The organism is Rhodococcus sp. ACPA4 (genome assembly GCF_002300185.1).
Lineage (GTDB): Bacteria > Actinomycetota > Actinomycetes > Mycobacteriales > Mycobacteriaceae > Rhodococcus_F > Rhodococcus_F globerula.
Map to the genome: position 1 here is coordinate 1329004 of NZ_NSDY01000002.1, position 57671 is coordinate 1386674.

Consider the following 57671-nt stretch of genomic DNA (forward strand, 5'->3'; position numbering starts at 1 on the left):
TGACCAGCGTCGATCCTTCGGCGAGGAAGTTGATCGTCTTGGTGAAATCGGAGTAGTGATCGGTTTTCGACTCGTCGGCCTCGGTAAACGGCTTGTATGGCGTTGCGGAGAGAAGCAGAACCCGTGTCCCGTGATGGCCGAACAGGTGGCGTGCCAGGTCGCCGGCGGCTGTTGTCTCGTCCATCAGTTCTGTGAACCGCTGGAACTCATCCATGATCACGAGATCCGGTGCGAGCGAATTCACGCTGGCATGAGCAAGTTCGTACCGCATATCTGCGATGAGATTCGTGACGGCTGGATCTCGATCGGGATCGTCGATCGGTCTTTTCATCAGGTCGAATAGTCTGTCGGCGATGGACGGTTCGCCAGCGTTGATCGTGGCAGCAAACGCCTCCAAGATCGACGCGTCAATTGAGTCGCCGAACTTCTTCTCGAAAACTGCGACGTCCCTTTCGAAGGTATCCAATGAGGCGACGGAACCCTGCAGAATCGTCAGCGCGGCCACGCGTTGAGTCGGGGAGAACTGGAACTCGCGATCGAGCAGCAAAAACAGCAGTTGCCGCTCATCGGAACGGCCGGTCCGTTGCCCGGTCTTGAACGATGTATCCGGTGTTAGTGAAACAAGATTGACAGGTACGCGCAGGTTGTCTCGCTCCGAGTCCAGTCTGCGGTTATGGGTAGCAAGTAGCGTCAACCGGCTGGTATGGGTGATGTCTTTGTTGCCGGTGACATTGAGACGTTCGAGATTCTGTCGTGCTAGGTCGATGTTGGAGCAGATGTAGACGATGTTGATCTCGGTGCCTGGTAGACCCTGTTGGAGGTGTTCGATTGTGCGGGCGATGATTCCGCGGGCCACCATCGATTTGCCGAGACCGGTTTCGTCTGCGACGAGGAAGTGGCGACTGGGATCAGGTTTGTAGAACTGCTCGAATACATGGTCAACGGTGTCTCGTTGAAAGTCGCGTAGTCCCGCAAGAACTGTCTCGGCACGAAATTCCTGGTTCATGAGTTTCTCCCGTTTAGAACGGTTGCGGCAGAGTGAATATCTGTCCAGAGTGCGGAGAATCCTGGAGGCAACAGGTCGCGACGTGCGTCGTCACGATGGAGGCGGCGAATGAAGCCGTCCATATCTATCAGGACAGCCGGGGCTGTAGCTAGTGCCAGTAATAGTGCTTCGAGAATCCCCGGGAGCGGTCCGGATTGGGATCCTTGGCCGCGGACTATCTGGTCGAAGGTTTCGCCTGCGCTGTCCCCGCCATTGGAGATGGTGAGCATCAGGGCAATGAAGCGCAGGACATCCTCGGGTTTCTTGAGCTGTGATGCGAGGATTTCGTCGAGGCGCTCGTCGGGTTCGTCGATCAGATTGGCAACAACTACTGTTGAGCCGGTCAATCCGCCAGGTTCTGTGACACGAACTGCAAGGAACGGCATGACGTCGACCAGCGTCAGCCCGGGGCTGACGAAGTCGACCGGTTGGTCGGCCGTCATGGCTACTGCAGACCCGGGGCGAGTAGTGAGTTCAATCGTGGCTGTGAAACCACCGGGAAGTGGCATGGGCAAGGCAGTTTCAATCAGTAAGTCGAAGTATTCTCCAGTGGGTTGGACGGTCGCAGCAAACGGAGTCGACGCAATAGCTTGCAAGACCTTGTCGAGTTCGCGGCGAACAGCGTCGGCTTCATCGGGTTCCGCGCCGCCTGAGGCTTCGTACGGGCTGATGATGGGTCCGAGCCCACTGCTCCCGAGCATGGCGTCGATTCCGAATTTCTTCTTAGCGCCGGTCATTTCAACCAGAATCTCGACATTCTTGTTGAACGCCGCAGCGGTGGCATTGGCTGAACCTATGAAAAGTCTTGCCCAGTGGTTGTATTCAACGATGTACGCCTTGGCGTGCAATCCGCCTAGTACATTCGCCGAGTCTGATTCAGGATCAGGAATTCCAGCATCAGAGTTGAGTACGTACGACGCGTTGAACCACTTCAGAGTTTGCGGGCGGAGCTGTTCGAGGGCTTCCGCGCGGCTAATGACATCTGCGATTACACGTTCGCCCGGAATCGCAGTGTCGAAGCCGTCGTCGCCCAGGAATGGTGAAATCGCGAGGTGCCGGGTGCCTTCGAAATTGGGCGATGGCTTGTGACCTGGTACACCGAACACATGAAATTCGATATCCGAGAGTCCCTCGGGTGCAGTCCATTCGGCATACCTGACGTCGTCGGCCAGCGTGTGCATGCGTCCGCGCCGAGTCGGCTCCAACGGCGAGACAGTGGCATCGTCGGCTAGGTATTGAAGCAATGCCCTCAGCGGCTTGTTGGTCTTATTTCGTGCGCTACCCATAGTGCCGTCGAGTGCAACAACCATGTCCCAGGAATTGTCCCGCGTCAGGTTTCGGCTCTGAACGAGGAGCCGGAAACTGACAACTTCCTCGTCGTCGACGTACTTTGCCAACCAAATTTTCGGGTGAAAGAGAGTGCCTGGGCGACTGCGGACGGCATGCACTGCGGGCTCGAGGAAGGCCATCAGTGCATTGGTTCGCTCAGGAACTCGGATGTGTCCGGCCTGATGAAATATGTCGATAGTGTTGGCGCAGATACGGATAGACGCAAGCATGGCAAGCGGATCGGTCGCATGGGACTGCGGAGCAAAAGCGAGTGCAGGTAACAGCGCGGACTGTAGATCAAGGGTGAACGTGGTTCCCACCAGATGGACGAGCTTTGAGCCGGCCGGTGGCCGAAGTTGATCCACCAGTGTGGCTCGTTCGTCAGGCGCCAGCATGGTTCAGTCCTTCGGAGATGTCGCTCAGTATTTGTGATGCTTGTGGCCAACGGAATTGGAGTCGACCGGCGCCGGACGCGCCTTGCCAGAGTCGTAGTTGCTTCTCGTTTGTCAGACGTGACTGTGCGCCCTTGTTCTGAAACTCACGATCGCCGATGAGTCTTCGCAGCTCGACGGAATCCGTCGGCGCTCCCGCCCCGAGGGCATTGACGCCGTCGATCCAGGTTTCGACGAACTGTTGGGTTCGCGATGGTATCGCCGGGAACCTGCGCCACAGGCGCGACCGATCCCAGGTTGGTGCGAGAGGATGATTCCAGTACCGCGCGCTCCACTGCTCGAGTTCGTCTCGGTAATGCTGGGCGGGCGCCTCTACACTCGTCAGCTCATGGCGCTCGTACGCTTCGCCAACCATAAAGTTGTAGAGCAGTGCCGCGCCGTGCAGCGCAAGGGAGAACAGCTCGGTGTCTTCGACCAGGTCACGAAGGTTCTGCGGTGCTGCATCCAGATCGAGATCCCAGAGGTTATGGACGTCGAGGTCGGCCATCGTCGGTTGGCTCAGCAGGTGCGCGAGCAATGAACCTTCGCAGGTCACGACCATCCGCTCGCGAAGCCAATTCGCCTCCGCCGCAGAGAGATCGAATCCTTGCTCTGTCACGTCCGTCGGGAACGATTCGGGTGGGGGGAGTGTCGACCACGGTAAGCCGTCGCGTATCTCGTCGTCGTTTGAGGCAGCCTTCCGTGTTTGCGGCAGGTGCTGTGGGCGGGTGTCTTGGCGCAGGATCTTGTAGGTCTGCAGTGCATTCCAGTAGATCGTGGAGGGGAGTACCCGCACAGCTGCGCCGGCGACGCGTCCAATCAGGCCTTGGGTGTGGCCAGCTTCTCGAAGGGCGAGCAGTATCTCTCGTTGTTCGCGGTCTGCAGCCTTCACCAGCGCTGCACCCGACTTGCCCAGCGCTGCTCGTTGGAACGTCCACGGAATGAGCACGAGGTAGCGTGCCCGTGTCTGGACCGTGGAGATCCCGGGGAACAAGAGGTCTGCGAGTCCGTCCCTGATCTGGCCGATTCCGAGATTGTCGAGAGTTCCAGGTTCGCTGAATAGCGCAACCAGCTCGCGCATTCGTCGTTCTTCTTCAGAGGACGTGTCAAGCCAGGCGATTAAGGACATGGGTAATGCACGGCTGCTTTCACTTCAGTGGCGACACGGGACGATTGCTGTCAGGTTACTGCAGATGTACCGCGTATGAAGCATCGTGCTTTCGGTTTAGGTTCTTCTACAAAGCATGAATGATTGACGATGCGTTCGACGGGCAGGACTAGTGCACGGTTCGCTAACGCGCATTTGATGAGGTGCACCTATTTCACGCTGGGCGGTGGGTGTCCTGGAAGATGATGTCGACATAGCTGTCTAGAGTTGGTTTCGATTTTGCTATCGAAGGGGACAAATATGGCGTACGAGTCAAATGATGAACAGTCTGACATCGACGGGAGCGAATTGCCCGCCGATGTGGCCGTTCGGCTCGATCGTCAGCTTGTGTCCTGGCGAGAGAAGCTTCTCGCACTTGATCGGCGTCAGCGATTGCTCTATTTCAAGCACACGAAGAGCGCATCTCTCGAGATTCTGCTGGGAGGGACCGAGGGACTTCTCGAGATGGTCACCGCCGGTGACGTGCCTGTCAGACCTCAGCCCGAAACTGGTGAGGCCGTACCAGCACGGTCGATCGTCGTGAGTAACAAAACGAGTGACACTCTGAAGACAGCGCTTAGTCGACTCGACCAGCAGTCTCAGCAGTCGTATGCCGACAGAGGCGTTTGGACCCTGCATTTGGGTCTCGGGATGCTTCGTTGGAAAGACGCAGGCGACGATGCTCTGGTCGAGAGTCCAATCCTCATGGTCCCGGTGCAGCTCAAGCGGACAGGTGCAGACTCACCGTATGTCCTCTTCCGCGCTGAGGACGATATTACGGTCAACCCGGCTCTCAAGCTGAAGATGGAGGAGTATGGGGTCACGTTGCCTGACGTGGATCCTGATTCGCCGGACGTTGGTGCTCTGACGTCGGAGATCGCCCGAGCGATCCAAGGGCGTGAGGGTTGGTCCACAGTTGATCGTGCGGTGTGCTCGAGTTTCACATTCCATAAGGAAGCCATTTATCGAGACCTTCTTGCGAATTCAGAAGCAGTTGCAGCGCATCCGATGGTGCAGCTCCTAGCAGTCGGCCCCGACGCACCGTCGGCGGGAGAATTTGCATTCGATCCGACTCCAATCGAACGCCTGGACCAAGTATTTCCGCCTGAACAAATGTTCAGCATTCTGGATGCAGATTCCAGTCAGCGTCGTTGCATCCTCGCTGCCACTGACGGGCAAAGTTTCGTCATGGATGGGCCTCCCGGTACGGGAAAGAGCCAAACTATTGCCAACATGATCGCCGAGTTGATCGCGCTAGGAAAGACGGTGCTTTTCGTCAGTGAAAAGGCCGCGGCTCTCGACGTAGTTCGGGATCGGTTGAAAGGCGCCGGCCTGCAGCAGTTCCTTCTCGAATTGCACAGCCATGCTGCCACCCGAAAGCAAGTGGTGCAGGAGCTCGCCACGACGCTGACAACTCGGGTATCTGCCCATCGAACATTTTCCGGAGGTGACGAGGGCCGCCTCGTCGGGATTCGCGAAGAACTGACCGGATATACCGAGGCTCTGAACGAAACGCGCTCGCCGCTCGGGTTATCTGTGTTTGAAGTGCTGGGGCGGCTCGAACAGCTTTCTGACCATGTCGATGCATCGGCAGATCGGGGTATTAGCTGGAGCAGCCTAGATGCACGTGCACTGTCCCAACTTGGTGAGGTTGCCACGAGACTTGGCAACCTATGGCATGTCTCCGAACGTGGCGATGATTTCCTGTGGCGAGGGTTGTCTCGGCGGGATCTCGGCGCCCCTGAGGCTCGCGAACTCAAACGGGTTGCTACGCGTGCAGCTGAGACGGCGAGTGCCCTAGCGGTAAGGCTTGACACCGTGGATACTGCCACCGGCCTGAGATTGACCCGGAACTTGGATGGAGTGAGGAAGCGGTCGGCTTTGTTGGCGTTGCTTGAGGACTCGTATGCGGTTCCAGCTGAGTGGTTTTCACGCCTTTCCTTGCAGCCGGTTCGCGTTCGGTTGTCTGAGGCAAAGGCAGCTGTCGAAAATATCGTTTCAAAGTCGAACGAACTCGATCGCGTGGTTGGACCGAGATGGAATGAGCTGGACGAGGCTCATTTGTTGGTTCTCGAGAACGGCCTCAAAGACTCACTTCTCGACGGTCGGATGGGTCCGACTGCGATTGAAGCTCTGGAGCGACAGCTAGCTGAGGTACCGGTACAACTTGCAGCAATACAGGACGACGCAATCCAGCTGGCTGCGCTCCTAGGCGTTCCATCTGCAGGACTTACCACTGCCCGCGCGGCTGAACTCGCAGAACTCGCCTCCTTGGGTGGCGTTGTAGAACGCCCAGAAGGGCATTGGCTTAATGCGGCGTTGCAGAGTCAAGTTGCAGAGTCGATCCTCGCCATGGACAAGATGGTGGATCACGCGAGGCGCCGCCAGGAGGCCATGCGCGAATACTTCACTCCCGCTGCGCTCGAACAGGATCTAGGTGCACTGGCAGTTCGATTCCGAGATGTGTACAAGGGGTTTGGAAAGTTCTCCAAGGCAGCTCGGGCCGACAAGAAATCCCTGAGAGACGTAACGGTGTCCGGCAAGTTGGACAAGGCTCTCATCGCGCGCTTGGAGGAGGCCGCGAGCTGGCAACAGGCTGTACAAGATCTTGGTGCTGGTGAGCAGTCTCACGCACCACGGTTGGGTAGTGCCTATCAAGGCTTGTCAACAGATTTCGACAGTCTGCGAGTTGCGCTGGGAAATGCGCGGCGTGCCGCGACTCTCGCCGGTATTGAGGTAGATCCGGATCGGCTGGCTAAGCAGCTGGCGAGTGGTGGCGAACCGGACCCCGCGTTGATTCTGATTGCCGACCGACTGAAGGCGGCGTTGATCCAGTGGGGCCGGACCGTTGCGGCATTGTCTGGTCACCTTGAGGATTCGGCCGCACACTCCAGACCAATGGAGAGCATTAGTCAGTGGGCAATCGCCGGTGTAGCTCGACTGACCCCGGTACGCAATGCCCTAGTGCACGTTTCCACAATTGCACAGCGGGAAGTTGGATTGCATGAAGGCGTCTCGCTGATCGCAGCCGCGCGGAGCGTGCGAATTAGCCTCGCGGACCTTGAATCGGACGCCGCAGCGGATCCTGCGCTTTTCGGAGACATAGACCTCGATCTCTCTACCGACTTCGAACTAGTTGAGCAGCAGCTAGATTGGGCAGAGGCTGTGCGTCGTTCCGTTGGGGTTCCGATTTCTGTTGGGGTTGCGAAGAGACTGGAGTACGTGACGGTTCCGGCCAGTGAACTAACTGGCGTTGCCACGAAGTGGGAACAGGTCAGCGCGGAGCTGGTTTCGCATTTCTCCACCGGACGTAGCGCCGAGTTGGAGGTCGATCTGCTCGAGGATGTCGACGGAGCTGCGGAGCTACTGGCAGATATGGAAAGCACCGCGATTCCCGATATCGAGAACTGGTGCAACTATTTGCGAGATCGCGAATGGATGCATGAGCATGAGAAGGGTTTCGGAAACGTTCTTGCCGAACTCGAGAAGAGTCCCAGATCACCCGAGATTGTCGCGCATTCGCTCGAGTACGCGGCGTTGGAAGTTTGGGTGGACGAGGTTGTCCGAAGTGACAGCCGATTGGCTGGCTATCAGGCCGAAAATCGAGATGCCTTGGTTGCAGGCTTCAAGAGCCTCGATCAAACCCAGGTGCACGATGCCCACGCGAGGGTTATTGAGATGTGCAACGCACGGGCGCCGCGTTCCATCATTGGTCGACCGGCGCAGGTAATTATTCGCGAGGCCCAGAAGAAGACTCGACACAAGCCGGTTCGACAGCTACTGGAGGAGTCAGGTTCCCTCGTACAGGAACTTAAGCCCTGCTTCATGATGAGTCCGCTGTCCGTCTCGCAGTACCTTCCGACGGGAATCAAGTTCGATGTGGTGATCTTTGACGAAGCGTCGCAGGTGCTCCCTTCGGACGCCGTCAACTGTGTATACCGCGGTAATCAATTGATCGTTGCAGGGGATCAGAAGCAGCTACCGCCCACGAGTTTCTTTTCGGTTAGTGATGACGCTGCGGGCGAAGACGAAGATGATGAGATTGATGTGTTCGAGTCGGTTCTTGATATCGCCAAGGGCGCCGGTGGGCTGACGTCCCTGCCGTTGAATTGGCACTATCGCAGCCGTCACGAAGATCTCATCACCTATTCGAATTATCGCTTCTACGGCGGAAGCCTGCACACATTTCCGGGCGCTGTGTTCGACGCCCCAAATCTGGGCGTTGAGCTGGTCCCTGTCAAAGGTACGTATCGCCGTGGAACAACGAGGGATAATCCCGTCGAGGCCGCCAAAGTTGTTGAGCGCGTGCTCTATTTCGCTCAGTCCTTTCCATCGGAGTCGATCGGCGTGGTGACGTTCTCGTCTGCGCAAGCTGATGCGGTAACAGCGGAGTTGGAACTACAGTCGGCGGCACATCCGGTCCTGGCAGGCCTGCTCAGTGACCACGATCGACTGGACGGATTCTTCGTCAAAAGCCTTGAGAATGTGCAGGGTGATGAACGCGACATCATCATCTTCTCCCTCGGATATGGGCCTGACGAGAACGGGAAGTTCACGATGAACTTCGGCCCACTCAACAGGGAGGGCGGCTGGCGCAGACTCAATGTCGCAATTACCCGCGCAAGAAAACGTGTGGAGGTCGTATCCTCGTTCCGTGCATCCGAGATGTCCGCGACGGTTAACGAGGGCCTACGCCACTTGAGGAACTACCTAGACTTCGCGGAACGTGGGCAAAAGGCGCTGGCACTTGATCTGGACGAGGGCGATGGTGATGTGGAAAGCGTTTTCGAAGAACAAGTTATCAATGTCATTCGAGGTTGGGGGTACGACGTAGTACCTCAGGTCGGTGTTGCGGGCTACCGGATCGACATGGCCGTGCGGCACCCCGACCGTCCTGGTCAGTATGTGATCGGTATCGAATGTGATGGTGCGGCTTATCATTCGGCAAAGACAGCCCGCGATCGAGATCGCCTTCGTGAATCGGTTCTCCGCAATCTCGGTTGGGAGCTGCACCGAATCTGGGGGCTGAGCTGGTGGCGTGATCGCGAGGTACAGGAGAAGCGACTGCGAGAGGCGATCGAGGTCGCGATAGCTGAGAGCGATCGTCCGATAGCCCCAACGGCAATTCCGGAGATGGTTGCCCCACCAATTGCGGTCGAGGAAGTGGATTTTGATATCCGGCCGGATTGGGCAACGGAATACACGATGGTAGGTACACCGAGGTGCCTCAGGCGCGATCCCAAAACTCTTGAGGGGCAGCAGGATCTACGAGCGTACTTCGTTCAAGTTGTCGAGGCCGAGGCGCCGGTTCACCGCGACGTACTCTATGAGCGCTTCAAGCAGGCGTGGGGAATTCAGCGGCTCGGCGCCGTCGCGAAGCGAAGTGCTGAGAACGCGCTCGCTGCAGCCAACATCAAGGGGCGTTCGGTTTCGCCGATGAGTGACGGCGTATGCCGATTGCCGGATCATGCATTGTCTGTAGTACGGATACCGGGTGCTGATCAACCGCCCCGTAAGTTGGTACACATCCCGGAGGAGGAACTCGACCTCGCTGTCACACGCTTGATCGAGGATGCGCGCCTGCTGGACGGAGACACTCTCGCGCAGCAGGTATCCAAGTTGTTCGGCTGGCAGCGTGCAACGGAAGAAAACCGTTCGGTGACAGAGCTTTCTGTTGACCGATTGATCGGACGTGGTGAAGTGGAGCGTGTTCGCGGAGGCGAACTGGCTTTGGTGACGGAATAAGGATTCCGCCCTGCTTGATAGTTCCGCTGGCAGCTTGTCGGTTGTCTATGCACTTCTGCTAGCTTTTGATTTCACAAGGTCGAAATTCTCATGAACGAGATTGGTGAAGTTAGTGATTGAGTTCAACTGGTCCGGTGGCAGGATGGCCGACGAGCCCGATGAAATTGCCGATGCGTTGAATTACCTCTTGTCGGTTGATGCGGAACACGAGGCCGACGCGGTCCGGGACCGAATGGAAAGAGCAGTGTGGGAGAAGAATCCGGGCTCCACGGTTCAAGCGGAAGTATCTCCAGTCAGTCATAACGTAGTAGCTGTGCCAAATGGTACTCAGGTCGGTTACCTTGTAACGCTTATCGCAAAGATCATGGTCGATATCGACTTCAATTTTGATTGACTAGATGACCCTCTTAGTGAGGTCAGAGGTAACCCGTTGCCTCGTATGGGCACTCGATCCGGTTGGCGCACTGTTGTTTTCACGGCGATCGCTGCGCGATCTACTGCAGGTACTTCGGTTGCGGAACATTCCGCTTGCGGTTCGGGTTCTTCCGTTTCTTGGCTTTTGGTTGGGTGCTTTGCTTCGCCGGTTTTTTCGCCGGAGACTTCTTGGCGGCATTGAGTTGACGTTGAGCGCTCAGCGCATTCCGGCGAACCTTGAGCTCTTCGTCGCTCTCCGACTCCTCTGACGCGTTGAGCGGTCGGAGTGCATGTTCAGCTAGGTAACGATGTGCATTCGCGATGACAGATTCGAAGTTGAGGCAACGTACGCACCGCGACGGTTCTCGCTTCCCGACATTGCTGGTCGATCCGCACCATGCGCACTCTTTTGCAGGGGCATGTTGACTGCGTGTGGATCGTCGGGAAGTGGGATCTGACGCGTTCGCAGCGGCAACGTCGCTGGCACCCCACTTGGGGGTTCGTGCATCCGCAGTCGGGTTACCGGTATGAAGATTCACCCCGCGTCGTGCACGAACCATCCTGTTGCCTCTCTCAGACCAAAGAACTACTTCTTCGTCTTGCCCAACAGCTCGGACCTCTTACCGCTCCAAGTGACGATCAGTTCGTCTCGGGCCCGGCTCGAAGCAACGTAGAGCAATGAACGCTCCCGCAGCATCGCTTCGTCACGATCCTCCGGCGCTACCGCGCGCAGCGATGCGGCAGACGGCACGTGGGCATCATCGACACTCGCGAGTACCACCCGTGAGAACTCCATGCCTTTGGATCGGTGCATGGTTAGAACCTGAACGAACCCTGGCGTAGGGGGATTGTTGTCCAAGGCGCGCGCCTCAACGCTTCGCTCGCCCAACGCGCGGACGAAGCGTGCTCGATCGTCCTGGCTTCGGGTGAGCACAGCAATGGTCTCGGGATCGAGTCCGTCTTCGATCCACTCATAGACGTGCTGGGCGACTTTGTCGAGTTCCTCTGTCTGGTCTTTGCATTCGATCAGCTGCGGTACCGGTCCGCTGCGAGCCGAGCGGTATTCGGCAGTTGACTCGGCACCTGTCTCGAGGTCCTTGTATTCAGCGCCAGCCAGGATGCCGACAGCAAAATTCAAGTTCTGCGCCGTAGTGCGGTAGTTGAGAGTCAGTCGTCGCGAGCGGCCGACAATCTTGATTCCGAGTCGACCCAGAACTACCGGGCGTCCATAGATTCGCTGATGTGAATCTTCTGCAATGAAGAGATCATTCGGGCCTTCGTCGACCAATGCGCGGAGCAGTGCCCAGTGTGTGGCATGGAGATCCTGGGCCTCGTCAACGAGGACGTGGTCGGCGAGTCGACGTTTGCCAGCTTCGTGAGAGAGGCGCAAGGATTCTGCGGCGAGTGCCAAGACTTCGGGGAAACTGATGGCCCCTTCCATCCGGTTGTGGCGGCGATATCCCTCGACAAGCTTCCATACGGCGATGCGTTGTGGACGAGTAAGGCGCACACCTCGTCCCGGCCGCGCGACCTTTGCGTACTGCTCGAGTGTCGTGACTTTGTTGGCGAGTACAACCGCTACGTACTCGTCTTCTAGGAACGACGGAGTCGCTAGGGCAGCGTCGAGTCCGCTGTCGACTGTCTCGATAACTTCGCGCCACACTTTGTCGGAGCGGTTACGTCCACGTGTATCGATGCTTGCACCAAGAACCGCCTTGCACGCTTCGTCTACGTTGTCGGCCTGATCGAGTACCGCCTTGGCGAGTGCGTCGACGCCTTTCACGTAGACGCCAACCGCGCCGGGCTTCGTCGCAATGTCGACGCCCGGATCGAGGGCCTTGAGATCGCTTTCAAGTCCCATTGCCAGTGTCTTGTTGTACGTAGTGAGGATGATTCTGGCTTTGGGGTTCTGCCGTGCCAGCTTCCGTGCTCGGTGGATAGCGACAACGGTCTTGCCGGTGCCGGCGCCGCCGGACAAACGGAACGAGCCATTCTGGTTCGCGTCCGCGTACTTTCGCTGTTCCGGGTGGAGGAAGGTTCGCCAAGCACCGAAGTCGCCGCTTTCGATGACCCGACGCAGCTCCTCATTGTCTTCGATGAATGCGAACTGCAGCTGAGACGCCGGGTGCTTGAGAGCTTCGAGGATCTGTTCATCCTCGTCGAGGTTCTCGTCAGGTAGTGCAGCTTCGTCGAGACCATGCTTTGCACGGATATCGTCGATGCTGATGCCGGTAATGAGGTCGGTGAGAGCACTGCCTTGCCACGCCACTGCGTTTTGCGCAATCTCGAAAACTGCGTCCTGGCTGGATGCTTCGAATGCGAGTTCTGAGATTTCCGGGTCGAGGCCCAAGCGTGTTTTGAGATCGTCGAGGGTGAAACCGAGTCCCTCGAGGTAGCTCGCCAGCGGCGCAGCGGGCTTGATCTTCTTGAGTGTGCCGTCTGGGTCAGGGACAGCGACCAGCTTCTTCCGGTCGTCCACTCCGTCGAGCTCGCCAATGATGCCTTCGAGCACCCCGTTGACGGGATTGACTCGTAGGACTGACCGCTCTGCAAGGCCATTCGCCTCGTCGTGCGGCCAGGTGCCCATGTAGATGTAGGTGGTGTCGCCGAGTTTGTCCTCTACCTTGAACAAGATTGCGCGGTAGTGCTTGTCCACGCGGGCTGTACGAACGCGAGGATCTTTCGAGGCCTGGATCGGTTCGATATGAAGGCCCGAGCCGGTGTCGTCGGTGTTGAGCTTCTCGATGAAGTCCATCACCTTGGCTTTGACGGACCGGTCGAGCTTTCGCATCGCCTTGTTGTTCGATGCGATTACCAGATGTGCCACGTCAGAACTCCCCGCTCGTCTTCAATGCTTCCAAGATGGATGCCATGTCAGGTGAGCACAGTGTCCACCCTGCTTCGGTAATCGTATTGGCCGCGTCTTCGTCGTGGTCAAACACCACGCCGACGCGGGTGGAATGCCACGCGAGGTCGAGGACCTCACCCTCGTCTGTCTCGTACCCGAGTTCGGGTGGCGTCAGCGTCGGCTCCGCAGTTCCGAGGGCGTGAACCAAACTTCGCTCAGCTTCGGAAACAGCGTTGTGCAAAGCCTTTTGCCAGATCGGTGACAACTGCTCGGGCTCCGGTGCCGATGTAATCGGTGCTGCGATAGGTGCAGCGTCCAGCAATGTGCGGGTGGTGATCTGGTGCCGGCCTGCTAGTCCGAGCCAGTTCGAGAGACGCAGCCATTCTTTCCACGCACGACCGTCATGGGCTTCGAGCGCGTCGTTGCGGTCGTCGAGCGCAAGGACTGCTGTAGCAGATTTGTCGGCACGCGATGTTACTGCGACTGTCACAGCCAACGGGCCTTCGGTCAGAGACCAGCAGATATCGGTGCCCGAGATCGAGAAGGGTTTCCCACCGTCAAGTGCCGCGAGCGCAGCCGACAGCATCGATTCGGCGGTCGACTGAACTCGATTGTCAGTGCGCAGAAACAGATATGGCATGGATCGACTCAGCGCAGTCCATGAATCGAGGTCAGGGTCAGCGACGAACGCCAGTAGCTGGGAAATCGGATCCTTGGTGAGGAGTCGCAGTAGTCCGGGCTTCAAATTGAAACTCTTCGTCGCGAACTGTGTCGACTTGCTGTTCAACCATGAAGGTTCGTACTCGTCGTTGTTCTTGAACCTTTGTAGGTCTTCGTGTCCGAAGGACCACACGATGTGGCCTGATTCGCGGAGACCGGCGCGTTTGCCGGCGTCGTCGGTTACTCGATTGTGTTGCGACGATGCGTGATAGCGGCGACCATCAGCGAAAATTGCGACTTCGGGGATGGAGGTATCCGAGGACGTCAGCATGAAGTCTGGAATCACGAACCCCTTTTGTACCTGTGGGATCAGCGACCACCGGCGAACAGGCTTGCCTGGCAACGTGATGGTTGCGGACGGCCCATAAGTGCCGGGCTTTTCGACCACTGTTGCGCCCATCCCGTGAAGGCGTCCGATGAAGGAAGTGTAGAAGTCCTTTTCGAGGTGCGACTCGTCGCTGGCGGGAGGTGGGGGTGGTGCATTCTCGGTGAGCGAGGTCAACCAGTCCTGGATGTCAGGTTGGGCGCGACGACCTTCCACGTCGAGGATCTTGTCGAGGACGGTCAGAGCCGTCATGCGCGAGACCTTGTCCATCTCGTACGGTGTTGCAAACGGCAGCAAACAGCGGTGGCAAGCGAGACGATCTTCCTCGCGGCAAGGGCATTCGCGCACTACCTTTCGGGCTGCGACCAGAACTTCCCATACTTTGTTCGGATCGGCGAACTCCGCGAGATAGCCTGTGCCTCCGGGAACCGTGTCGTGAATCAGAAGTGCTCGGCGGTCTGGCGCGCGGAGAGCGTCGCTGATGGTGACCACGTCGAGGTGTTCGGGAGAACCGCCAATGACCTGTCGGAGTCCGAGAAGCATTGCGGCACTCAAGCTCGGGTGCGCAAAGGTGTCGTATTCGAGCTCCGGAGGCAAGTGCAGCAGCACGCCCTGAGTTCGCAAAGTGCGAGACAGCGCGATTTCGCGAACATCCTCGTTCTTTGCTTTCCTCAATCGGCACCAGGTGCGATGCTCGAACTGGTTGTTGCTCCCGGCCTTGCCATCGAGCTGCCCGCAGGCCGCGCACACACGGAAAAGGCCGGTGTGTGATTCTTGCCCAGCGATGATGCGCTGCTTGCCCTGTGAGGTTCGCTTGCCGAGGTTCAGCCAACGAATATCCATGCGGCGTAGATACTCTGCACCAAAATCTCGATCGGCGACGTACCAGGATCGTCCAACCTGGGCCGGGTCGATATCGGCCGCGACAGTGACGGTGAAGGGTTCTTGATGACGATTGTCCCGACCGTCGTTGATCGTGGCTTCGTCGCGACGTACTTCTGCAGACACGCGCGTCATCTCGACCACTTGCAAGCGTTGACTGACGTCAGCGATTGCAGTGCTCTGACAACGAGGGCACGACGCGATGGGAGACAGAGTCGCGCCAGCCGGCGTGATCGCAACCCAGCCGCACTGCGGGCAGACCTGCCATGTGTGGATATTGGATTCACCGGTACCGAGATCGACAGCATCGATCTTGACGGCCAATCCCTGCGCATAGAACGTGGCGCCGGGGGCTAGCTCTGTGAGTGCGACGCGGGAACCTCGCTGGTAACTGAGTTCGTCACTCATGAATGCCGAGCTGTCCGCATCGATCCATGTGACGCCGACGTCCAAAGTGACACTGTCGTCGAGGAGCGTGTAGTTGGGGAGAACCCCGTAGCGCTCGAGTACCGAGATCCAGTAGTCGAGGGTCATGGACACGATCTGTGCACCCAGCAACTTGATCGACCCTTGCGCAGTGCGCAGTGCGCGGCGGTCGTCTTCTGTAGCGGCTGGAGAATTGAACCTGCGCTCGAACTCTGGCAGCTGCTCGGTGACGGTGTCGCGCCGAGTAGTCAGCTCGGCCAGATCCCGGTTCCACCGATGGACCGTTTGTTGAAGGTGCAGCGTCAATTCGCTGTGACTGCCGTCGGTTGCTGGTGTTGCCCACGTCTGCAGGGCGCTGATGGCATCGTCGCTGAGCAGCCCGTCGAACTGTCTGAGGAATTCTGCAGTCAGCGTTGGTGCTTCGCTGTCCGCGTTAGCGATGAGGTTAGCCATCCAAGTGCCGTCGTCGAAGCTGCCGAGGACAGCTCGGGCTTCCTTGAGCACTACCGTCTGTGGATCGCGGGCAAACCGGTCGATGATGTGTGCGACGTACTGACGCTGAAGGATCTCTTCTGCACGCAGGAAGGTGGCGGGCGGGCGGACGTCACCCTGAATAACAGACAGCGGATCGAACAGCTTGGGTAGGTGTTCCCCGCGACCACGTATGTATGCCAGAACCAGTGAGTTTCCGGTCAGACGACCGGCGCGGCCGACTCGCTGAAGGTACGACGAGACGGTTCGGGGCATCGACCCGAGCATGACGGTCGACAGGTCGCCGATGTCGATACCCATCTCCAACGTCGGTGTAGCGACCAGAACGTTCGGTGCTTGAGGATCTGCCCCGCCATTTTTGAAAGCGGTTTCATACGCGAGGCGCGTAGCGGTGGGCAGGAGCGACGTGTGCTCGCGCGCGACGACGCGTTTCATCTTGGTTGAGCTGTAGAGCCGTCGGTAAAAGTTGTCGGTTCGTGCTGAGCGGCGCAGTGTTCCGGGGCAGCGCACCAACAGGCACGGTGCGCCCGACATTTCCTTCGTCGTTGTGATGCTGCCGGGGACTGGTGCTTGGCATACGTCGCAGACGAGAAGGTGCTGTCCATCAAGGAGCGCTTCGATATCGGGAGCCGATACCTGCACCATTGTTGGTTGCAGTCCATAGACGGTGAGGCCGGTTTCGCTGGTGATGGTGTCGAGGATGCGCTGCTCGGTCAGGAGTGTGAACAGTGATTTGGCGAGATGTGTTCCGTCATAGGGTGATACACCAAGGCACTGGGAGGCCCACTTTGCGTACCACGATAACGGTGCGGTGATCGAGTCGAATCCCTCGGGAAGCGAACCTGGCCCTGATCCGGAGGCGGGAAAGGTCGGTGCGGGACGGCCTTTCGGGAAGGCGGGCATTCCTTCGCCCTTCGGGCGGCCGGTCCAGACGTGGTAGCGGTTGGCGTTCTTCTCCAGGTAGCTGCGCAACCACTCGTGTCGGATACCACCTTGGGTTCGGATGCGTTCGACCGTTCCTCGTACCCATCGCGCCAAAGCTGCCGGGTCGATTTCTGGTTGATCTACGTCCCCAAAACGCCCTTGTTCACCGCGGGGGTCGACGAACATTCCCTCTTGTTCGCCTGGAATCGCAGCATCAGTGAGTGCGAGCTGCAGATGCTCGGTGTTCTCGACAGCTAGACGACCAAGTGTTTCAGCACGCCCAGGCAGGCCTAGATAGACTTCGGCGACCACGCTGCCGGTGAGTTCGAGTGTTCGACCGGTTCGGGACTGCAAGCCGAATTCTAGGTCGATGTCGAATTGCAAGCGGCGCTTGGCTTTTTGTTCTGCAGCGCGGCGGGAACTGTGGTGTGCATCGGATTTCCAGAACGCAGTGAAGTCGTCGCGGTCGACGATGTCTGGCGGGAGTAGCTGGTAGCGACGGGTTGGGTCGTTCTCGGCGCGTGCAACCACCGACTGGGTAAGTTCCGTCAGATCGATCGGTGTGGGGCCGAGGGCGCCGCGCAGAGTTGAACGCAGGCTAAGGCTGTGTGAGCGGGATTGCACGAATCCGGCGCGGTGGGCTGCATCTTGGACGCTGTCGGTGAACATCAGCGCCTTCTTCTCGCCGGCGTTGAGATCCTTGTTACCGAACATGTTCGACAGGGTCACCGAGAGTTGTGTTGCGACAGCGCTACCGAGGAATCGAATGCCGTCGTCGACGCCGCAGGACGGGCATGCATCTTTCTTGGACAGCTCATCCGCGTCAGGTCCAGTGAGGGTCAGGATCGGAAGCGCTCGGGCGTCGAGGGCATCGTCACTGTCGGCGTCAGGTGCAGCGTCGAGGATTTCGCGGTCATCGATGTGGAACCAGCGCAGTCCCTCGATCTTGTTTTGCTCCGTATGTAGTTGAGCCTCGGCAGGTGCGGAGATCAATGCGCGGAATCGAGAAGCGCCAGCTGCGTGGTCGACGCGGATTGCCTCGTCGGTGACGTCGAGGGCCGTGCCTGTGGGGGCGAGACGTGCACCCCATCCGGAGCGTCCACAGTGTCTGCAATAGACGGCGGGCAGAAACAGTTCGTGTTGATCGGCGACAGTGCCGTCATCTGACCATCGGTAGCCGGCGGTGGCGTGAACCAGGCGGTCGACTCTGCTGAGTTCTCGTACCCAGAGGTGGACATCAACATTCAGTGCTGAAGGGCCAACCTCGGCCCGGATGTGAGACAGCAGTGCAAAGAAGTAGTCGAGGAACTTCTGCTGAGCTGTGGCAACTCGGTGAGCATCGCGCTCGAGCGTTGGTGCGGCGAAGACTCGCGATGCCAGATCTGCGAGTGAGACTGCGTCAGTGGCATGTTCGAGGACTGCCGCAAGCAACGGGTGCGATTTGACTAGGTGGAGAACGTCCTCTTTGTTGCTCATCACCTTCAAATCCGCATCGGTCAGGCCATGATCTGAATCGGAACCGTCTGTCCGTTCGAACAATTCGGCCAGGATTGCGCGGGCGATCACAGGATTGATATCGGGGACGGTATCGCGGCTCTGTTCGACGGCCTTGGCGATCGTGTCTACTGCATCGCCGACAAGAGGGTCAATCGGTCTGAACAGTCGATCCAGATCGGGTCGCCGATCTGTGAGCCATTGTTTGGCAGTGGTGCGGGTTTCGCCGATGACGGAATCGTTGTCGAACTCTTCTCCGAATACGGTGTGCGCGAAGCTCAGCATTGTCGTGGGATCGGACTTAGAACCCAGGGTCGCCGACGTCGCGACCGGAGTGATCTTGCCAAGCGGACGCGCTCGATCGGCGTCGGTGGCCTTCGACGCTTCGGTCCAGTAACTCTTCACTGTGAGTCCGAGTCGGCGAAGCAACATCGCGACGTCCGTGCCTTGAGCGCCGTCGTAGGTGTGGAACTCGTCAAGGACGATGTACTGCATGGATTCTGCTGATTTCCGCCACAGTGCTGCGTCCTCAGGGCGGAGCAGCAACTGGTCGAGCATCTTGTAGTTGGTGAGCAGAATATCCGGTGGGGTGTCACGCATGATCGATCGATCGGTGATCAGGCCGTGTTCCGATACCTGTGTTCGGCCGGTCTTCTGCTCGCCGGTGTAGAGACCGGCCGTGACGGCTCCCAACTCCGGATTGCTCGTGATGAGTCGAGCCAGACGTTCAGACTGGTCATTCGCCAGTGCATTCATCGGATACAGAATCAAGGCCTTGGTGCCGGTGATCCCGGCCTGCTTGGCGCGCAATACATGGTCGATTATCGGGTACAAGAAGGCTTCAGTTTTGCCGGATCCTGTTCCGGTGGTGACCATGGTGGGCAATGGCCGATCCTGGAACTTGGTTGACAGCCGTTCAAAGGCCCTGGCCTGGTGACCGTATGGCGTGAACCCGTCTGGTCGCCAATCGAGCGGCAGTCCCCAGTTGCCGCCAGCAGGAGCAAATGGTAGCCGCAGCCGCGCATAGGGACCCTTGAACATTCCGCCTTCGGGATCGCCGATGAAGTCCGTCAGGGCTCCCTGCGCGTCAGGATCGGTGAGCGCGAACGTGGTCGCGAGGTAGTCTGTGAGACCCTCGCGTAAATGTTCAGCCTGCAGGGTTGGCAGCAGTGCCCCCATGATTGGTGTCCTTCTTGTGTGCGATGCGGCGTGAGTTGGTGGATCAGGCTGTTACAGAAGGAGATCGCTGAAGTGCTTGTGAGCCAACGTCATATCGTGCTCGCGATCAACACCGACAAAAGGCTCTTGGTAGGTCACACCATCGACGGTGAGATCTGCCGGCTTGAGGAAGCCCTTCTTTCGGTACTCCGACGCGAGTTTTCCGGGAAGCTGGCGTCCAGTTGCGTCATAGCGAGCCTCGCGCTCGTACTTCTGGAGAACAGGGAATTGTGTGCGGTAGATCGTCAGCAGTTCCTCGATTGTGATGCCGAGCATGACGGCGACGATTGCGTCGATCTCGACTAGAGCCTGACGGCGGTCTGCGGCCCGGCGAAGTGGCGTCGCCCATTCCCATGTTCCACTCACCGCACCAAGCTGTGCTCTGTTCAAGTATTCGATTCCGCTGCCCAGCACCCACGAATCGCGTTGCCAGCGAGGATTGTAGAGCTCAGCCCAGAGTGGGGAGTAGGGGCGTACGAGGCAGTTTAGCCGCAGGGTTCGGAGGATCAGGTTGTCTTCGAGCATGCTCTCAGTTGGGAGCGGCAGCTGTTTCCAGATTGAAGCCTTGACGTGACTGCTGCCAATAAGCTTCACTACGAAATCTGCGACAATTGAATGGCTGACTCCGGCCATCACCGCAAGGTATCGGTGGCTTGTCGGTAAGGTACAGGTATTGACCGCGTGGACGTGTGTGGGGCCCGGTGGTAGCAGAGCAGTCTGAAGTGTACGAACGCTTTTGACTGGTTGGCTCATTTCTCGCCACGCCAAGCGGCAGAAGTTCGAGCTGGGTTCATCCAGCCATTTCCGGTAAGCAGACCGGTATTCGCTGTAGGGCTTGGCCAACTGGTAACTCGTCCGGGGGATGAATTCCTCAGAGATATTGTTTAGATCAATCTCAGAGGTATCGAGATTGTTCCGCATGGTCTTGTTCGGCTGCTTGTACAGGGGAGTGCCTACAGTCAGATGTGGGCCTTGCAAGATGACCTCTTCCCATCGAGCGGGGATGGCGGAGGCCGATTCAAAATAGCCGCGTTTACGGTCTGCTCTCTCGTGCCAACCGGGTGTCCACTCAAATTCACGAGACCCCAATCGGGGCGAACTGGAAATCTTGTTGAGGACGTTTGAACTGGCACGGTTGACCGGATAGAGCATTTGTGCCTCGGAGGGTGCGGTGCCTGGCTCGTCCAGCAGTAGTGCCCACGTTGCGAGAACCGTGGCTGTCACCTCGATTATTCGCTCGGAATGGGGTCGGAGATCCCAGTTGCCGGCATCGTCTTTCAGCCCAGGAGCACTGCCGCTGCCGTCGTGCAGAAGTGATCGTTCAACTGTGCTGGGGTGGTATAGCGATGCGGCTTGCTTGAAAAAGACGTTACTTTCTCCTGCGTAAATGTGAATTGCGTACTGCTTGGCATGGTCGATCTCGAATAGCCGCAATTCATTTCGGAACTCCCAGTGGCGCCGCAACCGGCCGTACGCTTCGCTGCGTAGCCTTTTTGCTCGTAGTTCGGTGAAATGACTATCGGGATGGATGAGTCCGACAATTCCTTCGGCGCTCATTATCCGCCACGTGCGCTCCATGAAGCAGCGGTACAAATCAGGTTGCAGACCTTTGAGAGCAGGACGATCGACCGACGATGCTAAATGCTCTGTGGCTCCCACTTGATTCGCTCGTTCGTTTAGAACTGTCGTCATTGCGTTGGGCGCGGCAAGCGTCGTTTTGCGCTTCTCGATTATCGCGGATTCGGAGGGGTCTTCGGCTAGTCGCCACCAGGGATCGAACTCAGCAAGAACGCCAGCCTCGTCCCAGTCTGGTCGGACCCATGGAGGATTTCCGACCTGTAGATCGAAGCCGCCCTTCGCGAATACTGGCGCGAAGTCGAGTTCCCAGTGAAAGAAGCCTTGACTCGCTGAGATCGATTCGGCGACCTGGAGCCATGGGAATTCGCGCATCGCACTGTCAAGCTTCGTTGCGCCACTGAATAGCAGTTCGTTGGATTCCGCCGCATCCAGTTCGACCCAACTCATCTCGGCAAATACATTGAGCTGGCCGGCCTTCTCCTTCGTTGATTCCTTGATGGGCGTACCCAGGATCGCTTCGAGGCCGCCGATCCACTGATCCCAGTCGGGTGCTTCGATATCCGACGTGAGCGGCCAAGACCAGAGCGCAGCCCACGCGTCCATCACTCGACGAAGTCGCCGGTATGCGCCGTTCGGATCCTTGAGTACAGTCTCAATCTGTTCGCGCGTCACGGCTGGATTGCGCTCGGTCTTCTCAGAACCCCAGATGTCGATGTCGCGGCGAATCTCTGTCTCGGCGATCTCCAGGCGTCTCGCGGTGAAGTCCCAGAGCGTTTCGACACGTTGTGCAAGTGCACTGAGACGCTTAATCATCGTCTTAGTGGGATTTCCGCGAATTCCATTGCGCCACAATCGGAGGTCATCGCGATTCTCAAGAGCGTAGGTTCTCGCTTCTGGCGTGTCGATGACCGCACCCCAACCTTGCGAGGGGACCAGGAAGTGATGGATTCCGTTGCCGATTTCCTCGCCCAGCGGTACATCTTTCGGGACTGTCGTCAGCCAGGACTTCTTCGTGAAGTGGCTTGGCGAATAGACTGCACGTCGAGCACCGATCAGGGAGTTGCCGCGGCGCAGGTGCAGACCAAACCAAGGCGCCTGCAACCCGGCGACCATTGTGTCGAGCCAAAGAGAGATCTCAGCAAGTTCGACTGCAGTGGCATTGAGGTCTACTCCATACACCTGATGAAGTGCGATGTGTGCCTTGACTTTTTGTAGCTCGAACGGCACCTTATCCGCATCGATCCGCTCGCCAAGGTCTTCCTGCTTACGCTTGAGGTATTCAGCTGCTAGTTGGCGTACCGCTTCGATGGCGAAGGCGCCCGAACCGAGAGCGGGCTCGCAGATGGTGAACTGCAGGATTTGCTCCGGGGTGGTGCGGGTTCCGTCCTGATCCAGCAATTCTTCGAGGGCCTGCGACACAACAAATTTCGTCAGGACCTCAGGTGTGTAGTACGAAGCTGACTGCTGGCGCTCGCGGCCGGCAAGGCGGAAGACGAAGCTGCCTTCTTTGTGTACTACCGGGATTGGTTCTTCGCCGGGTTCGCTGGTCAATACGAAATCAGACTTCGATAGGTGGTCCGCTCGAGTCACAGGGACTACCCACGATCCCTTTTCGGAATCGCCGTTCTTGGCGACCTCATATAGGTCTTCCTCAGCAAAGAAACCGGTGTAGGACATCAAGCCCTCATACACAGCGCCGAGCTGGTTGATGCCTAGTTCGGCATAGCTGATGAAGCCACGATCGGCACCCTTGCGTCCCTTTGACTCCTTTGACAGGAGTAGGTGCTCAAGCACCTTCTGTGTGGTCTCGTTACCCAAGCCAACCTCATCGATCAGCGCGGTCGCCTTGGGGGAGAAGAGATCAGCGCGCAGGCTGTTGAACTCGAGTCCTGGAGCTGGGTCATCGGCGACGTGGTCGGGAGCATGCGGGGTATGGCCGCTGTCCACTAGACGGAACAGCGTCGCCAGAGACTCATACAGGTGGGTTCCGGACTGCGCCTGAGGTGAGACCAATTCCGTGAGGGTCAGCTCGCGCAAACGATCCAGGCCATAGCCTTCGCCATACTCGGGTGCGCCGGTAGGCAGCACACGCATCTCGGGTGATGCCTCTGCGTACAGCAGGAACAGAATTCGGTACAGGAACCGAAGCGAGTGCTTTGCGAGTTCCTGCCCGTTGATGCCGTCGAGCGTCAGCTTCTGCTCGGCGCGACGGTTCACCACCTCGTTGGCGATCAATTCGATGGACAGTCGAATGCCCTCGCGAAGATCCTTTGATACTCCAACCGTGTGCTTGACGGAATCTTCGAGAACGCCGGTCCACCAGATATTTCCGTCAGCGTCGGGGACGAGTGACTGCCGGCCGAATATTGCTAGTGCTCTGTCGATTTCGCCGCCGCGTGCCTCGTGACGCCGTTCTGCGACTACGAGGAGATCTACTGCGAGATAGCGGCCCTCCGCCCACCGTTCAGCTTCAGCGAGTAGCAGCCACTGGCCGGCTTCCACTACGACGAATGCTGGTGGTTCGTCGGTATGGAACACTTCCGATATGGCCTTGGATACGGCGCGAATTTGTTTGTTTTCAACAATTGCCGGATCGATAAGCTGACCGGTCGTGGGATCGAGTAGATCGTTGATCGATTCGACAGGGCGAGCCTGCAAGAACAGGACCTGATCGACGCCAGCCAGTGCCGCGTTGGGGACATCAACTTCTGTTCCGGCCCGCTCGCCGTGGAAGTGAGCGAGAGTGCCTGCAAAGCCGAGCGATTCGCGAATCAGAGCGTGCGCCGCAGGAGCGGCATCAGGATCTTCGGCTAACGCGGCGATTCGAGTATGGAGATCTCGGCATGCGGCGAGGAACGCCTGCCGCACTGTGTTGCGGCCTTCCTTCGCCTCCGCATCCCAATACTTGCGGAGTTCGAGGACCTTGCCCTGAAACGACTCTTTGACAGAATCGGTCGTGAAGTAGTGCTCGCTGATCCAGTCTTCGCCGACGACGATGGAATCAAATGTAGCCACGGTTACTGGTCCTTCTCGGTGGAAACCGCAGCGGAGGTATCTGCGGGAACGATTACGAGCAGTGGGCGCACCAGCTGCTGGGTGGGGGCCATCATCTCGGCGAGGCGTTGCTCTTCCTCGATGCGTCGAGCAAGGCGGCTGATCTCTGACTTCTGAGTACCAAACAATGCGAGTTGCTCAGCTTCGGAGTTCCATCGATCGGCGCGAATACGCCATTCGGCGAGGCGCTTCTCTGCGCTGGTTTGCTGGGCCGACAAGGTCAGCGACATTGCATTCTGTGCCTCGGTGACCGCAGTGGGTATCAGCGACTTGTATTGCTCAGCATTCTCGACTCCACCGGGGTTCGATGAACCCGGTTGCAGCCCGGTTTCCTCTACGAGGAAGCCTAGATCCGCGTGTGTCTGGACCACGCAGGACGAAGGATTGTCGGGATGACGGAAGACTGCCGTCGAAAATACCCTGGAGATGAGCTGTCCACGGCGGTTCATTAACGTGCCCATCAGCAGCACAGTTGGGGCTTCCACATCGCCGCGGATCACAAATATCTGATTGCGTCCCAGGGCGCTCAGTGCCCGATCGCTCGCCCAATCGAGGACTGGATGCAACGGGCCGAGGAAATGGGCTTCGGGCCACGTTGTGTTGTTGACACCCTTGCCTTCCTTGGCTATTTGCAGTTGTGTGTTGCCGACTGTTATCGACGTGGCGAGCTTGAGCCGTTCGAGAATGCGACCGTGTTGCAGATAGTTCTGCGGCAACTGGCCGAGCCGCTGACGAAGATCCTTGGGGGGTATCAGCTCAGCGATCTGGTGTGTTTTGTTGATCGTCCAACCCACACCGCCATCGTCAGGATGATTGCCCGGTGCATCGTGAAAAGCGGCGTGCAGGGCTTCATCCAAGAAGGTGATGTCGTCCTTGTACAGGCTTTGCCGCGGAGCATCGGGAATCTGGGTTTCGGATGCGTCTTCGGCGTCGAACTGCGCGAAAAACGCATCGAGATCGTCCCCGTCGGCAACGTCCTCGGCACTACGTACAACTGCGTCGATGTTGGCGCCGGTAGCCAACACCTTGCGAATTTCCGATTCTTCTTCTCCGACAGTGTGTTTGCCCATGAGAGAAGCGACGTCGCCGAGGGCTGAATGCGCTTCGTTTTCACGTTCGAGAAGTCGGGACAGGATTCGGAGATCGCCAGAGAAGTCGGGATCGGATGGCTCGAGAATCAGCGAGGAGATGACGGGAGGGAACTTCTGCCCATACCTGTCGACACGACCGTTACGCTGCTCAATCCGGATGAGGCTCCACGGAATGTCATAGTGAATCAGGTTGTGGCACTGGGCATGTAGATTTACGCCCTCCGATGCGACATCGCCTGTGACGAGAACGCGGATAGGTGAAGTTGCCAGTTTGAAGCTGTCGACGATTGCCTGTTGTTCTACGTCGGAGAGGCCGCCGTGCAACATAGCGATGTTCTCAGGCTTGAGTTTGAGCGGTGCAGGAAGGTTTTCGGTGAGCCAATGCAATGACGCAACCCGTTCGGCGAAAACAACCGCCCGCATATCCGACTTGGGTCCTACTCCGATCTCGCGGAGACGATCGACTAGCGCGGAGAACTTCCCGGCTTTTTCATTGAGGGCTTCGGCGTTCAACGCATTCAGAGTGGCCAGTGCGTCGAGCTCGAGCCGCTGTTTCGCGTCGTGCTGATCGAGCTTGTTGCGACGCTGCTTGATGGTTTCGGCCAGCGCAGCGGGGGAGGAGAGAAATGCCTTCGCCAACGTCCACCCGAAAAGAGCCTTGGTATCGCCGGAATAAGGGGACGAGGTACCGGCTTGGGGATGTAGCCAGGTGCGCGACAGCTCCGCTGCGACGTCGTCTTCCGCGGCCGACGGTGAAATCAACTTGTGCACGGGCTCTGCGCGTTCGGCCCAGTCGCTTCCCACCTCGGCAGCTACTTCGGGGTGATGACGGTGACGTCGGATCAGCAGCGTGTCGACGTCCTCCTTGGTGAAGGAACCGTCGGGGGCAACCATCGTCGGGTCAAGTAGGCGTAGTAGTTCTGCGAAAGACTCCGTGCGTCCATTGTGAGGAGTGGCAGAGGCAAGGATCAGGGCCTCGGTTTTCGGCGCCAGCACTCGCGCCAATTCGTTGTTCAGGCTGGTTGTGTTGGTGAGGTTATGGGACTCGTCGATAACCACCGCATCCCAATTGTGGCGCTCGAGATGTGCCTTGTAACGGGGACTCTTCAGAGTGTCGATTGAGATGATCGCACGCTTGAAATAGGTAAAAGGGTTGCGAGTTGCGGGCAGCTTCTGACGAACCTTTTGAATGCCAGCGGAGTCGAGCCGAACAAATGGCAACGCGAATCGGCACCACAGTTCATGCTGCATCTGCTCCAGCACATGCTTTGGCGTGACAATCAGGATCCGCTCGCCACGCCCACGCCGGACCAACTCCGACAGAATCATTCCGATCTCGAGAGTCTTTCCCAAACCGACCGCATCGGCGAGCAGAATTCGAGGTCGAATATGTCGGGGGTCGAGGGCTTTCGCCACTGCGGCGCGCTGGTAGCCGAGGGAATCGGCAAGCATGTGGTTCGAGACGGTCAACGACTGCTCGCCGTACGGTACCGGCGTTTTGCGAGTCAGCGCTTCGAGCCACAACCGACTGTTTCGGTATCCATCCGAGTCGTCGGCGACTACCTGAACGTCCTTGGGATCCTGGACCTCGATCTTGTCCAGACTTGAATAGAACGCAGCGGTGGTATCCGCGACCAGCTCGGACAAGCCCCGCACTCGGATCAACCAGCCGTCAGAACCCTGCTCGGCGGAGGTGACGAGCCACTCCTCATCGCGCACCACGACAATCGATCCGGGTGCAACATTGAGTTCTGTAGCAGTGGACGTCATCTGCGACCGCTCCGTTCGTTTGACCAGCATGTAGGTGCTATCCAACCACTCGGGCAAAACGGTGCCGGTATCAGGGATGTGCGGCCGGTTTCTGTCGGTCCGGGGTGTAATACTCGATATCGATTTAACGACAATACGAAGAACGTCTTCGGGGCATCGTCCAAACAAATCTGGCTTCAATCGTGGTGATTGTCGGTGGGTAGTGGCATTGTGCGTCTGCTCGACCGAATTGAGAAAGAGGTGAGAACCGGTGGGGGAACCGTCGTTTCTGGAAAACTGGCTGAGTGACGAGGAATTTCGCCTCAGTCGTTTGCTGGAGAAGGTTTCCCTTGTCATCGAAACCAACCTCAGTGAAGATGAAGTCCGGCGAGCTCAAGGCTTCTACGGTAAGCGCGCCGAAGGCATGCTTCGGCGAGGTTTTTCTCACGCGGACGTAATCAAGAAGTACCCCGCACTCACCCTCACGATTCTGGTCGGACATGCCGCGTTGGCATACGAGCAGGGGCGCTACTGGGAGGATTTCTGGGACGAACTCGGCCTCGATCGTGACCCTAACTTCGAGAACGTGCTTCGTGCCCAACTCCGCGCACTCTTCAAGCGCTACCAGCTTGCCGAGTTCGAGGATCTAGGGAACGACTACGTTCGGCTACTCACCTTGCATGCCGGAGTGCCGACGTATTGTCTGGGCGACTTGGTCGGAATCATCGGGTCCCACCTTGTGGACGGCAGGGATGCATCTGGAGCGTCCCTAGTCGAATGGCTCAATGAACCCGGCAAACAGTCACGAATGAACCCGCTGGACGTTCCTGTCCGGAACTTCATTCTTCGCGGCGGTGATTTTTCGCTCGATATATTGGACCGGATCTTCGAGTTCGTCGAATACACCATTTCCCAACCGGATTCGTGGGACGAGCTGACACTCGATACGTCGACAACAGGCTTACCCACGATGATGCTGGACGGGCTCATTGATCATCTGCGAGACCACCCCATCGGAGGCGTTTCATCTGGAAACGCGTCGTCGATACGGCGTCGTCGCAAACCGACACTGGTGTACGACCTGCAGGACGATCAGGTCTTTGTGTCCATTCCATACCCCACCGATGAACCGGAGGTGGCGTGGCGCGTGTCCTTCGACGGTGACACGCGCGAGGTTTATGCGGAACGTGGTTGGGGCGTAAGCGGGGATCAGGAACACCCACCGACGTTGGTGCCGGTAGGTACGCCGATTCGCACTATTCAGCTGCAGCACCATCCGAGCAATGAAAGCCACCGGCTGCCGGTCGTGGACAAACGGGATCCGTTGATTTTGTTTGCGGCGGACGGTCGTTGGATCCAGCAACGCGCAACTCTGCCCAAGGGGCAGGTGATCGCGCTCTTTCCCCGAGACGCCCACCTTGTTGACGCGGTCACTGACAGCCCGATCGAATCGGGGGTCGAACCAAGTTCACCCGTCGGCTGGCAAGGTTGGACCACGGCTTTCGTTGACCTGACCGAACATCACTCCGTTCGCCTGGCACGGACGCAAACCGCAGAAACGGGCGTTGCCCGAAGTGTAAGGAACTCGGCCTCGCCGACCTTCGCATTCGGTGAGTCCATTCTCGGGTTGAAGGCACTCAACGGCTTAACCGTCTACTCAACCCGTCCCGACATCACATTGCCTGCCCATCACAGTGCAGCTGCAGTTTCCTGGCGGGTGCGCGTTCGCAGAGAAGGCGAGACTGCTTGGTTGGTGGACGAGGAGTGGATCACGGAGGCTGAGACAACCTCGTTGGATCCGTTCTCGGACAACAAGTCCTCGCTGCTAGGGCTTTTCGAGATAGTTGTCACCGGTCCGCTCGGATCAGACATTCGCCAGAAAGTATTTCTGGCAGAAGATCTCGCGATTTCATTCGACCGCGATTTCCGGTACCCAGTGGTGGGTGGCCTGTCGCCGATAGCCGCCACCGCTGACAGCGTCGGAAAACTCGAAGTCGATCGGGTACGAGTGAGCTTCGACGTCGCGACGCGAGACGCCGAGATTCGTGTGAGCGATGAGAGTCGCAGCTTCCGTTTGGTGATGACACCTCCCTACGTGGAGATGCGGCTGGACCCAGTCGGTAAGCCGGCACAGTGGCGTACCTCCGTGCAGGTCCTCACCCCGGGCGACTTGGAGGACTACTCCGTAATCGCTGCGCGAATCCCTGGAGATGTCTCTGTCTCCTTCGCGCTGCTCTCGCGCAATGGCGACTTGCTTCAAGAGGTCACTCCGGATGTACCGTCCGACAACACGTTCCAAGTCCACTCGCGCATATTTGTCGACGCGGCTCGGACGGCTTCGGGAGACTGTCGTATCGCGGCACTGGTAGACGATTCCGACGGCACAACAACGAGTGTGGCTCTAGCCAATATCCGGCCGGCGGAACTGTGCAGCGGAATCACCGTCGTCGATGGAATGTTGATCTTCGAGGATCTTGCCGCCGAGGACGACCTCGCGATCTATCTGTGGTCGACAACAGCGCCCTGGCTACCGATGCGAACGCTCGAAATCAGTGAAGGCCGAGTTGCGCTGCCGGAGGATCTGGTAGATGCGGGACCTCTCCTGGGGCAGGTCTTCGTTGACGATCCGTGGGTGACGATCACTCCGCCGCGCTGGCCGGACTCCTCAGCAATCAGAATCGAACAGCGTGGGTGGGTTCGTGACGCCAACGGAACCCGGGACAAGTTGGCTCGGTTCCTTGCCGGGGAAGGCTCGCCGCCCACCTCGGGATTGGCGATGCCGGAGACCTGGGCTGCGCTTGCAATGCTGCGCGAAGATGCAGAAGACGTCGCAACACAGAGATTGCGTGCGGCACTTGTTCGTATTCTCGCGATTCACCCTCGGTCGGCCTTGGAAGCGTTGGGTAGCAGCACCATTCCCGCCGAGGAGATGGTGGCACTGCTGATCCGGACAGGTCTGGTTAATCGAAGCTTCAGTGCCGAGTACACGCTCAATGATCTCCACACCAACCCGTGGGTCGGTTCGATGGTTGAAGTCGCTGACCTTCCGTCCTTGTTTGAACGGCGTGTTGTTGTCGGGGAGGAGCGGGCCGAAACAATCTCCTATCTCTCCGAGCAGTGCGGTCCGGTGCTGTTCGAGGTATTGCGAGGCAGTACAGAGGCCCTGAATTCGGGGTACTTCGATCTGAATGTCGCACGCGTACACTCGCTTTCCAAGCCCACCGTCGACGAGATGTTCGAGCAATTCCGACTAGTTCCCGGAGCTCTGCTCGATCTCGATACCCGTGTGGACGCAACAATCGATGCCTTCCACCGCCGCGGTGAGTGGATGTCATCTGGAGCACATCAGATGCTCGCCTCGGAATCGTTGAAGTCGCTGCGTTTGGTTCGACAATCGTCGAAGGCGATCTACAACGTCATCTCGTCCCGAAGTGAGGCATTGGACGGAGTCGACACAGTGACGCATCCGTGGATGCTGCTGTCGATGCAATCTTTGACGCTCGCAGCACTTGCACGGCTGGATGCCCACGGAATGCTCGCATACTCCCCATTGACAACGGGGTTGATGGAAGCCTGGGCACGTATGGCGTGGCTGTGCCCGAAACTCGTTATGACTGACCTGCTGATCGCTGAAGCGCTGGTGACTTATGCCCATTATGGGGACTTGATCGGAGTGGAAAATGAGTGATCGTCTAGACCCGCTGGAAACCGGGCACCAGATCGAAGATGGCTACAAACGCTATCTCAAGACGCTACTGGCGCCGAGTGATCCTGCGATCGCGCATGCGTTCTCAGGCGCTATCGACAACACAGATCTGTTGACCAAGGGGCCGTTGCTCGAGTTGACACCGCCGTATGCGGCGGGCAGTACCTTGCAGGAGATGGTCGACGACGGCGTGCTGCACCCGGAGTTTGTGGGGATCAACAGCCGCGTCGTTCCTTTGGATCGACCTCTGTACGTGCATCAGGAGACAGCGATCCGCAAGGTTGTGGCTGGGCGCAACCTAGTCGTCTCGACCGGTACGGGTTCTGGCAAGACAGAGAGCTTTCTGCTTCCCATCCTGAATTCGCTAATTGCGGAGCGTGCGGCAGGGACATTGGGACCAGGAGTACGGGCACTGCTGCTCTACCCGATGAACGCGCTTGCGAATGACCAGCTCGGGCGTCTCCGCGAGATGTTGAAGGTGCTGCCAGAGATCACTTTCGGACGCTATACCGGAGAAACACAGGAAACTGCAGCAAGAGCAGAATCCCTGTACAAAGCCACGAACCCAGGGCAGGAGCGACTACCCAACGAACTGCTCAGCCGTCAGGAAATGCGCGAGAACCCGCCCAACATCCTGTTGACCAACTACGCGATGCTCGAATACCTCCTGCTACGGCCGACGGATCTTGATCTATTCGACGGTCCACACTCAGGAACGTGGCGATTCATCGCACTCGACGAGGCGCACGTGTACGACGGTGCGCAGGGCTCGGAAATCGCGTTGCTCTTGCGGCGACTCCGCCAACGAGTCTCTGCAGGAAACGATTTGCAGTGCATCGCCACCTCGGCTTCTCTGGACGGCGATCCTGCAGAGGCAATGACGTTTGCACGCAACCTGTTTGACGCTTCTTTTGAGTTTGTCGACGGCGATGCGGGCCGTCAAGATTTGGTCCGAGCAACGCGTCAAGCACGAGCGGCCACCCCGACGTGGAAGATGACAGATGAGGAACTGCTCGAATGGGCTTCCGCTGACGGCGACCTAGCGGAACTCGAGTCCAAGACACCCTCCGGGGATGCCGCGGATGCATTGCACAGTGAATACCGGATCGCTGAACTTCAAACGCATCTACGAGCCGAAGACGGTGAAGCGATTGGCCTCCCCGTCACCGCACAGGAGTTGAAGGGTCGTCTGTGGCCTAATGATTCGGCGGCCGAAGCGAAACTGGAAGCGCTTGTCGCGCTTGGAAGCAAGGTTCACGACGCCGCGGGCAACCCTGTGCTTTCGGCTCGGTATCACATGTTTGTGCGTGCAACCGAAGGTGCCTTCATCAGCTTCGCCGACGAAGGTCCGAAGGTGATGCTCGGCCGTCACGAGATCGATCCGGAAACCAGCCGTGCAGTATTCGAGTTCGGTACCTGTCAACGTTGTGGTGCTGTCCACTTGGCGGGCGAAGTGGAGAACCGGCAGCGCCAGCAGTTCTTCATTCCTCCAAAGGACGACTCATCTGTGCGCTGGCTTGTGCTGGCAGACGGAGACTCCGACAGCACAGTGGACGAGGACGAAGCGACCTTGTCCGACGAAGAAGCCAAGGAAGAGCCAGGAATTCGGTACCTGTGCACGGGTTGCGGTCATCTCGGTGACACCGACGCGGGCTGTGGCCATCTGGACTGCCCCGGGGGCGCGGTACGGCGTGTGCGAGAGCACAAGTTTGCGACCAGGGTGATGAGTCAATGCACCGAATGTGGTGCGCGTGCAAGACAAGTGATTCGCAGACTGCGAACCGACACCAACGCTGCCCCGGCTGTGATCACCACTGCGCTGTATCAACAATTGCCGCCAGCAACTGACTCGACTGTCGAAGAGGTTGGTGAGGGGCGCAAACTGCTGATGTTCTCGGACTCGCGGCAGTCGGCAGCCTTTGCGGCGCCGTATCTCGAACGAACCTACGGACGATTGCTTGAACGTCGGTATCTCACTCAAGCTTTGCAAGATAAGAAGTACGAAGACGACGATCTCACGGTCGAAGACTTGGCGTTGGTGGTCCGCAAGAAGGCTAAGGACGCCAGCCACTTTCCCGAGAATGCCGGTCGTGTGGCCATGGAGAAAGCCGCCAACGAGTGGGTGGTCGGCGAACTCATGACTATGGACCAACGACAGTCGTTGGAAGGGCTCGGACTCATGCGTGTCTCGCTGGCACGTTCGAAGAAGATAGCGCTTCCAAAGGCATTCGGTCGACTCGGACTCACAGAGGATGAGAGCTGGGGCCTACTCGATGAACTGGTAAAGACCGCCCGGCTTCAGGGCGTCATGAACCTGCTCGACGAGGTCGACATCAAGAGCGAGCGATTCGAGCCGCGAAATATGCGGATTCGCATGAGGCTGATGGAATCCGACCGAACGAGGAAGGTCCTCAGTTGGCTGCCCAGCGGCCGTGCAGGTACGACGAACAACCGTGTGAAGTTTGTCGACAAGGTTCTTCGCGCGGTGGGCGTCGATGCGCCTGTGGACAAGGTTCTTGATGGATGTTGGCGTTTCTTGCTCGATGCCGGCTACATCTCACCTGAGAGCGACAAGTTCGCGGCCGACGTTTTTCAGATCAATCACGCCAAACTGTGCGTTCACAACGGTCTTGACGTCGACTGGTATCGCTGCGATGCATGCCGCCGCGTGACGGCGTTCAATGTGCGGGGTGTGTGCTCTAACAGCAGCTGCCCAGGGACGTTGGAGTCGTATGTGATCCCGTCTGTCGAAGCTGACAGTAACCACTACCGCAACATCTACCGGACTCTCAATGCCGCGCCGATGTCGGCGATGGAGCACACCGCACAGTGGGATGCCAAGGAAGCAGCCACTATCCAGAAAGACTTCATCGACGGCAGAGTCAACGTTCTGTCATGTTCGACGACATTCGAGCTCGGTGTCGATGTGGGCGACCTTCAATCCGTCGTCATGCGGAACATGCCACCGAAGACCTCCAACTATGTTCAGCGGGCCGGTCGAGCTGGTCGACGAGCGGCTTCGGCGGCATTGGTCGTGACATACGCCAATCGCAACTCTCACGACCTCGCGAAGTATCAGAGCCCTGAATCGATGATTGCTGGGAAGATGCGTATCCCATGGGTGCCTATCGAGAACGAACGAATCGGCCGTCGGCATGCCCATTCCGTTGCTCTTGCCGCATTTTTCCGGCATGCGTTCCAATCGAACGGGACCACGTGGAAGTATGCCGGCGAATTCTTCACCCCACCTGAGGTGCAACAGGATTCGCCGGCAGCGACCGTGCATGCATTCCTCACTCCGGTTCCGGCAGAAATCAAAGATGCATTGCGCCAGATCCTGCCGCCGAAGATACAGGAACAGATCGGCGTCGAGACCGACGAGTGGGTCGAGTACTTGGACAAGCTGCTTACGTTGGCTGAGGAAGACGTTCGAGAAGACCTGAAGGTCTTCCGGCAACTGATCGACGATGCGAAAGAGGTTGACCAACTCGGCTTGGCCAACAAGCTGTTGAAAACCCTTCGGACAATCGAGAATCGTCAGCTGCTGGGATTTCTCGCGAACAAGAACATCTTGCCGAAGTACGGATTCCCTGTTGACACAGTCGAACTGCGGACCCTGCACTGTCAGGAGTCGATCGGCAGCAAGCTGGAGCTGTCGCGCGACCTGAGCCAGGCGATCTACGACTACGCGCCTGGCAACCAAGTTGTTGCGGGCGGCAAAGTCTGGACGTCACGTGGGTTACATAAGCTTCCCAAGAGAGAACTCGACGAGCTCAAGTACAGGGTGTGTCGCAACTGTGCTCGGTTCCAATGCGGTCGCGAACTCGATGTCGATGAGAGGTGCCCGAGCTGCGATGCTCAGTTCGACAAGATCCGTTCCTTCGTGATTCCCGAGTACGGGTTTGTTGCGGATCGCGAAGCGCACGATGTTGGTACGGTGCCCCCTGAACGGCGTTGGCACGGAGCAAGTTACGTCGAAAATGTAGGCGACCAAATCGACATCTTCACATGGAACTCTACGGGCGGAATGGAAGTATCCGCGCGGGCTGGAACGAGAGCCACGTTGGCAGTCATCTCAGACGGTGATGGCGGCGGCTTCTACATCTGTGATTGGTGTGGGTGGGGTAAACCGGTTGGCGGAAAGCTCTCGAGTCGGAAGCATGAACGGCCGCATACTGGTCAAGCGTGTGATGGCCCACTTCGAGTTGTTTCGCTTGCACATCGATACCAGACCGACGTTGCCGAGTTCACGTTCGCGGACGTTGCCTACAGCAAGGAAAGCGAAGCGCAGTGGATGTCGGTGCTGTACGCGCTATTGGAAGGTGCGTCGGAAGCTCTCGAGATTAGCCGAGACGATATTGACGGAACGTTGTCGTGGAGCGCCGACGGGCGACGAAGCATCGTACTGTTCGACACCGTCCCGGCAGGTGCGGGTGCAGCGAAGAAGATCGCCGAGAACCTCGGAGCCGTTCTGGAAGGAGCCGTGGAACGCGTCCAGTCATGCGAATGCGGCGAAGAAACGTCCTGCTATGGCTGCCTTCGGTCGTACAGAAACGCGAGGCACCACGAGAAGCTCTCGAGGAGAGGCGCTCTGGCGATCTTCCGGCATCTACAGATAGACGGTGCGGATTCCACTGGCGCATGGGGGCAGGATCTAGAAGGGACTTCAGCGTCAGTTTCCGAGTTGCTGTTGGCACTCGCTTTGCTCGGGGTTCATAAGCCGGAGATGGGAATCGAAATGGGCGACGTCGGGTGGCCGGTCGAAGCAGTATGGCGCCAACCTGCCGTCGTCCTGGTTGAAGGAATTGACGGGGAGCGCGACACCTGGCTCAAGGACGAAGGCTTTGCCGTGGTCCATACAGAAGAGACAGACACAGACATGTTGGTCGGGATGCTGAAGCAAACCTAGCTCGGGTCAGCGGAACCAAGCTCTCGCGACAACTGGTCGTAGATGAGCGTGGTTCCTGATGACTGTGTAATTGTGAGTGGCCGTTCGGCGATCGGGGTTGGCACAGGCGCCCCGATCGCCGGGAATGATTCGAGCAACACAGCGATCAAGCGTTCTGCCATCTGCTGATCCAACTGAATGGACTGGCTGCTCTTCGGTGAAGACTTGCGATGGTCCGAACCGAATGTGCTGAGATGGACCAACCGCGCTCCAGACTCGTCATCAACCAGGTTGTAGAAGCAGTCAACCTCGCTACTGTGTGCGCGAATCGACTGTGTCCCGGGCTCGATGGTGCGGATGCGTGCCATGTCCGAATCGTATAGAGCGTCCCGGGCTTCAATCAATTGAGCACCGGAATGCGCAGAAGTACCGTCGATGTCTCGGGGAAATTCTGCTTCGTTGCGTGGCAGGTTACGTAGCGGAATTCCTTACTGCTAGGGAGGTATATATCTTCTCCGCGGTGGACCCAGGCGGATTCGCTGCGCCAGGAAGTAAGCGCAATGACTGGCTGCGTGAATCCCTCGATTCGCGACTTTTCCATCGACGAATCCAGGCGAATGCACGCAAAGCGTCGACCTTTGGCCGTAACCTACGCACAATGCCGAATGCCCGATTGGGGCAACTTCTGGAGAGACGCAATGACCACCACGAAGATAGCCGCATGTGCGGCTGCGACGCTTAGCGTAGCGGCGCTAGCCTTGACCGCGTGCGCATCCGCTGACAACGCATCGACCGCAGTTAAGACAACGATGACGACTGCGAAGCCCGCGACAACACCCAAAACTTCGGCACCCAAAGTTACATCCAAGCCAGCGCCGGTGCCGTTGGGTCTTGGTGAGCAGGCTCAGAGCAGTTCCGGAGCGGTCACGTTGCATGGAGTCGATTACCCGGTTACTGCCAGTGGCACCGCAAGCCGGATACAAACTGCCGGTAAACAATTCGCCGTCGCTGATCTCGAGGTTTGCCCGAGTTCGAGTACCGGATTTTCTGCATCGAACTTCAGGCTCGCCGCATCGGACGCTGTTACATATACGTTCTGGAATGTTCAGGTCGGAGCGCAGGACCCGAACCTCACCAATCAGCTCCACAGTCCAGCAGTCGGCGTCTGCGCTCGGGGATTCTTGACATTCGAGGTAGATCCGGGAAAGACATTGTCGCAATTCATGCTTGTGGATGGTTCACGATCCCCGATCATTTGGTCGTTGACGTAGCCGTACGACAGACATCGGTGAGGTGACGTATACCCGCAAAAAGTCTCGAGGACCTCATCCGAGCAAAGTGATCTCGATAATTGGTGATCCTATGCTTTGTGGTCGTGACCGAGATTTGGCCAGCTGGTCGCGGAGGTGTCGGTCCTCCTCTGTACGGTATTGCGAAGTTAGCGCAGAGAACCCCTGCGAGTTTTTTGGTGGTCCTCGTCTTTATCGAATTTTTGTAGCGAATAGCAGTACTTGTGGTGAGCGATGTCAGGGTTCGACCTTCGAGAGGGACTTGGTTGTGAAGATTGTTTTTCTGCACGGAATCGGTGACGGCGATCCGAAATCGAGTTGGCTCGACGGCCTGGACCGCGGTCTCGCGCAGGCTGGTTTCGGTGCGGTCAATCGGGATATGGTTATCGCACCTCACTACAGCTCGTTCCTCACAACAAACGGTATTGGTGCGAAGCTGCCCCCGGTGACGTACAAACCGCGCGACGACTCGGCCAGTCGCCGCGGCTTCGAGCGGCGTCAGGCGAAAGTCCAGCGGATTCTGGGTCTCGAGGGTGGGGTCCGCACCTTCGGTTTCCACCGAGTGCCCGGGCAGGTTCTCGCTCCACTGCAGCAGGCCGCGATCGGAGCGCTACCACTCTTCGATCTGCAGCAAGTACGCAAGTACGTCCAGGAGGAGCCGGTCCGCGGAGCGATCCTGCGGCACATCCTCGACCATCTGCCCACCTCCGGCGAGATCATCCTCATTGGCCACAGCCTGGGCAGCGTAATCGCGATCGACCTTCTCGACCACCTTCCTGAAAATGTCCATGTCCGCAGGTTCATCACCATCGGCAGCCCGGCGAACGTGCAGGCCGTGCACGATGGCAGCGAGCGACTACTCAAGAAGTTTCCGTACGGCCGGGTCGACGACTGGTCGAACTTCCTCGACGTCGGCGACGTCGTCACCGGCGGCAGGGGGCTGGCGACCACCTTCCCAGGCGCCCAGGATTTCGTCATCGACAACGGCGCATCCCATGCGTCCGGGGCGTATCTCGGACATCGCGCCCTCGCCATGCTGGTTGCAGATCTGCTGTACCCGTCGAAGGAAATCGCAATCCGCACATCGGATATCGCGGTTCGTCTCAATGACAACGAGGCCTCGGTTTTGTTGATGCTGCACTACGCACACGCGGTCCACCGCAACCTCAAAGACAAAGCGCTGGCCGAACGCTACCGACATGCACTCGACATCGTCCAGGACAACATAGTCGCGCAAGTAGAGCAGGCCGCGTCAGTTAGTGGACAGCCCGTCGCAGTCGAACTGCAGCAACTGGTCAATGGTCAATTGCCGATGATTCCGCATCGATGGGAGGTACACGAAGTGGTCGGCGAGTTGGTGGTGCTCGCGCTGACGAACATCATCGATCCGTATGAACTCGAAATCGGGAACGCCCCCCGCGACGCACTCGCCGACATTGCCGTCGAACTCGGGTTCGTTCGTCAGCTCGGAAAGACAGTGAGCACCGCTCTCGAAGAAGTCCAGAAATGCTTGGACAGTCGCGGTGGCGTCCCCTGGGGCCGGGTAATTACGGCCGCAGTCGGTCTCGCCTTGGTCGCGGCCGGACCGGTCGGGCTCGTGCTGGCAGCGCCGGCCGCCGCGGCAGGTGGCGCCGCTATCGTCGGCGGGCTTGCAGCATTCGGGCCGGGAGGGATGATCGGTGGTCTCGGAATGCTTGGTGGTTTGGCCGGAGCGGGCGCGGCGGTGGCCGCGGGCGCGGCGGTGGGCGGCAGTGCCCCTGATCAGCCGATCACGGATTCGACCACGTTGATCCTGCGGGTATCGACCGAGCATGCACGCAAGATGCTCGGCCTTCCTCATGACGAAGCGCTCTGGTACCAGTTGGCGGATGTGGAGACGAAACTCTCCGCCCGAATCAACCGCCTTACGGCGTTTAGCGATCCGAAGTCGGGGAAGTTGGCTCAGCTGCAGGCAGCGAAGTCGACAATCACGAAACTGATGGCATTCATGCTCGATCGAGGATTGGCGCCGCGAGCCATCGAAGCGGCGACGGGGGAGAAGTCCCTTGGAGCCAAGGAACTGTCCCCGGTCGGAAAGGAACTCATCGACTTCACAGCGCTGGCCTAACGCGTTTCGGTGGATGGCGAACTTCGTTCCAGCCTCGAAGGTCGGTGAACGTTTGAAACTAGTGATGCGGAAATGGCCGCATTTTTTTCGCGTCGGTCGCCGGCTGCCAGGTCGCGGAGACGACGTTCGGCCCGCGCAAATAGATAGGGAAAATAGTGCACGTTCAGCATGCGCCCGGCCTCAAACCTAAGATCGCTGAGAGACTACTGCAAGGAGTGAATCCTTCGCTGCATTCGGGAGAGCGTCTCATTGCACTCGTCGGAGTAACCCAGTTCAAACCGCTTCTAGACGGACTTGCCATTACCACTAGTCGACTTGTCGCCTTCAGTAGTGCGAGTATTTCCCAAAAGGGTCCTAAAATCTCGATCAAGTTTTCCGAGATCGAAAGAGTTGACTACGTAGCAAAAACCGCTGCAACTCACATCACGGTTCTCACCACCGCTGGTGACTCAGTCCGAATCGGATCGGCCGCATCTACTGATACAGCGTTCATCCGTGACGTTGTCGATGCAGCGCGCAAAGAGTACTTGCATATGAAATTCGTAGGATTGCCCAATTCAGGGTCAGTCACGCCTTCTGCTCCGGATCCTGCTCCACCTGTCTCATCAACATCGGAGCCGTTAACGTCGTCGGCGCCGCGCGCGTGGTCGGCCCCTAGGATTGTCGCTTTGGTTATTGGCCTCGCGCTCATGTTCGGCGCGTTCAATGCGGTGGTGGATGGTGAAAAGGCCACCGCTTTCCTACTTTTCGCGTTTATGGTCCCCTTCGCGTGGGCCGGACTCGCTACACCGATACGGAGAATTCGTGCACAAAAAACGTCTTCGGCCGTGCCGAAGACGTCTGGCCTGATCAAGGTTGGACTAGCTATCGCATGTGCAGGGTTGATTATCGCGTCCGTGACAGCACCAGAGAATGAACAATCCGAGGCAACGTTTGCGACCGTGACCACCCAGGGTCTGGCTGCAGCCGATTCCACACCACTCGTCGCGACTTCTGTAGTTCCGGTTCGCACTGCGGAACCGGCGGCTGCACGATTCGACGAAAGCATGGTTCGAGCGATCGGTATTAGCAAGGAGAACAAGGGAAGTCAGAGTAACGTTCGATTCGTCGGAGGAAATGACGACCTGGCAGTGTTGAAAATCCTGACAGAGCAATGCGTAGATCACTATCTCGAACAGACCAAGGCTGCTTACTGCTACGCCTATGGCAGTGACAAGGACTACGAGCTGAAAACATTCGACTGGACACCGGAGTTTGATACGACTGCCTACGGCGGGTCTCGACCTTGCTGGACGCACTATTCAGGTCAACCGCTTGCTGGGCGTGATTCCCGTACATCGAGCGAGACGTCGGGTATCAGCTACGTCGTCGCAGATTGCCCGGGGAGCGTGGCCTTTCCTGACGACGATGGCGCACTCGCTGCCGAGCGAAATCGCAATGCTGAAGCGAAAGCTGCTGTGGCTGTTCTAAAACCGCGTGATCCCTGCAAACTTGTCGATGTCAACGCCCTCGCTTCTCACGGTTTCAAGACCGTCCTGGGTGATGTCACGGACGATCCGAGGGCACACCTATCTGACGGTGCGCTGTTGGCGTACACCTGCCAGAATTCCGAGCTCGAGCTGATCCTCACCATTACAGAGTTCGACAATCAGCAACGAGCTCGTGATGCGACAGCAGAGTTCACTGATACGCCGAACAGTTTTCTTCTCGGAAGTGGTGGGTTTGTCGTCGACGTCGCGGATGGATATGGGTCGGCTGTGATCAATGAAGAATTTGGGATCAGCGAAGCGCATTGGGCTAATGGTCAGTACGGATTCGCAGTAACGCTCAACTCGCTTCCTCCGGTCAAGGGGCTCTCGATCGGTCAATCAGCGTCGGCACTGGTCGAGACGCTGACCACTATCGCGAGTACCGCCAACACGAGAGTAGCTACCGACAACTGGTGAAAGCCGAATCCTAAATGGGAAAGCTGGCTGCGCTCGACGTCTCTTTCGGGTGGTCGTTCGGGAGCTGGGTGCCGGTGCGACTGTGTTGTTGATAGCAGGCGAGGTCGAACTCGCAACTCCGTAACGAGTTCTCTCGTCCGCCGATTATCAATGTGATGCAAATCTTTACTGGGTGAAGGCGGCATGATGCGGAAAATGCTCGCGGCGATGATCGCCGGATTTGCTTGTTCGACCCAACAGAGTGCTGGAACACACAGGAGATTGACATGAAGAGAACGCTCATCACCGCTGTGGCCGCGTTACTTTCGTCGTTCAGTCTTTCTGCCTGCGGCGGACCTGAGATGGACTTGCCGTCGACAACCCCATCAAGCGCATCGTCGACAGCCGCCCCGGCAACTGAGTTCGTCGTACCACTGCCAAGCAGCACACCCGAGGTCGCGCCGATCACCTTCGAATGCGGCGATCTTTCCCTCTACCAGTCAGGTACTGCGTTGTACTCCGACGGAACCACTGGCTACGAGGCATCCTGCGACACATATGTGCCTCCGCCAACTACGCAACCTTCGGAAAAGGTTCTACGGTATTGCGATTACCCAGGAACCGCGGTCTACACCGATGGCTCGTACTCCACGACCGATCCGGCCTGTGCGGAGATGCGTGGGGAGGCGAACACGAATCCCGGAGGCGGCTACCCCTATGACCCGGAGGAAGACCGGAATGGTGATGGTGTCGTGAACGGATACGAACGCTGCGGTGTTCAGTGTGGCAAGGAGCCGACCAGCGGTGATATCCAAACGCAGCATGGCTGCGAGCAGGGCTACATCACCGGACCTGCCTGCGAGCCATACGCAGGCTGATCTTGGGGCGGCCTCGCCCGCAATCCCACGCGTCTGGTTGGCGCAGCGACATCTAGGGGGGGCAGTGCGCCGTTTAATTGCGCTGACGAAAGTTGCTGTAGGCGAGGAATTTTCGCGATTCAGGCGAGTTGCAACATTGACGTGACTGAACATTGTCGGGGGTATGGCTATGGTGCTGCCATGACCGAAGCCCAGCACGAGTCGGTCACGCTGACCAATACCGCGGGCGTGGCGATTGTTGAACTGTGGAGGTCGATTCGCGCGGCGATGCTTCATTTTGAAGGTCCGGTCTATCTCGCCGTTACGGCGGCCTCGTTCCTCGGCGTTGCGTTGTGCGTCACGTGGGGTGGGTTTTCATTGGAGATGCTGGTTGTAGCAGCGACGGTACTGATGGGTGGTGTCGGGTGCTTCTTCATGGCTCTCATGTCAGACGCCACTCGGTGGAAACTGTTGGTGCGTAGGTTTGCAGAGCTACGCAGACTTTGCTTTGGTGCTTTCTCGGAAAGCTCGTTTCGTACTCCAGTCCTTACATACGTTGACCATTTCCGGTGGCGGTGTGTGCACTTGCAGCAAATATTGCTGCCGAATGGCGATGGCGAAGTCCATTTTTCGCTGATCTGATAGAAATCGGGTCCCTTAGGGTTTTTCTCTTCAACCGTCATGTTGGTGGCTGTCTACGTCATGATGTTGTCGTGTGCTTTAGTGCTCACACTCGGAGTGCTGGACGCGTTTCGGTGGATGTGGAGAGGAATCGTCCGGCCGGTTTGGAGGGATATTGCGCCAAACGCCGGGTCGCCCAACGGTGAGAGCGAGCAAGTGGAGGTCTGGCTCTTTTCAGTCAAATTTTGCGTCTGACCGGAGGAATGAGCTTCAGTGTTTGGCTTTTGATTTGGCTGACTCGGTGGCCCTGGATCGCCTGGCCCGTGGGTCTGGCTATATTCACGGTCGCAGTTGCTGCGGTATTGACGAGTTTGAGGACGGATCAGAGTCACGGGCCCTTGGCTCTGGTGACTATTTCCGCTAGTGCATGGCTTGTCGAGTTCTTGATTCTTGGTGATGGCCTGCCCACAGATGTTCTGTCATGGGCGATATTGATGCTGAATACTGTTTTGGCGATGTTCTTCATTCTCCATCTGATCGCCCATTCTCATCGTTCAATCAGATGCGCGAATTAGCCTATTCCTGTTGCCGGGCCTCCGACCGCATGCCACGCATTGAGGTCTTTGTCGGAAGATCCGGCGCAGTTTTGACAGTCCGATGCTGGCCAGTGGATGTTTACGACCAATTGCTGCTGTTCGGTCTGTTGCAGTCCGTACGGAGCTAACGGATATCAAAACAGCGTAGGCATCGAGCGTTCACCGTGGCGCGCTTCGTGAACTCGGGCTGTCCAGCGCTTGGCCAGCCACATCTCGATTAGCTCGGGGCGTGTTTGCGCTGTTGTCGCCCAGGCGTTGAGCAACGCGTTGTAGCGGTGATATCGGCGCAGGGTAAAACTGCTGACCGAAGGATCTTCCAGCCAGCCCTCGTGAATGAGGGTCGAGACGCCGTACTGATCTATCAACTGTGCGCGGCCGCCGGCCTCGGACACCCCGGCGGCCCACATGAATGCCGCGATGAGGGACACCCCGACGCCAGGGGTTATGGGCCATCCCGACCACGTATCGCGATGGATTGCCGGCAATGTCCGAGTCTTCAGGCAGTGCTCGAGGACTGACTTGATCGTCGTCAACGGATCTGCGCCCTCGGGAACTTGTGCGTTCAACACGTCGGGGAATCGACGTTTGAAGCGGCGACTGCGATGAGCGCTCTGCCAAGCCGCACAAAGGAATAGCAGGCCCAGCCCATCGTGGTCTGATTCGATGAGTTCGTTGCCGGGCCGAAGGTCATTGCGCTGCACCGTTGCGAAACCGGCAGTGATGATCTTTCCGTCGTCGTTCCTGCCGCGCAGTCGAATCTCATGTTTGGCGTCGCGCAGGTGGGAGTTCCACCAGTCCAAATCCACGGTGGCGCCGTCATCGAGGACGTGCAGATCGTAGCTTCGCACCTGGCACCACTGAACGCACGCTTCTGGTGGTTCGAATCCATCGTCTTCGATCTGCATCTAGAAATAGTGGCACCGTCGACCGACAGGATCGGGTTGCCGCGCTTACCGAGCGCAAACTCTGCTATCTGTGCGCCGCAAATAATGCTGATCCCGCGGCTCTCAACTGTTGGCTTTGTTCCTAGTACTTCATCTCCATCCCTGCTACTAACTCAACCTACGAATCGACCGTGACGGAACCATGCTAATTTCCGTCAGCCCGAGCCGGGCGAGGAGAAGGTCGTAGGCAGGGTGTTCGCCGATGATGCGGGAAATGACATCGACGGCTTGGCCGCCTAAGCCGGGTGGGTGCGGATCGTCTCATGAACCGGCGCGTTCGGACCCGCTCGCGGATCGAGGGCGGGAACCTGCTTCCAATCCAACCTGCCCTCTCTGAATTCGGTCGACAATAAACGTCAGCGCGCGTACACCTCTGCAATCGTAGAGATGCGCGCGCGCAATATAAATCGTGGGCTGCTGGCTACTTGCCGGGCGTCGAGGCGACTGCCGTGATGCCAAGCTTACCGTCGGCGTCATCGCCGCAATCGCAGTCACAATCGTCGCCGCAACCACCGGTGTTGCATTCGCCGGCGTAACTGTCGTCGTCTTCGTCGCAGTCGAGGGTGCCGCCGAAGGACTCTGCAAAATCGTCGTCGAGTTCGTGCGTGAAGGCATGAACCTCGTCGACCAGGTTGAGGAGATGCTGCGGGGCGAAGGGGTCCGCATCAAGCATCGTCGAGACCAGCAGGTGGTCGCCACTGAAGGCGAAGCGCAGCCGCGGCCATTCCTGTGCGAGTTCGATCAGCTGCGTCGCAGCATGGGCGGGATTCCCGAGACCCGTGAGGACCGAGGACCAGACGTTGATCTGGGGGCCGTCATCCGCGACCGTCACGTAAACGACAAACCCGTGAACCGGCACGACAATGTCGCCGTCATCGTCGGTGTCGGGCTCGCTGCCCAGCAGTTCGGCGAGGGTCTGAACGCACAGGCGAACCAATTCGTCGCGCTCGTCCGTCACCAGGGCAATGGCGCCGTTGATGTGGAGGGGCTGGTCGGCGGTCGTGTCGTGGTCGCTCATGGATCCTCATGTTCTGTGCCAGTCCGAGCAGGCGCTTGGCACTGTTTTCGTGCGGTGGGTGTCAGGTCTACGGTAGTCGGCGCACACTCTTGTCCGCTTAGTGGATCATCCAATAGTGTCCCTTTCGACGGGCGCTGAGTAGAATTTCGCCCGCGCAGAGCGACGTGACTCGAGTCCCGACAAATCCGGCAGCGTTGTGGCAGTGAGTATCTCGGCTTGTCGGTAGGTAGATCTAGTCTCCACAAATGACGGGTCAGCGAGTTCGACGAGCTTCACATCTGCGTTTGGTGCCTGCGTATCAAGCGTCGCAAACCCATATCAAGGTCCGTACACCGAGGCAGATGCGGAATCAGCGTCGACGGCCGGAGGTGGCGAACTTTGTCCTGCGGATCGAACTTGATTGCGTTTCGCCACCCATTTGGCGACGGTTTTCGGTGCCGTCGAATATCGAACTCGACCAACTGCATTCGATCGTCCAGGCGGTCATGGGATGGGGAGATCAACACGCACATCAGTGGGTGAGCGTCCATCATTCAACGAGCAATGGCCCAGATCGGTATATCGCGCGCGAGGTGATCCAGTACGACGGATACCAGGAAGACGAGTTTGGTGAGGACGAAGTCCGGATCGACGAGGCGGTCACCGCGGTAGGGGAGTACGTCCGATACGAGTACAACGTACGTGCCAAGTGGAGTCACACGTTGTTTCTCGAGCAGATTGTCGAAGACCAGCCGATTTCTGCGCCATCCTGTCTTGACGGCGCGAGAGCGTGCCCGCCGGAGGATTCTGGCGGTCCGGTCGGGTATCTCGAGTTCCTGAACGCGCAGGTGAGTACCGGGCTGTTCGATCCCGAACGTTTTGTTCTCACAGAGTCCAATGCGGCAGTCACCACGTCGGTGGCACTGCATAGGTCACCGCCTGTGGGCAGCTCGCTGTTCGAGAAGTTCTTGCGCCGCCTGTCTGTTCATTCCGCGCCGAAACTGTTTGCCGCAGTTGCCAAAGCGGAGCTAAGTGGTGGGTATGACAACTACTTCGAGACGATGTGTGAGGGAGCAACCCGCCAGTTGCTGTGGCTGCTGAACTCCGCGCGAGGCGGTGGGATTGTGTTGACGGCGTCCGGGTCACTGCCTCCGGACCTTGGTGCGTCTGCCCGAGACGAACTCGATTGGGACAGTGAGTGGACCGATGCCGCGGGAGGGAGTGACTCGCAATTAGCAGTCCTCGTTGAAGTCGCAAAGACACTGAGATTAGTCCGAAAACTCCGAGGCACACTGATTCTTACCCGCCTCGGTGCGTCGGTGATTGCGTATGAAGGCGAGTTGTGGCGCCACATCGTGATGGCCATGCCGTTGGGAAAGGGCGAGCTGGCGCAGGAAGCCGGCCGAATTCTGTTCCTTACGTTGGCTGCCGGCCTGTCGGAGTCCGAACGTAGTGAAGTGATGATCGAAGGACTCACGGCATTGGGTTGGTCGACAACAGACGGAACACTCCTCGGCGACGACGATTGGATGTGGATGGTGAGAGGCACTCTCCTGTACCTGCGAATGATCGGGGCGATTGTCTCCAATCCGTTGGACCAGCATGTTTCCGCCGATCCTGAGTGGGGCCGACGTTTTGCCAGGATGGTTCTGTCTAAATAATTACCCGATCGAATCGACCGTCGATATCAATCGATGCAGAGTTGTTATATGTGCTGGAAGCGCATGATTTCCCGGCGACGGAATCCCGAATATTTTCGGGTGGCAAAATATGCGAGTTTTTGTTCGAAATTGCCATCATGCTAGGGTCGATCCTCAGTTGTTGAATTGCGTGGTCGAGCCAAAAGCTTGCGCAGAAGATTTATTTTGTGGAGGTTGGGTTTCGGAAAAGACGAAGTGCGTGTTGCTAGTCAATTGAATATGTGACCGGTGTTGGTATGACGGTCGCTCCTAGGGCGTGCAGAAGCGAAGCGCAAAGATCCTGAACAGGGGTTTTTGCGCGTTGTTCTGCCGATTATGTGCGAAGGATGTGGCATGTGACGGGGTCCGACATGGTCCAGTTCAGTACCTTGGTAATTGTTTCACTGCTTGTTGCTTTTTATGGTGGAACATTTCTGATTTCTCTTCGTATTGGTAAGAAGCAGGAAAATGCCGACGGTTTTATGACCGCCGGAAACAAATTAGGATTTGGTGTTTCGGCCGCGAGTATGACGGCCACTTGGATTTGGGCGTCGTCGATGTACGCATCCGCCACTTCTGGCTACACCTACGGAATCTCCGGCCCCATTCACTACGGTTTGTGGGGCGCGTTGATGATTCTCTTCATTTATCCCTTTGGCCAGCGAATTCGTAAAGTAGCGCCGAAAGCCCACACTCTGGCCGAGGTCATGTACGCGCGGCACGGACGCTCGAGTCAGTTGATGCTCGCAGGTTCCAACATCGTCGGCAGTCTTATCAGTTTGATGTCGAACTTTCTCGCTGGTGGTCTGCTGATCGCGTTGCTTTCGCCGTTCAACTTCATTCAGGGTGTGTTCATCGTCGCGCTGGGCGTCCTGCTGTACACGTTGTGGTCAGGTTTCCGTGCTTCGGTGCTGACCGACTTCGTTCAGCTGATCGGAATGCTCGGTGCGGTAGCGGTTTTGGTGCCGTTCATCTTCTTCGCAGCGGGGTTCCCGGCGGCCTTCGAATCCGGCGCAGGCAACCTCACTGCTGAGCAGGGCAACTTCTTCTCGAGCGTTGCCTTCTTCGAACAGGGTGCGCCGTACATCGCGGCAGTTCTTGCATACGCAATCGGCAACCAGACCATCGCCCAACGACTCTTCGCGGTCCGCGAAGACCTGATCAAGCCCACCTTCATCACCGCAACTGTGGGATACGGCGCAACGGTCATCGGTGTCGGAATGCTGGGTGTTCTCGCGCTGTACCTCGGAATCGAGCCAACTGATGGTGACGTCAACAACCTGATTCCGCAGATGGCCGCGTCGTACCTGCCCGGAATTTTGCTTGCTGTCTTCTTTGTCATGATCATCGGCGCGCTGTCGTCGACGGCGGACTCGGACCTTGCTGCACTCTCGTCCATCGTGATGACCGACGTGTACGGCCAGGCTGTCGCCGGCAAGGCTAATGCGAACCCTCGACGGATGCTGCTTATCGGCCGAGTAACGATGATTGTTGCGACGGCGGCGGCTATCTCCTTGGCAAGTCTGCAATTGAGCATTCTGGATCTGTTGGTGTTCGTCGGCGCGCTGTGGGGCGCTTTGGTGTTCCCGGTTATTGCGAGCTTCTACTGGGGCAAGGTCACCAACAAAGCCTTCACTGTGTCGGTGCTGGTGGCTCTTGCTGCCTTCTTGCCCGTCCGATTCAGTTGGGTGCCGATGGATGGGATGTTCGGGATACTCTCCGACATCGTTGCCGTTGTCGGTATCGGAGTGGTGCTGGGGCTCATGACATTTGGATTCTTCGGTCTGAAGGTTGCGCAGATCGTCGGTGGCCTGGCGATCGTGCTGTCCGCGCCGTTCGCGATCGGCTTCCTGCACGACTACCCAACGCTCAGCGGATCTTTGGTGGCCTATGCCGTAAGTACCGTCGTGTGTTTTGCGATGTCCGTCAATCAGCGTGAGACGTTCGATTTCGAACTGATCAAGCAGCGGACGGGAGACTTCGACGAGGAAGAGTTTCCTGCTGTGGGAGCGTCCGGAAAGTAACCGTCGAGACAAGTGGAAGGGATACGAATGAGTACAGCTCTACTGACCGTTTATGTTCTGATCTGGCCGGCGTTGGTGCTGGTTGTCTTGGGAGTCATCAGCAAGGGATTCTTCAAGGATTGGGCAACTGCTCGCCGCAACGGTGAAGATCTGGTCTAGCTGTTCACGCCGCCACCGACGCACTTGCTGTCGGTGGCGGCGGTCATATTGCGTCGGACACAGGGGTCGGCGTTATAGTTGCTCAGTGCAACACAACGGAGCAATGTCGCTCACCGGGCCGCCGGCCGTCCATGACGAGCTGGTGCATCTGACGCGACAGCTGATGACGGGGGATCGGCATTCCGACGATCAGCCGTCCATCGCGCAGCACTCGTTCCTCTCGTTCATCGGCCGCAATGACGGCTGCCGGGCAACAGAGATCTCCGACGTTTTCGGCGTCAACCGCTCGACCATCTCGCGCCAAGTGCGTGGATGCATCGACTCAGGCTGGGTGTATGCCGATCCGGGACCCGTTCGCTTGGGCAATCCGCTCCACCTCACTGACGAGGGTCGCAAATATCTCGACGCCGCCGATGCGCGTCGACTCGACCAAGTCGTCAGCAGGCTGCACGATTGGACTGAGTCCGAGATCGAGGAATTCGCCCGTGCACTTCACCGCTTCAGAATCAGCACAGAATCGCAGACCGACGGAGATGACACCCTGTGAGTGAGTACAGCGCCAAAGCCCAGTTCACTATCTCCGACAACGAGTCGGTGGTGCACACAGTCTTCACTCACGCCGAGCGCACCCCGAACCTCACGGTGTTCTCGCGGCCTATGGGCAACGGGTGGGTCGACGTCTCGGCGAAGGAATTTGCCGAGCAGGTCATGGGCGTGGCAAACGGGTTGATTGCCGCCGGTGTTCAGCCAGGGGACCGCGTCGCGCTTCTGTCGGCCACTCGCTACGAGTGGACGCTTTTCGACTTCGCCATCTGGGCGGCCGGCGCTGCGACGGTTCCGATCTACGACTCGTCATCGAAGGGCCAGGTTGCTTGGATCCTCGAGGATTCCGAGTCCGTCATGGCCATCGTGGAGACGGGGACGCACGAGCAGTTGTTCCAGGATGCGCCCCCTAGTCTGCGCGCTGTCATGCAGATCGACGCCGGCGCTGTGGCAGAGCTGACCAAGCAGGGCATCGACGTCGACGAAACCGAGCTGAAGAAGCGCCTCGACGGTATCCGCGCTGACGACCTTGCATCGCTCGTCTACACATCCGGTACGACGGGGCGGCCGAAGGGCTGCATCCTCACTCATCGGAATTTCTTGTCCGAGGTGCGCGGCATTCTGACTGCGTCGATCGGTAAGGTCGCGGTTCCGGGAAACCGAGTTCTGACCTTCCTTCCCCTGGCACATGTACTTGCTCGTGCAGTGTCCTTGGCGACGTTCGAAGCTGGTGCTGCGCAGGCGCATTGGTCTGATTTCTCGAACATTACAACGCAATTCGAGCGGTACAAGCCCAATACGATCCTCGGCGTCCCGCGGGTCTTCGAGAAGGTTCGCGACGGTGCGGCGCGGAAGGCGGAATCCGGCGGCAAGGTTCCCGGTGCAATATTTGCTTTTGCAGAAGCAACGGCCAAGGAGTACAGCCAGTCTCTCGACGCCGGTGGCCCGTCCCTGGTGCTCAAGGCGAAGCATGCTGTCGCAGACAAGCTTGTGTACTCGAAGCTGCGCGCAGCACTCGGCGGCGAGTGCTGGTTCGCCATTTCCGGCGGCGGTGCACTTACCCCGGAACTCGGCCACTTCTTCCGTGGGCTCGGCGTTCCGATCTACGAAGGTTACGGACTCACTGAAACCACGGCAGCGCACTGCGTCAACATTCCCGGGGCTCAGAAGATCGGCACCGTCGGGCAGCCTATGGGCGGCAACGGAGTTCGCATTGCCGAAGACGGCGAGATCGAGCTCAACGGTGGAGTGGTCTTCAAGGGTTACTGGAAGAACGAAAAAGCCACCGAAGAGTCCTTCGACAACGGTTGGCTCCGCACCGGCGATCTCGGTGAACTCGACAGTGACGGTTACCTTTCCATCACCGGCCGTAAGAAAGACCTTCTGGTGACGGCAGGTGGCAAAAACGTTTCACCCGGCCCGATGGAAGACCGTATTCGGTCGCATTCCATCATCTCGCAGGCCGTGGTCGTCGGCGATGGAAAGTCTTACGTCACGGCACTTCTGACGGTTGATCCCGAGGTGTTCGAGAAGTGGAAGGCCGATAACGGCAAGCCCGCCGAAGCAACCGTCGCTGAACTGCGTGACGACAATGATCTTCGGGCAGAAATGCAGAAGGCGATCGATGACGCCAATTCGGCTGTCTCGCATGCCGAGTCGATCAAGAAGTTTGTGATTCTCGATCGGGATCTCACTGAGGAAGACGGTGAAATGACGGCAACCCTCAAGATCAAGCGAAACGTAGTCGTCGACCGGTTCTCCAAGGAAATCGAAGGTATGTACACCAAGAGCTAGGAGCGCTTGGGGAACTGCTCGCGGTAGGCCATGACGTCGTCGAGTCGGAATCTGCGGTGGGTTCCGCGTAGCTCGATCGGGAGCTTGCCGGCATCGGCAAGCTTGCGGACATATGTGTCCGAGACGCCGAGAATTTCCGCAGCTTGAGACGTTGTGAGTAGTTCGGCAACGGCACCGAGCGCAACACTGTCACCGTTGGCGAGGTATTTCAGCAGCGCTACGACGGCATCGCCCACTGAGGCCGGGACGTCGATTGTCACGCCGTCGATCACGAGCGTCGTCGTGGCAGTTGAGGTTTGAGCGAGCGCTGACAGCGCGGTCTTGATCTTTTCTGCGTCGGCGCTACCGACTGCTGAAATTACGTGGTCAATGCTCACGTCGAGCTCCGATCGAAGTAGTTGTCACATGAGTGTTGTCAGGCGATGGCGAAGAAGGCCGGCGAGAAGTTCTGTTGTCCTTGCATCGAATCCGATCTCGGTGCATCGCTCGGCCCAGCCGTGTGCAGCTTTGACCAGCGCGTCGATCATTCGGGTTACCGCGCGTTCGCGAAGTCCGAATCGTAGTCCGGCGTCGATGAAGTTGGCGCGGGTCAGGCGATTGGCGCGCCCGTACAGGTTCATCGCCATCGGATCATTCCAGCCGGTGTACGGCTGAGTGCTGAGTAGATCGTAAGCCGGACTCGGTTGCCACAATGAGTTCGGCGCGTAGATCGATAGGTTCTTTCCGTGTAAGTCTCCATTGCCGATGATCCATGAAAAGACTACTGTGCGAAGCAATTCCAGTGTGGATGCAGATTTGGAGCCGCCGCCCGCTTCGCAGGCATCGGTTAGCGCCGTGATGGCAGTCTCGGTTTTCATCCGGTACTTGGACGCCGGATAGATGCCGGCAACTTGGCATGCATCCTCTTGAGCGATGCGGTGGCCATCGCGGCGGTCGAAACGCTCGACAAGTAACGCACTCCTGCCGTCGGCGTCGTGGAGAAGTCGAGTGGTCGGCACGCGTAGCCCACATGCTGCCGCCATTCTCATGAAAAAGTGTTCGTTCTCCGACAACAGTGGGAATCCAACGGGCGGAGTGAGTTTGAGGATCGCGGGCCCGGAGGGAGTGTTTGTCGGTACCGACCACATATTTGCACTGACCTTGGGTTGGACTCCGGAAAGTGCAAGCGGATCTGCGTCGACCGAACCGGCGAGGCGATTGAATAGGCTGTGGAAGTTGGCGTCTCGTTCCGGCGCAAACATCGGTTGCGGTTCCGGTGGGACACTACCAGCGGGCACGATCCGCACATTTCCGATGGTGTCGGCGCCGACGGCCAATAGCAGAGTCAGATGGTCGTCGATCGAGGTTTTGGTCGAGGAAACTACCGCGCCGAGGCGAACACCCTCCGGGAGAAGGCCTGCGAAGAAGGGGGGAACCGCACCGCCGGTGGTGACCACGGGGTAGTGCCCATTCGCGAGCAACGACCATGACACTGAGTGAGATCGGATCGATGACTCGGTCGATGACAGCGTGCTGTAGTCGAATTCGATCGTGTCGTTTGTTTGGCGTGTGAGGGTGGCAACCTGCACGTCGTCGATGTAGACGTCTGCATTGTCGATGTCCGTCAGCGTCGTGCTGAGAGGGCTGCTCATTGAGGCGCCTCGAGTTCGGCGATCGTGATTGGCTGCAGGCGCAGTCCGAGGGCGTCGGCAATTTCGACGATTGATGCCAGCTTCACAGATCCGGTGCCGTATTCGAGCGCTTGAACGCTGGATCGGGACACCCCGGCTAGGTCGGCGAGTGTTTGCTGGGTGAGTCGGAGTTGGACCCTGCGTTCGGCAAACAACTCACCTATGCGTGCAATTTCAGGCATAGGACTGCTGCGCGTTGGTGAACTTCTACGTGGCTGACTCATTGCCGCTCCTATGCCTTATTTTGCAAGCATAAGTCAGGGTGGGGTCGCAGGGCAATCTCAAATGCTCGTTATGCTTGCATTTTCGTGCATTAGCTTTCCCTTAGCAGGGTAGTCGAGGAGATCGTCCATCGGAGCGTCAACCTACTTGCGGGCCTTGACCCCGCGGGTTGGACACGCTTGATCCTGGTCTCAGACCAGGGAAAGCGAGAAGATCTAACCCGATGGCAAAGAAAAATTACTCCGAAGAGTTCCGCCGCGACGCAGTCGCGCTGTACCGCGACACCGACGGCGCGACCGTAGCCGGGATCGCCGCCGACCTCGGCATATCCCACGGCTCCCTGACCACATGGCTGAAGAACGCGGGAATCCCGATCCGCAGACCCGCCGCCACCGCTCCGGGGCCCGGCACCGGCGAGACACCCGAGCAGGAAGCCGCCAGGCTCCGCGCCGAGGTTGCACACTTGCGAGCGGAGAAAACCAAGCTCGAAACCGAGCGAGACATCCTGCGGTCGGCGGCAAAATATTTCGCCGGAGAGACGAATTGGTGAACCGCTTCCAGTTCGTTGCAGACCACTCCGACACCTACCCGGTGAAGCGGTTGTGCCAGGTCATCGATATCGCCCGCTCGTCGTACTACGCATGGATCAACGCCGCCGACACGCGGGCTGCCCGCGCAATCGCCGACCTCGAACTCGCCGAGAAGATCCGCGCCGTCCACACGGTGGACAACACCTACGGGCGGCCCAGGATCACCGCCGAGATCAATCACGGACAACCCACCGGCCAGCGGGTCAATCACAAACGGATCGCAAGGATCATGCGTGCCAACAACATCGAGGGCCTGCGGCTGCGCCGAAAACACCGCACCACCATCGCCGAACCAGCCGACACTCCGGCGCCGGACCTGCTCAACCGTGATTTCACCGCCGCCGCACCGAACACCAGATACGTCGGTGACATCACGTACTTGCCATGCGGAGACGGTGAGTTCTTGTATTTGGCCACGGTGATCGACTGCTTCTCCCGACGCCTGGTGGGCTGGTCGATCGCCGAGCACATGCGTACCGAACTCGTCGAGAACGCGCTCGAGGCCGCAGCTCGCACCCGCGGCGGTCTTGCCGGTGCAGTGTTCCACGCCGATCGCGGAAGTCAGTACACCTCAAAGTGTTTCGCGATGATCTGCGCGGATTTGGGTGTTGCACAATCGATGGGAGCGGTGGGCACGAGCGCGGACAATGCCCTGGCCGAGTCGTTCAATGCGACACTCAAACGCGAAACGCTGCAAGGCGCAGCCCGCTGGGAATCGCCCCGGGCGGCAAGGCTCGCGGTGTTCCGGTGGATCACCCGCTACAACACCCGACGCCGGCACTCGTACTGCAACTATCTCAGTCCCACCGACTACGAAAACGCTCACACATCCGATAGCCTGCAGCAAGCCGCGTAATCACAAACCCCGTGTCCAGTTTCCGGGGTCAAGGCCCTTGCAGAGTTGGCGTTCCCCATCTTTCAGACCAGCCTGATCGGAATTCAAGTCGTTTGGCGAGAAGAGTTTTCGGGTGTCGCTCGAACCTAACTCCCAATATTGCTGTGACTCGACGTAGCATCCTGAATGTGGCTAGACGATCGGTAACAGTGAGATTTGATTCAGAGGAACTGGAGGCTCTCGAGGCTCTCCGGGAGCTTACGGGCGCGGACATATCCAGCGTCGTGCGCGAAGCAGTCATCGAGCACGCGAAGCGATGTGCCAGGCAGGCGCCGCCGCGCGATATCGGCGACAAGCGTAAGTCCCTGACCTTGAACGATGCCTTCGCGCGATACTCGGCGATGTGTGTTGAGCAGGAGCGGGAAGCTTCCTAAACCAAGGAGCGGTGGAGACATGACGTCCCCACCGCATTTCCCGGTTGTTGAATTATGAACGAACTAGAATCTTGACCGCTGTGTCGTTGTGTTCGATCAAGGTTGTGAAGCCTTCTGAAATCAACTCTTCGAGTTGAATGCGTCCGGTGATGAACGGGGCGAGGTCGACAACTCCGTCCTGAACCATTTTGATGACAGCTTCATGATCGCGGACGTACGCGATTGTTCCTCGCAGATCGATCTCTTTGAGGACCAGCTTCTGCATGTCGATGGTCGCGGGCTTGCCCCAAATTGACACGTTGACAACCACTCCCGCGGGTCGAACGGTGTCGAGCATGGTGTCGAGCACTGCGTTGACGCCGGCACATTCGAATCCGATATCCGCGCCGATGCCATCGCTGATCTCGAGAACGCGGGCCTTCACGTCCTCGCTGCTCGGATCGATGACATAGTCAGCGACACCGCTGGACAGTGCCTTTTCTTTACGCGCACCGCTGAGTTCCGTGACGATCGTTGTTGCGCCAAGACCTTTGAGTACTGCGGCGACCAGCAGCCCGATAGGTCCGGCGCCTCCGACAATCGCGATGTCGCCACTTTGGGCGCCGCTACGAACGATGGCATGGTGTGCAACGCTCAACGGCTCGATCAGCGCAGCTTCGTCCAATGGGATGTTGCCGATCTTGTGAACCCAACGTCGGTCAACCACAACCTTTTCGCTGAGTCCGCCACCGCCGCCGGCCAATCCGATGAATCCCATCTGAGTGCACAGGTGATAGTTGCCGGCTTTACACGGAGCACATTCGTTGCAGACGAAATACGGTTCAACGACGACGTTTTCACCCACTTCGACGTCGGTCACGCCTTCGCCGACTTCTTCGACAGTGCCCGAGAATTCGTGCCCCATAGTGACCGGCGCGTTCTCATGAGAGAGGGGGTGGGGGTGGCCGGGCGCCGAGATGAAGATTGGACCCTCGAGGTACTCATGGAGATCGGTGCCACAAATCCCGCACCAGGCGACCTTCAATTTGACGGTACCGGGCCGCACTTCGGGCTCGGGAATGTCTTCGATTCGGATGTCTTTCTGACCGTGGAACCGTGCTGCCTTCATAGATCCGCACCTCACTTCGTTGTGAATCCGCTGGTAGATCAACGCTAGGACTCCGATGGTGGGGTGTGAAGGGTTGCAATGGATTGCAATTGTTGGAACCGGGAGAGCCTCCCGTGCGTCAAATGGTGTGAGATGCGTCGATGGAGGGGAGTGCGCTGTGAGGGAATGGGGCGCTTGTCTTTCGCTCGCAGCGACCGTTTTGCTCGGGGGATGCTCCTCGACAGTTGAAGGCGAGGCTGTTCGGCCTGAAGGCAACGAGGGACTATTCGACCCCTGTTCCGCGATCCAAGATGATGTGATCACGAGCCTTGGTGTTGACGCGTCGACCGAGGAGAACGGTGTTGCCGGGGTGAGTCAGGCAGAGTTCGTGATCTGTAGCTGGGCATCGGATTGGTATGAACTTGGCGTCTGGTCAACCTTTCATACCCTGGAGGATGTTCGACGCAATCCCGACGACACTGATATCCGTGACGCTTCTGCTGTAGGTGATGGGGCGGTCACCTTTCGTGAGGTGTGGGATGTTGACGGGAGTACATGTTTTGTTGCGCTGCCCGCGGATCAGGGCGCGATATTTGTGAGAGTTGATGCATATCAACAGGCTCAGTACCCGGAGGACATCTGCGGTCTGGCCACCAGGCAAGCGATTGCGCTTAAACCGTATCTGCCCAAATAACGCTGCATAGCTAGTGGAAGGGTCAACAGACATGGGGCATCCAATCGGTGACGGATTCCTGCTCAACAGCGATGCTGCCGAGCAGTTACGCGCGGCATGTGAAGCGTGGAGTAGTGACCTCAAGGCGCTCAAGATCGACGCCGAGAAGCTTGGAACCCTTGGAGGATTTGGCACCCTCGGTTCGGCTGATGCTCTGAAATCGAAGTTCGAGAAGAAGGCTGTTGCTAGGACCGACTCACTAGTCAATGCGTTGGAAAGTCATATCGCAGTAGTCGATGACATGCGTGCGTACTTCCAGAAGTGCATCGACGATGCTACGGAACAGGAGCAGGCGAATGTCGACTCACTCAGAAAGATAAGCCCGAGTAACTGAATCGTCCCGCACTACGCGGATTTCTGGCCTCTGATTTGTGAGGGATTACCAGTAGATGGGTGATCAAGAGAAAATGATAGTGGCTTTACGAGCTGCGGCGGAATCTGCAATGGAACAGCATGGTTACCTCTAGTTGGTCGGAGACTTACAAGCATCGCCGCGAATCCGAGAGTGGGGAATGAAGTTTGATGTGCGCACTCGCCACCTAGACTGCAGTCATGTTTTCGAACGAAGTTAGCCGTCGGAGCTTTGTCGTGGGAGCTGCCGCCGCGGCTGCCTCAACCCTTGGAATGACGAACGCGTCGGCTTCCGTTCCAGCTTCAGTGAATCCGACTATCACTGCGCGCCAACGATTCTTCGGGCCCGAGAATGTTGATCCAGCGACCGGCGAAGTGGATTCGTCAAAGACGATTCTTTCGTGGTTCGGTGTCACGAATTTTGCGATGGCCATCGCGGGCAACGTCGTTCTACTGGACGCATGGGTTCCTCGAGGCGAGTTCTCGAACTATGTACCGACCAGCCCCGAAGAACTGGCGGCGCTCGCTCCGAGCCACATCCTGATTGGGCATGGGCATTTCGATCACGCCGCTGACGCTGCCGAAATTGCCTCGATGTGTGGAGCAACCATCGTTGGAACAGACGAGCATTGCAGTCAGATCGCAGCGCAAGCCACAACTGAGCTCCGAACGTTGCCGCTGGATTCTGACCGAACTGACTTCTCGCTA

The 57671-nt window shown here is 58.2% G+C and carries 33 protein-coding genes (2 of these 33 only partly in view); 19 read left to right on the top strand and 14 right to left on the bottom strand.

The window, feature by feature from the left end:
* The 3 genes in view from CJ178_RS29420 to CJ178_RS29430 are tightly spaced (each overlapping or abutting the next) and all read right to left on the bottom strand, a layout consistent with a single transcriptional unit that may run on beyond the window.
* Window positions 1–1006, bottom strand: the beginning of a protein-coding gene (locus tag CJ178_RS29420; protein WP_095888578.1) for a helicase-related protein. 2138 nt of this gene lie to the left of the window's left edge; 1006 of the gene's 3144 nt are visible here — the first part of the coding sequence; its start codon is at window positions 1004–1006; its stop codon lies off the left edge, out of view.
* The gene (locus CJ178_RS29425; protein WP_095888579.1) at window positions 1003–2769 is read right to left on the bottom strand and encodes a phospholipase D family protein; all 1767 of its coding nucleotides are present in this window, start codon (window positions 2767–2769) and stop codon (window positions 1003–1005) included. Before CJ178_RS29425 ends, CJ178_RS29420 begins: the two co-directional genes overlap by 4 nt.
* Window positions 2756–3886 carry a DUF6361 family protein gene (locus tag CJ178_RS29430; RefSeq protein ID WP_095888580.1) on the bottom strand — a complete coding sequence of 377 codons (1131 nt, stop codon included), beginning with the start codon at window positions 3884–3886 and terminating at the stop codon, window positions 2756–2758. Before CJ178_RS29430 ends, CJ178_RS29425 begins: the two co-directional genes overlap by 14 nt.
* Before the next feature lie 327 nt (window positions 3887–4213).
* Here CJ178_RS29430 and CJ178_RS29435 point away from each other — a divergent pair, with 327 nt between their 5' ends.
* Window positions 4214–9697, top strand: coding sequence for a DUF3320 domain-containing protein (locus CJ178_RS29435; RefSeq protein WP_095888581.1), 5484 nt, complete (start codon window positions 4214–4216; stop codon window positions 9695–9697).
* Window positions 9698–9809: 112 nt separating this feature from the next.
* Entirely contained in the window at window positions 9810–10091 is a 282-nt protein-coding gene (locus CJ178_RS29440) for a hypothetical protein (protein WP_133637967.1), read from the top strand.
* A 606-nt stretch (window positions 10092–10697) separates the two neighbouring features.
* Here CJ178_RS29440 and CJ178_RS29450 read toward each other — a convergent pair.
* The 4 genes from CJ178_RS29450 to CJ178_RS29465 form a co-directional block, all read right to left on the bottom strand.
* Window positions 10698–12938: a 3'-5' exonuclease gene (locus CJ178_RS29450; RefSeq protein WP_095888583.1), complete on the bottom strand. Its 2241-nt coding sequence runs from the start codon at window positions 12936–12938 to the stop codon at window positions 10698–10700.
* Between the two features lies 1 nt (window position 12939).
* On the bottom strand, window positions 12940–19401 hold the full coding sequence (locus CJ178_RS29455) for a DEAD/DEAH box helicase (protein WP_095888584.1): 6462 nt from the start codon (window positions 19399–19401) through the stop codon (window positions 12940–12942).
* 51 nt (window positions 19402–19452) lie between these two features.
* The gene (locus CJ178_RS29460; RefSeq protein WP_306453221.1) at window positions 19453–23676 is read right to left on the bottom strand and encodes an Eco57I restriction-modification methylase domain-containing protein; all 4224 of its coding nucleotides are present in this window, start codon (window positions 23674–23676) and stop codon (window positions 19453–19455) included.
* Window positions 23677–24035: 359 nt separating this feature from the next.
* A complete protein-coding gene (locus tag CJ178_RS29465) occupies window positions 24036–26933 on the bottom strand; it encodes an SNF2-related protein (protein WP_095888743.1) in 2898 nt (965 codons plus the stop codon).
* A gap of 250 nt (window positions 26934–27183) precedes the next feature.
* Between CJ178_RS29465 and CJ178_RS29470 the strand changes: the two genes are divergently transcribed.
* Window positions 27184–30600: a hypothetical protein gene (locus tag CJ178_RS29470; RefSeq protein ID WP_257013524.1), complete on the top strand. Its 3417-nt coding sequence runs from the start codon at window positions 27184–27186 to the stop codon at window positions 30598–30600.
* On the top strand, window positions 30593–35527 hold the full coding sequence (locus CJ178_RS29475; RefSeq protein WP_095888586.1) for a DEAD/DEAH box helicase: 4935 nt from the start codon (window positions 30593–30595) through the stop codon (window positions 35525–35527). The genes CJ178_RS29470 and CJ178_RS29475 overlap by 8 nt, the downstream gene beginning before the upstream one ends.
* Here the strand turns inward: CJ178_RS29475 and CJ178_RS29480 are convergent.
* Entirely contained in the window at window positions 35524–35874 is a 351-nt protein-coding gene (locus CJ178_RS29480) for a hypothetical protein (protein WP_095888587.1), read from the bottom strand. The two genes, CJ178_RS29475 and CJ178_RS29480, sit on opposite strands and share 4 nt — an antisense overlap.
* A 330-nt stretch (window positions 35875–36204) precedes the next feature.
* Between CJ178_RS29480 and CJ178_RS29485 the strand changes: the two genes are divergently transcribed.
* The 5 genes from CJ178_RS29485 to CJ178_RS29505 all read left to right on the top strand — a co-directional run bounded on the left by CJ178_RS29485 (window position 36205) and on the right by CJ178_RS29505 (window position 42326).
* On the top strand, window positions 36205–36777 hold the full coding sequence (locus CJ178_RS29485) for a DUF4352 domain-containing protein (protein WP_143547551.1): 573 nt from the start codon (window positions 36205–36207) through the stop codon (window positions 36775–36777).
* Window positions 36778–37063: 286 nt separating this feature from the next.
* The gene (locus CJ178_RS29490; protein ID WP_179300863.1) at window positions 37064–38902 is read left to right on the top strand and encodes an alpha/beta hydrolase; all 1839 of its coding nucleotides are present in this window, start codon (window positions 37064–37066) and stop codon (window positions 38900–38902) included.
* A gap of 215 nt (window positions 38903–39117) precedes the next feature.
* Window positions 39118–40848 carry a hypothetical protein gene (locus CJ178_RS29495; protein WP_143547552.1) on the top strand — a complete coding sequence of 577 codons (1731 nt, stop codon included), beginning with the start codon at window positions 39118–39120 and terminating at the stop codon, window positions 40846–40848.
* 266 nt (window positions 40849–41114) lie between these two features.
* Window positions 41115–41705: a hypothetical protein gene (locus tag CJ178_RS29500; RefSeq protein WP_257013528.1), complete on the top strand. Its 591-nt coding sequence runs from the start codon at window positions 41115–41117 to the stop codon at window positions 41703–41705.
* 180 nt (window positions 41706–41885) lie between these two features.
* A complete protein-coding gene (locus CJ178_RS29505) occupies window positions 41886–42326 on the top strand; it encodes a hypothetical protein (RefSeq protein WP_095888590.1) in 441 nt (146 codons plus the stop codon).
* Window positions 42327–43035: 709 nt separating this feature from the next.
* On the opposite strand, the gene CJ178_RS29520 is transcribed toward CJ178_RS29505, so the two are convergent.
* Window positions 43036–43806: an 8-oxoguanine DNA glycosylase OGG fold protein gene (locus CJ178_RS29520; RefSeq protein ID WP_095888593.1), complete on the bottom strand. Its 771-nt coding sequence runs from the start codon at window positions 43804–43806 to the stop codon at window positions 43036–43038.
* A 460-nt stretch (window positions 43807–44266) separates the two neighbouring features.
* Window positions 44267–44863, bottom strand: a complete 597-nt coding sequence (locus CJ178_RS29525) for a T3SS (YopN, CesT) and YbjN peptide-binding chaperone 1 (protein ID WP_095888594.1) — start codon at window positions 44861–44863, stop codon at window positions 44267–44269.
* 341 nt (window positions 44864–45204) lie between these two features.
* On the opposite strand from CJ178_RS29525, the gene CJ178_RS29530 reads away from it, so the two are divergent.
* From CJ178_RS29530 to CJ178_RS29545, 5 genes are all read left to right on the top strand, one after another.
* A complete protein-coding gene (locus CJ178_RS29530) occupies window positions 45205–46503 on the top strand; it encodes a plasmid pRiA4b ORF-3 family protein (protein WP_257013531.1) in 1299 nt (432 codons plus the stop codon).
* Window positions 46504–46892: 389 nt separating this feature from the next.
* Window positions 46893–48545, top strand: a complete 1653-nt coding sequence (locus CJ178_RS29535; RefSeq protein ID WP_179300873.1) for a sodium:solute symporter family protein — start codon at window positions 46893–46895, stop codon at window positions 48543–48545.
* Window positions 48546–48572: 27 nt separating this feature from the next.
* Window positions 48573–48704: a putative transporter small subunit gene (locus CJ178_RS33075; protein WP_045071446.1), complete on the top strand. Its 132-nt coding sequence runs from the start codon at window positions 48573–48575 to the stop codon at window positions 48702–48704.
* Between the two features lie 85 nt (window positions 48705–48789).
* Window positions 48790–49251 carry a MarR family winged helix-turn-helix transcriptional regulator gene (locus tag CJ178_RS29540; RefSeq protein ID WP_095888595.1) on the top strand — a complete coding sequence of 154 codons (462 nt, stop codon included), beginning with the start codon at window positions 48790–48792 and terminating at the stop codon, window positions 49249–49251.
* The gene (locus CJ178_RS29545) at window positions 49248–51041 is read left to right on the top strand and encodes an AMP-dependent synthetase/ligase (protein WP_045071440.1); all 1794 of its coding nucleotides are present in this window, start codon (window positions 49248–49250) and stop codon (window positions 51039–51041) included. The genes CJ178_RS29540 and CJ178_RS29545 overlap by 4 nt, the downstream gene beginning before the upstream one ends.
* Here the strand turns inward: CJ178_RS29545 and CJ178_RS29550 are convergent.
* Genes CJ178_RS29550 through CJ178_RS29560 form a run of 3 tightly spaced genes read right to left on the bottom strand, consistent with a single transcriptional unit; the run spans window position 51038 to window position 52893 of the window.
* Window positions 51038–51418, bottom strand: a complete 381-nt coding sequence (locus CJ178_RS29550) for a helix-turn-helix domain-containing protein (protein ID WP_033236025.1) — start codon at window positions 51416–51418, stop codon at window positions 51038–51040. The genes CJ178_RS29545 and CJ178_RS29550 overlap by 4 nt on opposite strands.
* Before the next feature lie 24 nt (window positions 51419–51442).
* Window positions 51443–52672, bottom strand: coding sequence for a type II toxin-antitoxin system HipA family toxin (locus CJ178_RS29555; protein WP_095888596.1), 1230 nt, complete (start codon window positions 52670–52672; stop codon window positions 51443–51445).
* Window positions 52669–52893, bottom strand: a complete 225-nt coding sequence (locus CJ178_RS29560) for a helix-turn-helix domain-containing protein (RefSeq protein WP_092807465.1) — start codon at window positions 52891–52893, stop codon at window positions 52669–52671. Before CJ178_RS29560 ends, CJ178_RS29555 begins: the two co-directional genes overlap by 4 nt.
* A gap of 263 nt (window positions 52894–53156) precedes the next feature.
* Here CJ178_RS29560 and CJ178_RS29565 point away from each other — a divergent pair.
* Together CJ178_RS29565 and CJ178_RS29570 are read left to right on the top strand one after the other, a co-directional pair.
* Window positions 53157–54379 (top strand): IS3 family transposase gene (locus CJ178_RS29565; protein WP_095888597.1). Its coding sequence is split into 2 segments (ribosomal slippage): window positions 53157–53463 and window positions 53463–54379, totalling 1224 coding nucleotides; the frame shifts between segments, so codons are not numbered across the junction.
* Between the two features lie 188 nt (window positions 54380–54567).
* Window positions 54568–54792: a hypothetical protein gene (locus CJ178_RS29570; RefSeq protein WP_033236028.1), complete on the top strand. Its 225-nt coding sequence runs from the start codon at window positions 54568–54570 to the stop codon at window positions 54790–54792.
* Between the two features lie 52 nt (window positions 54793–54844).
* On the opposite strand, the gene CJ178_RS29575 is transcribed toward CJ178_RS29570, so the two are convergent.
* Window positions 54845–55900, bottom strand: coding sequence for a 2,3-butanediol dehydrogenase (locus CJ178_RS29575; RefSeq protein ID WP_095888598.1), 1056 nt, complete (start codon window positions 55898–55900; stop codon window positions 54845–54847).
* A gap of 157 nt (window positions 55901–56057) precedes the next feature.
* On the opposite strand from CJ178_RS29575, the gene CJ178_RS29580 reads away from it, so the two are divergent.
* The 3 genes from CJ178_RS29580 to CJ178_RS29590 all read left to right on the top strand — a co-directional run.
* Complete coding sequence (locus CJ178_RS29580) at window positions 56058–56573, top strand: DUF3558 domain-containing protein (protein WP_175393637.1); 516 nt, start codon at window positions 56058–56060, stop codon at window positions 56571–56573.
* A gap of 31 nt (window positions 56574–56604) precedes the next feature.
* Window positions 56605–56946 carry a hypothetical protein gene (locus CJ178_RS29585; protein ID WP_092807473.1) on the top strand — a complete coding sequence of 114 codons (342 nt, stop codon included), beginning with the start codon at window positions 56605–56607 and terminating at the stop codon, window positions 56944–56946.
* 218 nt (window positions 56947–57164) lie between these two features.
* A protein-coding gene (locus CJ178_RS29590; protein WP_143547553.1) for an MBL fold metallo-hydrolase crosses the window boundary here: on the top strand, window positions 57165–57671 show its beginning. The gene runs 564 nt beyond the window's last position; the window shows 507 of its 1071 coding nt (coding positions 1–507); it begins with the start codon at window positions 57165–57167; its stop codon lies beyond the right edge, outside the window.

Excerpts from the sequence above, each read along its gene's own strand:
- CJ178_RS29425 (WP_095888579.1), bottom strand. The coding sequence starts at position 2,769 with ATGCTGGCGCCTGACGAACGAGCCACACTGGTGGATCAACTTCGGCCA.
- CJ178_RS29430 (WP_095888580.1), bottom strand. The coding sequence starts at position 3,886 with ATGCGCGAGCTGGTTGCGCTATTCAGCGAACCTGGAACTCTCGACAAT.
- CJ178_RS29435 (WP_095888581.1), top strand. The coding sequence starts at position 4,214 with ATGGCGTACGAGTCAAATGATGAACAGTCTGACATCGACGGGAGCGAA.
- CJ178_RS29455 (WP_095888584.1), bottom strand. The coding sequence starts at position 19,401 with ATGGGGGCACTGCTGCCAACCCTGCAGGCTGAACATTTACGCGAGGGT.
- CJ178_RS29465 (WP_095888743.1), bottom strand. The coding sequence starts at position 26,933 with ATGACGTCCACTGCTACAGAACTCAATGTTGCACCCGGATCGATTGTC.
- CJ178_RS29475 (WP_095888586.1), top strand. The coding sequence starts at position 30,593 with ATGAGTGATCGTCTAGACCCGCTGGAAACCGGGCACCAGATCGAAGAT.
- CJ178_RS29480 (WP_095888587.1), bottom strand. The coding sequence starts at position 35,874 with ATGGCACGCATCCGCACCATCGAGCCCGGGACACAGTCGATTCGCGCA.
- CJ178_RS29485 (WP_143547551.1), top strand. The coding sequence starts at position 36,205 with ATGACCACCACGAAGATAGCCGCATGTGCGGCTGCGACGCTTAGCGTA.
- CJ178_RS29500 (WP_257013528.1), top strand. The coding sequence starts at position 41,115 with ATGAAGAGAACGCTCATCACCGCTGTGGCCGCGTTACTTTCGTCGTTC.
- CJ178_RS29505 (WP_095888590.1), top strand. The coding sequence starts at position 41,886 with ATGACCGAAGCCCAGCACGAGTCGGTCACGCTGACCAATACCGCGGGC.
- CJ178_RS29520 (WP_095888593.1), bottom strand. The coding sequence starts at position 43,806 with ATGCAGATCGAAGACGATGGATTCGAACCACCAGAAGCGTGCGTTCAG.
- CJ178_RS29525 (WP_095888594.1), bottom strand. The coding sequence starts at position 44,863 with ATGAGCGACCACGACACGACCGCCGACCAGCCCCTCCACATCAACGGC.
- CJ178_RS29530 (WP_257013531.1), top strand. The coding sequence starts at position 45,205 with ATGCGGAATCAGCGTCGACGGCCGGAGGTGGCGAACTTTGTCCTGCGG.
- CJ178_RS29535 (WP_179300873.1), top strand. The coding sequence starts at position 46,893 with ATGGTCCAGTTCAGTACCTTGGTAATTGTTTCACTGCTTGTTGCTTTT.
- CJ178_RS33075 (WP_045071446.1), top strand. The coding sequence starts at position 48,573 with ATGAGTACAGCTCTACTGACCGTTTATGTTCTGATCTGGCCGGCGTTG.
- CJ178_RS29555 (WP_095888596.1), bottom strand. The coding sequence starts at position 52,672 with ATGAGCAGCCCTCTCAGCACGACGCTGACGGACATCGACAATGCAGAC.
- CJ178_RS29560 (WP_092807465.1), bottom strand. The coding sequence starts at position 52,893 with ATGCCTGAAATTGCACGCATAGGTGAGTTGTTTGCCGAACGCAGGGTC.
- CJ178_RS29575 (WP_095888598.1), bottom strand. The coding sequence starts at position 55,900 with ATGAAGGCAGCACGGTTCCACGGTCAGAAAGACATCCGAATCGAAGAC.
- CJ178_RS29585 (WP_092807473.1), top strand. The coding sequence starts at position 56,605 with ATGGGGCATCCAATCGGTGACGGATTCCTGCTCAACAGCGATGCTGCC.